Raw genomic sequence first — 57,671 nt, 5'->3', positions numbered from 1 at the left:
CGCCTGCCAGCAGCTTATCGACCGTTTCCCTGATCCGGCGCGCGAGCTGGCTCGCGGCGAGCTCGGTAAAGGTGATGGCGGCGATCTCGCCAGGGTGGCGGCCGGCCGCCAGCATCATCGCCACACGACCGGCCATCAGCGAGGTCTTGCCCGTTCCCGCGGCCGCTTCGACCAACAGGATCGAGGAAAAATCGGTCATGGCCTGGCGCCGGGCGTCCTGATCGGCGAGCGTCATGTCGAGGCACTCCAGAGCTTGTTGAGCGGCTGGTTGGCTGCCCGGAACTCTGAAGCCTTGCGGCGCAGATAAGTCTCGCGATCGGCAGGAAGCGCGAGGCGCATATCGTCGTAATCGGCGTCCTGCTCCCAACGCGGCGCGATCCGGCCGCTGCGCAGGATGGTCATGGCCGCCGACAGAAAACCCGCCGCCTCGCCGACCACCGCATCGAGCTCGTCGCCCTTGAGCTCGAAGATTGCCGGATCGTCGGCGAGATAGACCAGGCGCGCCACTACGGTCCTGACTTCAGGCAGCAGCGCACGGGCCGCGATCGCATAAAGAACGCGCTGCAGCTCTCGCCCCTGGCCCAACGCAATGCGTTGATGTCTCGGAGGCGGCTTCGCGCTCTTGTAGTCGGTGATCCGAGCGCCGTCGCCGGTGGCGCGAATATCGAGCCGATCCATGCGGCCGCCGAACACCAGGCCAGTCTGCTCGATCGGGACCGTGATCGTCGTGTCCCACGGCGCGCCTTCCCCGGCGCCGCCGCCTTGCCCGAACGGCACCTCCGTCCAACTGCGCGTATCGGATCTGACCTGATCATCGGCGTTGAGGCCTCTGGCAGTGCGACGCGCGGCCTCGCTCACCGTATGCCGCCACAGGATGGGTGGCGGAACGGAACGCTGTAGTGGCCATGCGTGCAGGATCGCCGTCGACGCATCGGCGATCGCGGCTTCGATCTCATCGGCGCTGGCGCGCGCAAATCCCGGCGTCGGCTCGAGCGCTATGATTGCGCCGCTGATCAGCTCATGAACCAGTTCGCCAAACGAGGCCGCACCGAGTTGCAGCGGGTCGGATAGGAACCGGACAGAGCGCCAGCCCAGAGCGTAACGCCAGACGAACCCGAGCGGATCTCGCAACAGCCTCTGGAGCGATGTCGTCGACTGAACCCGCGTCAAGGCTCTCTCAATCGCCGGATGATTGGCTCCTGAAAGGCCATCATGCGGCGTCAATATCGAAGGCCGTTGCCAGTTGCGCCAGCAAAGCTGGCTTTGGCGAACATGGGCGAGTTGGCCGGCATCGCGGGGTCTCGCCAAAAGCCGGTCCGCTTCGCTGAAAGCATGTTCCGGAATGCGATCGCGCTTGTACACGATCTCTGCCGAAGGCCAGAGCGAGCTGGGTGACAGAACGCCGCCGTTGGGGTTGCGCAGCGAGCGGGACAAGACGAGTTGTTCATGGGTGTGCGCCTGGATGACCTCGAAATGGCGCCGGTCGCGCTCGGCGACCCCCACGGGATGAAGCCTGCGGCGGTCGAGCAAATGGTGAGGCAGCAGCGGGTCGTCGTTTTCCGAACGCGGCCAGGATCGGCTGGTGAGGCCGAGCAGCCGCGTATACGGGCGCGGACATGCGGCCAGTTGCCATGCGGGACACCAGACGACGCTATTGGCCGGATCACGCTGGTCGGCGACGCGCAGCGCTTGCAAGGAGAGCGCGATGGCTTGTGCCGGGGCGCTTCGCAGAGCCTCCTCCCACATCGCCAGGCTGGCGCCGCTTAGCAACCGCGCTCCGGCCTCTGCCGCTATGTCGGCGCCGCGCGCGAGGAGTTCGAGAACGGGAAGCAGGATTTGCTCGGCCAATTCGCCGTCGTCTCGCCGCGGCCTCGCCGCGGCCAGAACTTCTCGCCACTGGTCGAGGCTGCGCAAGCCGGCGCTTCGCGGGATTGCGGCGAACCAGTCCGGCGGCAGCCGGCTGGCGAACGGGTGCGCGGGGAGGCGCCGGACCAAGCGCCAGACCCGTTCCTGGTTGAGCCCGTTTGCGAGAATGTCGGCCAGGGCGGCACAGGCCTGGCCCTCCGGCGTGCTCAAAGCGGGCACCCCATGAGAGAAATGCAACGGCAATCCGGCACTTCTCGCATAGGCCAGAAAGTGATCGTCCCAGTCCTGTGTCGAAGTCGCGGCGATCGCGATGTCTCGCGCTTGCACCTTTCCGGTCGCCAGCAACTGCCGGGTCCAGCGCAGCGCCTCGATAACCTCCGACTTCGGGTCCGCGCTCGCCTCGGCGGATTTACGGACCGGAGTAGTCGCAGCCCTTCTTTGGATCGACCCTCTAAACCATGCGTGCTCGGCAGGCGCCGGCAGTTCCCAAGTAATGTCGGTGACGCGAGCGAGGTCATTGAGAAGAGACAGCCAAAGCGGATCGACGTCCACCACTCCCGAAAGCGTGACCGGACCCAGCAGGCTACGCGCACGATCGATCCGCTTGGCGGCTGCATCACGAAGATCGCGCGGCAGCATATGCGCGGGTGGGATGTGATCGCGAACGTAGGTCTCGACGCGATGAAGATCGTCAAACCTCGGCACCTCGCCTGCCAATGACGACAGATCGAGATCCGCCCGCCAGGCGCAATCGAGCGCGTGCAGGACCGCACGCGGCATCCCCGGCAACGCCGCCACCATTCCGATATCGCCAAAGCTTTCGGATGCCAGCGCGGCCTTGATTGCCGGATAGAGAACATCGGTGCCGGCAGGTGTGGCAAAACCACCAACCAGCCGCGCCGCAAGCAGAGGCAGAGTTACGATCTCGCGACCGATCGCTCCGCCCCGCGCCGCAGCGGCGCGGGCGCTGCGAAGCGCCAACATACCATCGACGACGTAAGTGGAGCGACTCGGCATCGTGTTTTCGTGTTGTTGTTCCAACAGGGCACTGTGATCGCCCAAGATCACCGGCTATTGAAGCTTAGGCAAAGAAAAACTTCGGGCATTGGTGACGGAAATGCGGCTGAGCAAGCTGAGCATCAGGAATTTTAGGAACTTCCAGTCGATCGACGTCGCGCTGGCCGGCAATGTCGTGCTGCTCGGCGAGAACCGTGTTGGCAAGAGCAATCTGCTCTTCGCCATTCAGCTCATCCTCGATCCGACCCTGCCCGATTCGGCACGGCAACTGAAGCTCACCGATTTCTGGGATGGCGCGCCGGCCGACTATACCGCGCCCATCGAGGTGCATCTGGAAATCTCCGATTTCGCCACGGACATGGCGCTGACCGCGCTATTGACCGATTTCCGGGCGCGCCATGATCCGACGATCGCACAGCTTAGTTATGTCTTTCGCAAGAAGTCGGACGTTACGGGCCCGCCGCAATCCAGCGCCGACTGCGAGTTCCTGGTCTTCGGTGGTGGCGATGAAACGCGATCGCTGCCGAGCAAAGTGCGCCGCCGCATTACGATCGATCTGCTCGACGCCTTGCGCGACGCCGAAGGCCAGCTCGGTAGCTGGCGAGCCTCTCCGCTGCGCCATCTCCTCGAAGAGGCCGTCTCGAGCATTAGCCGCCCCGAACTCGACGCCGTGGCGGCCGAGCTCGACAAAGCGAGCAAGGCGCTTGAAACCCTTCCGACCATCAAGACGCTTGAAGATGAACTGCGCGCCGGTATCGCCTACCTGTCCGGAAAGGCGCATGATATCGACGCCCGTTTGAGATTCGCGCCAGCCGACCCGCTTCGCCTTTTCCGGGCTATCGCGATGTACATCGACGGCGGCAAGCGCGGCATCGCGGAGGCCAGCCTCGGCTCGGCGAACGTTGCTCTGCTGGCACTGAAGCTTGCGGAATTCGCGTGGCGCCGGAAGAAGAACGAACGCAATTTCTCGCTGCTGTGCATCGAGGAGCCGGAAGCCCATCTTCACCCGCACCTGCAGCGATCGGTTTTTTCCAAGCTGCTTGGTAATGCCGAGGCCGCTCAGGCCATGATAGTCACCAGCCACTCGCCCACCCTGGCTGCGGTCGCCCCGTTGCGGTCACTCGTCCAGCTGAAGAGGAGAGGGGGCGCGACGCAGGCATTCTCATTGGCGCATCTTCCGGTGACACCCGATGAGCTTGACGATCTCGAGAACTATCTCGACGCGACACGCGCCGAGTTGCTGTTCGCGCGTGGCGCCATCTTTGTCGAGGGCGATGCGGAAGAGGCGCTCATGCCCGTCTTCGCGTCGTCCCTTGGCCATTCGCTTGACGATCTCGGTATCACCGTCTGCAACGTCGCCGGCACGAACTTCCGCCCCTATGTCAAGCTCGCCGAGGCGCTGGCGCTGCCCTATTGCGTCATCACTGACTGGGATCCTCTGGACGGCACCAAACCGCCTCTCGGCAAGAAACGCACTATGGATCTGTGGGCAGACATGCTCACCATCCGCGGCAAGCCCCCACTGACGCCGGCGCAACTGGCGGAGTGGGAGGGAAAGGACTATGCGGCATTCAGTGCCGGTGCGATGACGACCAGCGTCTTTCTCAACGATCGGACCTTCGAAGTCTCCGTCGCCAACACGCCCGCCCTGTTGAGCCCGCTCCTCGACATCCTCAGCGACCAGGATTTCGGGTCCGTGCGGACCAAGCGAATTGCCGACTGGCGTGCAGGCACGCCAGTCGATGCCGAGCAGCTGCTCGCGATGGTTGGAAGCGTCGGCAAGGGACGACTCGGTGCCCGGCTGGCGAAAAAAGCCGCTGGTCTCCCACCGCCCCCCTACATCGCCGCCGCCCTCGCCGCCCTCGTCACGCTGGTCTCCAATGCTTAGCGACCGGGCACTTGTTCAGGCGTTGGCTGATCTAAAGGGCAACCCGGAGCAGGCGGCCGCGGTCGTCGAGAAGGGTCATTGCGTAGTGCTGGCCGGTCCGGGGAGCGGGAAGACCAAGACGCTGACGACGGCGATGGCGCGCGGGCTGATCCAGGATATTTCCGAACCGCGTAGTGTTGCCTGTATTACCTACAACAACGACTGCGCGATCGAACTGGAAACGCGGCTCGACCGCCTCGGGATCACGCCGGGCGACCGCGCTTTCATCGGCACCGTGCACAGTTTCGCGCTGCGCCAGGTTATCAGCCCCTACGCGCGTTGCGTACCCATGGGGCTTCCGGCAGACTTCAAGGTCGCAAGCAAGTCGCAGATGAAAGCGACGGTCGAAACGGCCTACAGGAACTCGATCGGCGGTTACGGCAACCCGCACGACCGATGGAAGTTCGCTTCGGAAAAGCGCCTTCGCGATGTCGACCGCACGCGGCCTGAATGGCGGGGACACAATCCGGAGCTGGCCGATTTCATCGAAGCGTACGAGGCGGAACTGCACCGGCAAGGCTTGATCGACTTCGACGACATGCCCCTGATCGCCTATCGCATGATCAAGGAAAATGGCTGGATTCGCGACGCGCTTCGCGCTCGCTTTCCTATATTGTTTGTGGACGAATACCAGGACCTGGGCCACGCGCTGCATGAACTCGTCCTGGTGCTCTGCTTCGAAGGCGGAATTCGGCTCTTCGCGGTCGGCGACACCGACCAATCGATCTACGCCTTCGCCGGCGCCAATCCCGAATTGCTCGAGAGCCTGACGCGCCGGCGCGATGTGCGTACGATCAGGCTTCGCTTCAACTATCGATCCGGTGCAAAGATCATCCGCGCGTCGCTCGGCGCGCTTGGCGAGGAGCGCGACTATCATGGCATCGACGGCGCGCCCGACGGCGATCTGAACTTCTGGCCGGTTCCCTACGGACACGACAATCAGGCTGAAGCGGTCGCCAACACGATCATTCCCAAGCTTGTGGAGCAAGGGTTCGAGCTCGGAACAATCGCGGTTCTTTATCGGGCCGCCTGGCTCGGCGACAAGGTGGCGGCCGCCTTGAAAGAGGCGGGGATCCCTTTTGTCCGGACCGACATGAATGCGCTGGTCAAGCGAAGTTCCCGGCTGGCGCGCTTCATCGAGGAGTGCGCTCGCTGGATCACCGGCGGCTGGCGCGATGCCGAACCGCCATACGCGCGGTTGCTGTCGCAAGCGCTGACTCTGGTCTATGGGCGCCACGCCAGCGAACGCGAGGAGCAGGAGTTGTCCGTGCAACTCATGGAGTTTCTCAACACCTCGCTCGCAAGCGTCGAGACGACCCACGTCTGGCTCCAGCGCTTTTCTCGTGAACTTGTTACGCCGTGGCGCAACATTGCGCGCAACTCCGAACAGGAATGGGACGTCTGTGGGGAAATGATCACCAACACCGATCCGGCCCGAGACCTCGATCTTCCCCTCGCGCACTTCGCCGGGCAGGTCGAGGGATCAGGTCGCGTCAACCTGAGCACCCTGCACAGCGCCAAAGGCAGGGAGTTCGATGCGGTCATCGTGTATGGAGTAAACGCTTCCGACATTCCGAGCACGCGCGACAAGCAGACTCCCGCGAGCCTTCGTGAGGCCAGGCGCTTGTTTTACGTCGGAGTGACGCGCCCGAAAAAACACCTCAGCCTGGTCTACCAGGAACATCACCACTCACCATGGGTCTTCGAGCTTTACCAGCGAAGTCAGCAGGATTGAATCCCGAGTAAATCGGCGTAGTCAACCAGCTCCTCATCCGAGCTGTGCCCCTATCCTGGCGGCCGATCTTCAGCCTGACGTTCAACATGCTCGACCTTGTCTAAATCACTCGGGTATATGTCTCTCCGTCGATAACCCGTTGCACTTGCTCACGGTTCCGTGCGCCTATCCGTTCGGCGATGGTCTCAGCTGTATGGACCTTCGCAAGCTCCCGAATAGCCCGGACCTGCTCAACAGAGAGGCGGTCGTCTCGGCCGCAAATCTGGGCGACGGCCCAGGCGTCGTCCTTCCATTTTTCCGAGACCCAAGGGGCAGGAAGTCCCTTGCGGGGATGGTCACGTAACCAGTTTTCGAGAATACTGTCGCGCTCATCGGGCAGCGGGACGACTCGATCACCCAGCATGCCATTTTCACGAAGATATCGCAGACCCGACTTGCCTCCCGGGATCATATTGAGGCGCCGTTCGTCGTGCCAATGTCCATCCACCAGCCATTCTTCCGTGGCATAGAGCCGTTCGATATCATCGGTGATCGCCATGACCTTGTGGTGGATGTAGGTCACACGGCCAGCGTCTGTCTCTTCGCGAAGCTTTCGGTGAAACAGCAAGGGGCTACCGGTCTGCATCGCTCGTCGATGTTCCGCCCAGCGCTTCTGCCAGCTACGGGTCGTGACGCCGACATAGAAGAACCCATCGTCGGGATAAGACGATCCTGAACCGAAGATGTGCTGATAGAGAACGAAGCTCTTTCTCGGAAACGATTCCGGAGCCAGAAGGAGATGCGCTGGCGCCGAGAAGACCTGACTTGGATTCTTCACGCCGGGGATATGGGCGGAGAAATCCCTGCGCGCCGCAGCTGCCAGCAGTGCCTGATTCTCAACGACATCAAGACGAATTGTCGGGCTAAGGGCAAGTTCGTTCTCCGCAAGAGCGTGACCCGAAAGAAACTGATCGGAACCCACCATCCGGTGTCCGAGCCTGACCTTCATCGGGGGTGCGATGAATATCGGCATGTCGCCGAGCGCAACAAAGTGGACGACCGGAATGAGCTGACCCGGTTTCACCCGTATCACCCCGCCTTTGCGCTTGGCCATTCCCAGCCAGAGTGCGCCATACTCCGATCGACACCATTGGCGCAGCAAGGTCTCAACCTCGTGAAACCGGCGATGCATCGGTTTTGGCGCGAGATGCTCCCACCAGGCGCGATTGATCGAGACCACAAAACCTCCATTTCAATTGGTTAATGACGTCTGCTGAAACCGGACTTCTCCGATAAGGGCCGCCATTCGCGCTAAGTTCATGACGATCACCATGACGGCTGTTTCGACGGTCGGTCGCCGCACGCCGGCCCGCCATGGGCTTGCTCGACGCTCAGGTCAGAAGGACAGACGAGCGATGATCTTCGCTGGCCTCACTGCTCGGATCGAAGGTATTACGGCTTCTGGTACTTGGAAGGTCCTCAGGTTCTGAGCTTTGGATGTGGCGCCCGGTATCGCTGCCTCTGCGGAAGCAATGTCTTTTGCACTCACCTGCAGCGACTTGCAGGCTCCCTTCTCGTCCCAAAGATTCTTGGCAACCGCGCTTCCCACCGCCGCCGTGATGGCAGTGGGTGCGACATCGTTCGGCGCGACTTGGCGCGTCGCGATCAACGCCTTGATTGCCTCACCGAGGATCGCAGCGGAGTCGTCGAAGCCAACCCCGCGAACTTGATCGAACCTCTTCTCCGTGCTCCCGTCAACGATGCAGTGATGCGCAATGAAGATCCAGTCGTGGATCATGTAGGCTGGGGCGTAGCCCCAAGGCGACAGCCCTTTGAAGACCTGCGCGATCTTCGGGATTGAGCCGCCGTCCGTGTACATGAGGCCCGGCTTGATCGTGCTTCCTGGCGCTGCCGGATCTGCCCTGTGGAAGATCAAGGGATCCTGAGGGTCGGGCACGAACAGGAAACTCCCGTCACCGGAACTGTTGCCCTCACCGACCCACATCACGAACAAGCTGCCGGATATCTCACCGGTGGTAAGCTTCTGGTAGTCTATGGAGCTGCACCCAGCTGCCGTTGTAACTGCGAGCGCGATCACGCTCGTAAAGAAGCGACCTGTAAATCGCCGAGACAGGCGGATCTGATCGCTGAACGCATTGTGCCGCATCGTTCCACCTCGGTCGAATAGGGTGCTGATGGTATGAGACGCTGCAAACGAACGGACGAAGTCAGAGAAAACCGACCCAGTGGCTCTCGGCGACAATCGAGATTGGCAACCCCTCGTCGCGCCAGGCGGTCGCTTTGAAAATCTTGTCGCCAAACGATGAGTGCTTCCAAGACTCCGTGGCGTAGGCACCGATCACGAGCACGTCGGTCTTTTGCGTCAAACTGCCGGCGCGGCCGCCACGATCCGCTATGGCCTGCTCGCAGTATTTTCGCTGGCCATAATTGAACGTCCCGGTGAAACAGTACGACCGACCTTCAAAGGTCAAATTCGGAGGCGGATTGCAAAGGGGCAGGGTGGTCGGCTTCAACACTTCCCCGAGTTCGAAATCTCGGTTCGAGAAGCTGTTCAACGTATCGAGAAGTTCGGTGTGTTCATCGGCATCGAGCACCCCGTCCGCAAGGATTTCATTGACCCGTCGGTACAAGGTCCGGACGATCGGCTGATCGCTAATCTCGACATTGGCGGCCAGCCACTTTTGAAGGAACTCGACTTCCGCCTTGTTGATACTTCCGTCTGCAGCGAGGCCGCGCGCTAACCCAATTAACTCATCGATCTGCCGCGAAGAAATACGATCGCCGCCGACGCGGTTGTAAAACTTGTCATCCATGGACCCCTCCCTAGCAAAGCGTCTCGCACGCTACCCTGTCACCATCCCTATCCAGCTTGCGGCCCCACGCACAGTTGTGCAGGTACCATTGGGCGTCTTCGCAGGAGCTGATTTGCGAGCAGTATCGCCGGGGCTCGCACGAAAGGCCGCGGCTTTGCGCGACCAGCTTGCGACTGATGATGCCGAGCGGCTGGCTCGACGGCGCAGCGCCGTCGCCATGCGATGCGCGCCAGTCCCAAGGCGCGTCGAACTTGCCAACCCATAGACCAAGTCTCGCCGCCTTGGCCTTTGCCTGCTGCGGCGCGTAGGCGCCGTTGCTGTAGTGCGGCCAATCGAGCGCCTGGCCATGCTCTACCATCCACGCGGCCACGCTGGCGCCGTCGGCGCGCCGGCAGTCGCCGACGAAGCGGTGATAGCGATCCCAAGTCACAAAGATGCATGCCAACGGCCTAGAGGCCGCGAGGAAGCTATCCAGCGCTTCGGCGGATCGCCGACCGCATGGATACTCGAAGCCTTTGGCGTCGTCGCAATATTGCTTGCTCTCTGGCGCATCGATCCCGCTGAACCGAATGCGCTGGCCGCGGATCTCAATCGTGTCACCGTCAATGACGGACGCCACGCCGGTCATGGGGGCGGGCTTTGGCTCGATCCAGTTCGAAGGGGTCAGGTCTGGCAAGCGGTCACTATGCATCATGACCGTCTGAGCAGCTAAGGCACCGACTGCAGCAGCGGTGACGAAAATCAACCGTCGCGGGACACTTGCCCACCGCAGTGCACGAGAGCGTTTTGCTCCAGTGCGCTTGCGCCAGCGATTAGAACGATTGTCGTAACGAGACCTATCCACACCCTATCTCCCCAAGCGGGAGAATGCTCCTAAATGTATCAGAGGTCTAGCGAAGCCTATTTGCTGATGATTCCCTTAGGAGATCACGGTTTCACTTGCCCTAGCGCAACAAGTGTCAGTGCCGAGCCGAGGCTCGTTCCGAAGCCAATATGCTCTAGCTTAGGAACTGCCGCAGCATTGTGTGGAGTCGTAGGCTATTAGTTATTGTCTTCGACCGGCGCACTTGGGCCATTTTATGTGCCATGGGTGTGTGCCCTCCGTTGACCGTGAGAAGCTCGCAGGAATCGAGATGGCCTTCAAGATCGCTTGGCCACTGCCAACAGGTGTTTTGCGTCTCGTTGGGCTACGCAATCGGCGTCAGCATTCCTGAGGATGCGAGCGAGCTGCGATCGTGGCGAGCCGTTTGATCAGCCACAATGTTTAGTCTGGATAACCCCTCCGGACAATGGATCGCGGCGTACGCGGGTCCGATTTCGACGGCAGCTTTGCGCCTCATTCCGGCTGTTCGACCCACACCTACGACTTACCGAAAGCTGACATTGCTACTGTCTTAGCCTTGCAAGCGTAGCCTCAAGCACTCCCTAGGAGAGGGTCGTGCGCCAGTGATCAGATCATGTCGTAGTCGCTCTCCAATCCGATAACGACTATTCGGACGCAAGCCGGGAAAGGTTCTCAATGCGATAGCGTGCTATTTGCCTCGGTAGTAGCGTATCAGTGGCTGGTGTACGTCACTATCCGGCTGCATGTGCCGGTTCGTGATGCCGGCAGCGAAGTCGCCGGGTGGCGGGAAGAACTCCTTGTCGATCAAGATGAACTGGGTCTGCCGAAGTTCTCCAGCGTTGAGCTGGTAGAGCAGTCGATAGAACCCTTCGAACTGTGCCTTATTCTCCCGCTCGCTGATGTTCTTCATCGGGGAGTCGACGATTAGGAGCTCGGGAAGAGGCGCGTGAAGCTGTGCCGCGATGCGGTGCAGGGCGATCGCGAAGCAGCATTTGAAGAGGGTCTTCTTGCCGCCGCTGCTAAGGGAGGTGAATGTCGAGCGGGTGAGGTCGCTGGGGTCGGCGCTGAGTATCGCCGGGTAGAAGTCGGGCGGGTCCAACTCGACATGGTCGTTGCGCTTGATGCCCGGTACCCCGGACAGAACTAGGCAATCTAGGAAATAGCCGGCGAAACGATCGAGGCTTGTGCGATCCGCCTCTGCTTTGCTGCGTGCCTGTTTGAGCGCCTCGCGCTTCGACTGTTCTAGGGCGACGATTTGGGCGAGAGCTTCGCGCTGCTGCTGCAGCAAAACGGGTAGGCGCAATAGCCAGGCGAAGCTCGCCAATTCGGCCTCTAGCGTGGCGCGCTCGCGTTCCTTCAGCAGGCTCATCGACAGAAAGGCAGAGTCCTGCTCGGCGATGGCGCGATTGATGTCGGCTTCGGCCTTATCCTTGGTCTGCAGCAAGTTCGACCGCTGTGCCCGCATTCTGGCAAGATTATTGTCGATCGCTGCGACGGCGTCCTTGAGCTCGGAGTATCGGCTGGCGATATCGGCCTCAAGGGCTGCGAGTTCGGCGGGATCGGCTAAGTCGACCAGATCTTCCCGACCGCACACGTCGCAGCATTGTGCTGAGCGGGCAGGCAGGGCTTGGGTGCATCTCGGGCAGGCGCTAAAGGCAACGTCCCCGAGGATTTCGCGGGCCTCCGCGGAGCGCCGGAATTTCAGGCTAAGCATATCGATTTCGTTGCGATGCCGCACGTGACGGTCCCGCATGGCGCGGAGTTCCTCGGCGTTAAGGTCGAGCTTGGCGATATCAGACCCTAGGCTCCGGGCCGTCTTCGCCAGCTCGTCGATGGCATGAGTGGTCTGGTCCTCGCGGCGCCCCTTGCGCAGCACCTCCAGCTCTGCGGTAACCTTGACTATCGACGCGCGAAGTCCCGACTCGCGCTCTGTCACTTGAGCCTCCGACTCAATGCCGACCTCCGCCAATGCCCTGGATAGGCTATCGATCGAGGCAGCGCGCGCTGTTCGATTCGCCCGGAGCTGATCGAGCTCTGCTTCCAGATCAGCGACCCGCTCGTCATGGTAGCCGATGATGTAGCGGATCACGTCGCGACTCTTGAGCCGCATGTAGAATTCCGCCGATTCTTCTAGGTAAAAAAACGAACTGTCGATGTGGTCTTGATCGAGGTAGCAGTACCAAAGCAAGTCGCGCAATGACAAGCGAACGATCTTGCTGTCCGCCTTGGTCTTGCTCTTGCGCACACGCGGCGGGTTAATCTCCGATAGCCAGAATATTAAGTCCGATAAGGTCTCCACGCCCGTTTCCGGGATGACCTCGCCGGCAGCCACACGGGACGGGATGACGATCGAATAGCGACCTTGATCGTCCTCCCAGGATGCAAAGACGTCGGCTGCGTCCCGGGCCCGCTCAATGCTGAGCGTAGCCCGTTCAAGCTCAAGGGTCAGGGTCGCCGAGACGAACTCGGACTGCAGCGCGGGGGACAGCTGGATAGTGCCCCCAAGACAGTAGTCGACCAGCCGGGCGATGCTCGACTTGCCCGCACCCATCTGCCCCCAGAAGTAGCTTAGCTTTGAGAAGTTGATCTGATCGTCGGCACGGCGCAGCGACAGTTTTAGGGATATGAGATTAAACTTCATTGCCGCTCTCCACTGACAGCGGAAGTCTCCGCCGCCGGGTCGCTGGCGCCGATCTCAGCGCCCCATTTCATGCCAGCGATTTCCGGGACGATCTCGTAGACGAAGTCTTTGAGTTTCGTGGCCGACATGGCGCCGACCGCTTTCATCAAGACGGCGCCTCGCGTCCCGAAGTCCTTGAAGGTCGGACGGTTGGCTAGATCGTCGGCCAGGGCGCGGCCGCGTTCAGTCAAGCCGATTTCGATCTTGCGGCGGCTGAGTGACAGGGTAATGAGGTCGCGAGATGATAGGAGGCTGAGCCAGCGCCGATAGCGTCCGTCCCACGGCCCGTAGCGGAACCGGATCATCTTCGTCTCGACGGTCGTGCGTTCTCGCGGCAGCACCGCCGCGTCGGCCGGCGACTTGTCTAGCGCCTCCAATGCCCGCTCCAGATAGACCGGGTATCGCAGCAGGAAGTCCAACTTTGCGAGTTTGGTTATGCCCTCGATTGGCTTCGGGGCACTCTTGCCGCGCTTGTCGGCGCTTCGCAGGAGCACCAGCAGGCGGGCGAGATGTAGACCGTCGGCGTTCTCGGCATCAGCCGCGGCCTTGAGGACGGAAAGGCTCACCCTTCTCCTCCATCGATCTGAAAACGGTCGCTCCACCACACGCGGCAATCGTCGGTCAAAAGCGCTGCGGTTCCCATAAGCAGTTCATAGGGCGCGCCTCCAAGCAAATCTTTCCGCTTGGTCTCCAAGCTGCGTAGACGGGTCGCCACGTCATTGAACATGGCCTGCCCGAATGGTGCGCCGGGGGTATGAAGCGCCATGTAGGATTCTAGGCATTCTCCGTGAACCGCCTCTTCCACTTGTCGTAGCTGGCGGGCCGCCGCCACGGGATCCTTGGCCTGCTCTTCCAGAAAATGATACTCTGCCGCCTGCTCGCGAGCCTTCATGTAGTCGACCAGGGCGCCGACGCCGCCGCGCGCCAGCTTCTGCTCCAAGATCCGCTTCGGCCGAACTTGACCGAGGCTGATGGTCGGCGAGCCTTGGTAGCGGAATGTGTCGCTGATCCTCGACACCGGGACCAAAGCCACATCAGCGATGATAATGCGTTTGGCCGTGATCACCGGATCGTCAATCGTCCCCGAGGCAACTTTCGCAAGGTGACGATCCGGGTCGACCACATACAGCGATGCGGCGCGGTGGAATCGGGCGACGAGGTCGTTGCAGAGCTCGCGGAGAGGATCCGGCGCGAGGTGCGCACATTCGCTTAGTCCGCCGATATGTTCTTGAGCGAGTGCTGCATCGAATTCTTCACGCGAGGGGCCTTTGACGATTTCGAGCCGGCGCAACACTTCGAAGAGATGCGCTTTCTCCGCGCCGAGCTCCGCCGCCAAGGCGTCGAAGGTGTTCCGAAATGGCGGCTGTATCCCGTCGGCTTCGCTGCAGGATCTCACGTGGTCCAGCATGAGGCGGGGGCAACGGCCGCGACGCTTGTCGTCCGTGCTGGCCGGTGTAACCGAATCCACGTCGGAGTTAGACACGAATACGAACTTCCCGACCTGGCCGGGAAATGCAGTCACGAGATCGACGAAGCGGCCGATCGACTTGGTGAGGGCGGCGGACGCAAGCGTCCAAGCACCGTTTTCAGGTCTTGATGTCTTGATCTGGTAGCCGTCGAAGAGGCCATCGGGCCGTTCGGCCAGGAAGTCTTCGTGCTGTTCACAATACAGGGCGATGTAGTTGAGCGTGCCGCGCCGCACCGCTGCCAGAATCACCACGCCATACTGATGCTGGTAGCGAAAGTTGCGTTCAGTTTCGTCGCCTGGATCCCTGCTGGCAGTATTTTCCAGCCGAGCAGGGACTGTGGCCGCTACTCAACCGAAGCGAACCGGATTTTTTGAAGCATAACTAGTCGCCCTCCCGCGCAGATAATTCTAATCAGATTTCACTTTTCCTACAACGGTACACACCCCGCTTTATCTGGTATCGCGCCGCAATTATCTGAAACGCCGCGTCGCGGATGTCGCTTGCGCCCCTCAAGCGATCACAACTCGTCGAATGTTCGATGGGATTTGGTAGGTGCCCGGCTCAGCCTGAAAGCACGCAATGGCTGATATTCCGGCCGTCAGTTGGTGGCAGCAATTATGCGGACGGATACTGGTCGTTGTTACTTTTTCTACGGACGTTTATGCTGGCGGCCAGAGACCGACAAGATGGAAGCGAAAGCTGCGGCTGAGATGGCGAAGAAGTACAACCGAATTGCTGATCTGCCATCTACGGAGGAACTCTCGGCCGCGCTCCCTGCAGTGCGAGCGGGGCGTTTTCTAGCGAAGCTAGCCCTCAAGACGGGTTTTGGAGGTGACAAGGCGAAGCAAGTTGTGGACAGTGCAGATCAGCTTCTCGCCCAATCCGAAATCGTCAATCTTCCCGACCGCTTTAACGCCGTATTCGCAGAACGCAGTTGGTTCGCGACCTCATCCATGTCGGTGGACGCGATGCGTGTTGCATTGGAGAAGCATAGAGAAGGTGATACGGATTCGGGGGAAGAGGTCCTAATTGACTGGGTACTAGACCCAGAGACCATCAACCTCTTCGCCATCACACGGAGCAAGTCTTTCGGCGATGTGCACGGTCGATGGCATCAGCTGCGCGAGGCAGTCGCGCTGACCGAAGAAGGCCGCTACTGGTCCGCAGTTCCGCTAGTCCTGATAGCCTGCGATGGTTTTGCGTCCGATGTGCTGGGAACCTCTCCGTTCGAAAAAAATGCAGACCTGAGTTTGTTCGACTCGATGGTAGCTCACTCTTCTTCGCTGCCAGCGGCGATCGAGCGGATTACGAAGGGAGTGCGCAAGTCGAGCGACGATGCACTGTCCGTGCCGCTTCGGCACGGCATCCTTCACGGCCGGTCGCTGGGATACGCTAATCGTACAGTCTGCGGGAAGGCTTGGATGCTGATGATCGCGTTGGTCGATTGGGCGGCAGACAAACGGGACGAGGAGGCGCGACGGGCGAAAGACCAAGCGCGACGATCCACAAACTGGGGCGACATCTCTACATCGGTGCAGAAGAACCGCGCGGACCGGGCGTCTATCGAAGCGTTCGTGCCTCGCCAGTGGGAGGGGCCATTCGCCGGGGACATGGCGGAGGACGAGCCTCCGTTTGCGTTCCGGGAATTCCTCGCTGGCTGGCAGACCAGGAACTTCGGCCTCATGGCGAAGCGAGCCGTCAACATTACACAGCAGAAACATGGGCATCTCGCAGGGCGTATGCGAGCAGATGTGGAGCATGTGCAACTCGTTGAGTTCGATATGCTCTCGGTGTCTCAGACAACGGTCGTACGGGCGGAAGCGCACGTTCGAATGCTCGGTCAAAGTATTAAAGGAAATGTCAGCGGCAATTTCTTGATCCCGGCATTCCGTCATACGGCCAATGGTGACATCGCCATGCCGACTGATGAAGGCATCTGGCAGGTCCAACAGGGGTGCATCTTCGATCTGCTGCACGAACGGAAAATCGAGAAGCGCGAGGCCCGACTGTGACGCTCTCTAGTAAGACGCGCTAGCCGAAGCAGTTATTCGGATTGCGCATGACATCGGTCGGAATCGCTCAAAGCGCCACCTCGTAAGGGAGACAGGAAAGGACGCAATCGGGTCGAAGCCCGGCGATGATGATCAGGTCCGCGAGCTTCAACGATGGCGGGATCTTCTTGTCGATGCGAGCGACCTGGGGCGAGGCACAATCAGCAAAAAGAGGCTGCCCAGCAGCTGCGCCCAGTTATCGGTAAAATCCGTGGGGCAAGTAACGCTGCTGCCGGGGGTCAACCTCCCTCGGCAGATATTTTGCAACGGAAAAGGTTCACTCTCAGGTCTTGAAACGGGTCTCCTTCGCTTGAGGCTAGCCATTTGTTTAGCGATGCCTGGAGATCGGAAATGGCTTTGTATGCCTCATCCCGAGCGATGCACTGAGATAAACTCACAGTCATGTGAACGTTGAAGCTTGGAGCCCTGGAAAAAAAGCTATTGCAGTAGTCGACGGCGCAGGCGTGAAGGCCTGCTGACATATCCGCCGCCTTCTTGTTTTCCTCTTGAGCCTTTCCATCTGCAGTGTCTCTGTCTAGATACGCGGTACAGCGACCGACGCTCACATCTTTTGGCTGGATCGGCGACGTGGACGAAAGGCTCTCCGGCTCCGAGTTGGAACCACCCAATACTGTTCTGTAGGGCGTGCTGTTCACATAATATTCGACTCGTGAGCATGTTGCAGCAGAACTGTGAATCATCAGCTCAGCAGCGTAGCTCTTCTTAGATCCTGAGGTGCTCAGAACTTCGATCGTGCCCGCACAGGAGCCGATTTTCTGATTGAAATCACAGTCCGCTGCTATCGCAGGGGCATTGGCAATCGCGATAAAAAGAGAACAAACAATTCCTTGAAAATAACGCATCGTCATTACTCCCACTTGCCCGGTAGCTAGAAAATCAGGGTCGGCTCGAAGAGTCTAGAGTCCTCAGACGGCAGGTGAATCGGTTCTCGCGTGATGCGCGCGCCATCCCGCTAATCCGTGACCCGCGGTGCAGCCTGCATCGCAGTGTGCGATCTCTCCCGGACTATCAGTTTCCCAACGGTGGTCTGCTAAGGGATCCACTTCCATCCCCAACAGGCTGAAGGGCATTTCGCAGCCAGGAAGCCTTGGATTTGCTTGACACAGACATGTAGGCGTCTGGGCGTTGGCGGGCTCTGAGCATGATGCGCTCGACGACGAATTGGAACGGTGACGAACCGCTTTGGCGATGAGCCCGCCCGTTACTCCTCCTGTGACGCCAGCCACCGTTGCACCAACGATCACGGTGCCAAGACCCGCACCGGAGCCGGCCCCCTCCGCAACAAGAGCCGCGCCTCCGCGTTCGCCAATCCTGAATGTCTTGACGTGTGTCACTACAGGCGCGGTGCCGGTCTTGTCAGCGCCTATCGTCACAACGTCCTGAAGCCTTGTTCCATCCGCCAGTCGGTAAGGCGCCAGTACTTGTGTCCCCGATACCGCGCAACCTGTGAGCATAACAATGCCTGCCACCAATAGTGACTTAATTCTCACTCGATGAGTAGCGATGAAATACGAAAGATGATGAGTAAGCGAGTTGGACATAGATCCCCCATGCAGCGCCGTCTTTGTCGACGAAATCTACCCGCGGACGACTAGCAGATGGAGGATCGGCTGCTTCCCCCAAACGGGGGATGTCGAGCCGTTAGAAGTGTTAAATGGTGCAGACTTCATGCAAAGGCTGGCAACCCATCAACGCTTGTGCCACGTTTGCCAACGAGTTTCGGAGGGAGATGGTGTTAGCCAGACCGAGAAAGAAAATTTTCATCTCGATTGCTTACAGACCTCCTACCATGGAGCGTCCATGAGTACTTCAGACGGCCCCAATGCGAGCGATCATGGCGTCGAGTGAAAAACAGTCTCAGATTGCAGAACTCAACACGGTCATCAACGCTGCAGCCTGTGATGCAAATCGCTGGGCTGACGTCGCCGGGGCGCTGCAGCGCTTTATCCCTGGATCAAAGATCTTGTTTCAGGTGGTGGAGAAAGAAAGCACCGTTGTGCATCAGGTTGTCTATTCAGGCTTCAACGACAAAACCATTCAGGCTTACGGTGATCATTATTGGAAGCTTAATCCCTGGACCAGCGGTACGAACGCGATGCATATGTCGTCGTTCAAAAGCTCATCAGAACTATATCCTGACGAATTGTTGAGGAAGACGGAATTCTTTACTGATCTTGTGAATCCGGAGCGTGAGTGCGATGGAGCCACGGCTCTGAAGTTTGCAGCGCACAGCGATCGATATGCGGTTCTGGCCGTGCATCATGATTTCCGGCATCATGAGCAGATCCATGCTCGAAGTCTAGCCTTGCTTCAGACCGTTGTTCCTGCCCTGCGAACCGCGCTCGAATTAAACCGCCTCGCCAACCCAACGTTTCACCTCCCAGGAGGACGTGGGCTAATTGACCAACTCGTCGACGCGGCAATGGTCGTCGATCAAGATTGTCGACTTCTGGCGTCCAACGTGCCAGCAAACCAGGTTTTAACCGATGCCCGGGTTTTGTTGGTTAAGGCGAAGGACAAAGTAGAGATCAAGGACTCGGAGGCGAATGCGGCCTTCGTCCGGCTTGTCAGAGATTGCTGTGCTGTTTTTCAGGACCGGGCTAGGCCGAACGATTTGATCGTCAACACCCGATCGGGAGGGTACATCATTACGTGCGTGCCGATGGCTATAGAGCAAACAAGTGCGCTGCCAGCAGGACTCTTGTCGATTTTCGCTCCAAGAACGGTGTCCTTGGTCATTATCCGCCCTCGCGCAAGCCAAGACGCGTCAATAGTAGTTGACGATCTGCGTCGACATTTCGGGCTTACTACAGCCGAAGTCGGCCTCATTCTAGAGTTTGGACGCGGCGGCACCCTGTCGGAAATCGCCGATCGGCGTGGGGTTTCGCGGTCGACCGTCCAATCTCACCTCAAGTCGATCTTCGCTAAGACTGGCACCTCCAAACAGAGAGATGTCGTCACGCTGGTTACAAGCCGTGCAGCTGCCGGCAGGCAGTTTTCTGTCGACGATTGAGAGGCTATCCCACTGGTGCCCTTCCACGGCTATTCTTTGGAGCTGCACTTAGGGTCGCCGAAAGCACATGTCTTAAATTTCGAACGTTCCTCCGCGCACTTTCGATGACGGGCCTGCACCTCGCGCCTAACCCCCAACCCGACCAATCCCTCTAAGTTGCCGATACTCCTACGCTACTCCTTGCGCAGCTTGCCTACAAACTCGATTCCAGAGCCTGACACTTTAAACGTGGCCGCATTATTCGACTGGAAAACGATTACGCCCTGCGACGGTGCGCCACTTTGATCGGTGAACGAAAATGACAGTCTGTTGCGTCTGATCGTGGTCGAAAAATTGGTAGTGACATGTGACTTGCCATCAACCCAAGTCCCTCTCGCGGAACTACCTTGGACAGCGATATCGACCGTGGCGGGACTGGAAACGATCATCCACCTCAAGCTTCCGGTCCAGTGGCCCGCAAAGCTTTGTTGCCCTGACGTCGACGTTTCCTCTCCGACCACATCCTTACCCTTGATCGCGTATGCGGTGCACTTTTCGACCTCTACATCGCTTTTGATGGTTGGCTTGGTGCCAAATACACTCTCCGTATCCGAGTTTGAATTATTGAGAACCGTTTGGTACGGGGTGCTATCTACGAAGTATTCCACTTTCGAGCAGGCTCCTGCAGAGCTTTTCACATAGAGAGTTGTGGTGAAACTCTTCTTGGAGCCGACCGTTTTTCCAACCTTGATCGTTCCAGTGCATACCCCGATTGGCTTCTTGAAATCGCACTCGGCCGCTTGGACCAAAGAACTGGACATCGAAATCATCGAGGCAGCGAACACCACTGTGCAAACGGACGAAATCCTGAGGTTTTTCATACGCCATCCTCCCCTATATAGTCTCGGAAAAGCCCAATCTTTTTACACACGCCAGAGGTCGTTAAAGCCAAACTTGCCTCATGACTGAATGGGCATGTTGCGCTCTTTATGGCGCCTAAATGCAATAGGTATCGACCAGTTGGAGCTTGCTCTCAAAAACCTTCGATATCGGCACCCGATCATTCAAAACGAGAGAGTAGCTTCGTTAGAGCAAGGAGGCCCGACGCACTCTCGATTGGTTCATTCCCCCGCTCTCGCTACTGAGAGCACGCACCTGCTTCTTCTTCCCGGGCTTCGTTCAGGCTCTTTCTGAACGTAGCCCGCATTCTCTTGAGATCTGCAGAGTCCTTCGTGCAATTTTCCAACAGGCCAAGCGATGTCGAGAATAGCAGCACGCCATCCCGGGCTCCGACGCAGACGCCTTCGCCCAAGCGGGAGTTTATGAGATCGACCGTGGGTTGAATCTTGCGAGTAAGTTCCTCATCGGTACATGCCTCGTCGGCCCTTGCTGCTTGCGCAAAACCGAAGACAAGAGGCAATACAGCTAATAGCGGCGCCGCGTACGTCGATAATTTTAACATCGTTCAATCTCCATACTATGGTTGCCGATGTTGCCAAAGGCCCCGGATGCGGTGTGTGTCAGTTGACCTTATAGTTGTTTCGCATTTTCGTCGTGAATTGATCCGGCTCAGAATTGTTTGTTTCGTTGTGCGCACATTCGACTGCGAGAGCTTGCTGCTCTTCCAGAGCCTGGGCAGCGTTCCGCTTTTCAGCCCGATTCGAACTTGGAACCGAGTCGTAATATTGCTTGAGCTCGAAGACGCGGTTGACCTCGGCACCGCAGCTCCCCGCATAGGCTTGGATTGACATGGCTGCCATGATCGACACCAAAAGCAGCGTCGGGATGAGTAGTCTAAGCATGGAACTGATCTCCTTCATGTTTCGATGGGGTGGTGTCTGTCTCAGAACTTGTTTTCAGTCGGTTGGCAAACGCCCGTCACGATCTTACTCGGGTCTCCGTTGTCGATGATCTGTATTCGGCCCGTTCCGCGATCGATCGAAAACAGGCTGTTGGCCCTCGTGAACGTGATCGTCGATTTGGAGATCGCCACGTCTCGTTGCGGCTCAGCGCCCATCAACAGCACCGATCGCGCATCGACGTCGACGGTCATCGTCAGGTTTGGCGGATTCTTCAGATCGTTGCCGTTGACGTCTTTCATAAGTAGGCAGGAGAGTGTCAGCTCGCCCGCTACGGCAGGAACATTCGAAGAGAAGGCTATCGTCAGCCCGGCGCAGACTATGTAAGCAACGGGCTGCCCGTGCCGTGTTCTCGCATGTCCTGAAGTTTCAACATTGCTCCTGGCCATTTTGCCCGCCCCTATGCGTCAAGGAGTTGAGCAGTTCCATAGGGCCGAAACATCCCTCGTTCGGGGGAGACAGTTTGCGGAACTATTTTATATCCGGCTCATTCCGAGTAGAAAGTGGCTTCGAAGGTGCCGTTAACTTGATATTCGGGCATCGACTTGCAAACAGAACGTGAGGCTGGCGCGGGGTAGATTGAGGAGTGCGGTTGCCTCATGGACTCGGAGGCTTGTGATGGCGCCAAGTGGGTCGTTGTGGCAGGTGCGATCCGGAGCTGCCAGTAGCAGCCGTGCGTTCAGGCCGTGGAGTCCTTTGCGGTTCCAGTAGGACAGCCCCGGCTTGCCTCTTGATCAATCTTGGCGTTTTGCGCCACTGTCAGTTCCCCGGCTGCTTGAATACTCACCCGGCTGGTCGAACAGGACGCAGCGCTTCTGTGACTGGGTGAATCCGAAAGCGATGCATTGGTCCTGTGACGAGCAATCCCGTTCGCACTCGTCGCGGCTGCGGGCAGCAAGCACCCGGAATCCGTTCCCCGAAAAAGCCTTGCCGTTGAAATACTCGAAATAGACAGCCGAGCCCGAAGCGGAGGGGGTTTCACTCCCCGACACGACGCCGCTGGTGGCGCGGGCGTTCATCGAGAGCTGGCCAGGCCGCTCCTTGAGGAAGCACTTCCGGTTCCATGCGTCGTAAGTGAAAGCCTTGCACCAGCCTCCTGAGGTTCGGCACATGGATTCGCATTGTTCTACGCTCTCCGTTTGACGCGTTTCGGCCGCTTCGCTTTTGAGATCCCTGTTGAGGAAACGCGTGAACGTGGCAGGGGGCGGCATTACGGCCACTGCCTCTTGCTCCGGCGGGACAGGCTGCGGCGACGGTTCGGAAGCCTGCGGAGGGGCAGGCGGATTCATTGGCTGGCGGTAGCCAGTGACAAGGCTGCGGGTGGCGGCCGTATGTCCTTGGCTTTGCCCAGCGCCCGCTACGCTCGCGAACAGCCTGCAGACGCCGCCATCCGACGAATGGTCAAAGCCGGCGCATCCCGAGCGCGCTGCACAAAGGTTGCTGCAGGAGTCCAGCGGCACGCTGACTGTCGCGCTTACGACCCCGTTCAGGAATGTCTGCGGGTAGCGGAAGAGTTCCTCGGTCGATTGCGCGCTGGCGGGTCTAACTCCGGACGGCAGGATGACAGCAGCCGCGATTGCGCCAATCACTGCTAAGAGAAGGCCTGCGATCCTGTCATAAAAGCATTGGCGGAGAATGCGGGTCTCGAACGTACGCGGACCAGGAAAATGCATGTCGGCTGGTGGCTCGGATACCTGGCGCATCCGCCGGTTGTTCATCTGTGACATTGGTTGCCTTTCTCCGCCGCTTTCCCGAACAGGACCTCAAAAGCTCCCGGGGCCGCTCACCGGACATCTCCGGGATGCGGGCACCGAGAAGGTCCCGAAATGATTGTTGCAGATGCGGAACTTGGACTGACGTGCCGCCGGGGCTGGCGCCGCCGGCGCTGGTACTGGCGTTGGCTTTGCTGGCGGCCGCGGTCTTGCCGTCTCGCGTTTCTTTTCCCGTTTCGGCTTCGCGCGGACGATCGGCGCAGGCTCCCGCGCTTTCTGCGATGTGGATTCCTGCTTCTTGGCTTCCGGCGGTGCTTTCGTTTGAGCCGGGACAGGCGGATTGGCCGGCGGAAGGTAACCCGTGACCAGATTTCGGGTTCCGGCGATATATTGCTGGTTTTGGCTCGCGCCGCCGACGCTAGCGAACAGCCTGCAGATTTGGTCCGACGACGAGTAATCGAAGCCGAGGCAGCCTGACCGCGCCGAGCAGAATACCTTGCAGGCCTCCAGCGGCACGCTGACCGTGGCGCTGACGGTCCCGCGCAGGAGGGTCTGCGGGTAACGGAACAGCTCCTCGGACGATTGGGCGTTCGCAGGCCGTAATCCGCCCGACGGAACGACTGCAGCCGCAATTGCGGCTGCCACTCTCAAGAGCAGTCCGGCGGCCCTGTCGCGGGGACGGTCGTTGCGGAGCGGACGAACGGCGATGAGCCTGACAAGCCATTCGAATTGTCGCAACCTCACTTCGTGGTCCTCCTGATGGCGCGCCCGCTCGAATTCACATGCCAGGCGAGCAGACTTCGTTCGCCGGCACTTGGAAAACGCCTCTTACAGTCGTGCACATCTTGAATCGGCCGCCTTGCTTCGCGGCAGGCTTTCTAAGCTGCGGCGAAGGCGGCGCGGCGGCAGGCGGCTTGGGCTTGGGCGCGACGGAAGGCGGCGCAGATTTGCGAACGCCGTTCTTTCGCGCGCTTTTCGGGGCCTCGGCCGACTTCGGAGAGGGCGCATCCCGAGGCTTAGGCGCCTCCGCCTCCGCTGGCTTGGGCGATGGAGCCTGCACCGGCGGATTGGCTGGCGGACGGTAACTTGTGACGAGACTCCGGGTGCCGGCGACGCGTGGCTGGCTTTCCTCCGCACCGTCCACGCTCGAGAACAGCCTGCAAAGTCCGTCGGACGACGAGTGGTCGAAGCCGACGCATCCAGTGCGGGCTACGCACAGTTTCATGCACGACCCGGCCGGCACGCTGACCGTAGCGCTGACGGCTCCGTTCAGGAGGGTCTGCGGGTAATCGAAGAACTCTTCTGCCGACTGTGCGTTCGCTGGCCGAGTCCCGGTCGGCGGCAGGAGAGCTGCAACCGCGCCTGCCATTCCCAAAAGAAGTCCCGCTGTACAGTGACGAAGACGATACGCCAGCATGCTGCCTCCTTGCCTGGGCGCGCGAGCGCTACCGTTCCCGTACAATGGTCGTTTCCTGGGACATGGCCGGGGCCAGCTTCTTTTTCAGGCGCATGACGTTCTCATAGGATTTCTGTATCCGCTCGAGCATTTCCGGGTCTTTGCGAGCTTCTTCAGACAGGAGGGCGGCGACCTTTTCCGGGACCAGGGGGTCTGGATGTTTGTCGTTGGCGAATATCAGGATGTCGTTCCCTGCCCGAACGGCGCGCAGCACCGAGTCCTCGAAGCTTATGTTGTCGGTAATGGCCTGCATCTGCATGTCGTCGCTGATGACCACGCCCTTGAAGTGCATGTTGTCCCGCAGCAGCCCGGTCAACGTCGCGCGGGAAAGCGAGGATGGGATTTGGTCCGAAAAGGACAGCTTGTCATTTATCACATGGGCGGACATGACCATGTCGACATCTCCCGACGCGATCAGGTTCCTGTAGGGGAGAAGTTCCTTGTCGCTCCATGTCTTGGAAACGTCGGCCATGCCTTTGTGGCTGTCCTTGGTGCTGGAACCGTGTCCCGGGAAGTGTTTCAAGGCCGTCAGCACTCCCTTCGACCGATGCGCTTCGATGAAAACCTTCGCGTATGTCTCGACCGTCTGAGGATCGGCGGAAAAGCTCCTGCCAAGCTTGCCAATGATGGGGTTCGCCGGGTTGACGTTGAGGTCGACGACCGGAGCCAGGTTGAGGTTGAACCCCAGGTCGGAAAGAGCGGAAGCGAGGTTCTGGTACACCGCGGCGGCCTTGGCGGGACTCATTGACTTGGCCACAGTCGACTCGCTTGGAGTCTCCTTGAACCCGATGGCGCCCGTGAGCCTCTGGATGCGGCCACCCTCCTGGTCGACCGCGATCAGCAGCGGGGTTGCCGCGAACCGCTGCAGGCCTTCGTTCAGTTGCCGCACCTGGTTCAGGCTGTCGATATTGCGCCCGAGATACATGACGCCTGTTATCTTTCCTTCTTTCGCTTGCGTGACGACCTTCGCGTAGCCGTCGGCGTCCGGTTCGCTGCCGAGGAAGCCAACAAGCACCATCTGCCCTATCATCTGGCGCAGAGTGGCGTGGTCGACGACGCTGCGCTGCGCGTTCGGCATATGGGACGGGACCGGGTCAGCCTTCAGCGGGGCGCAAAGGCCAAAGAGGGCGCAGGCGAAGGCGATGCAAGACGTGATCCGCAGCGGCATGTTTCAGTCCCTCGGAGCGACAGCACGCACGAAGTCGGGAGTGACCGTCCGGCTGTTTTTTCGCGCCGACGTCATGCCTTTTTTCCGCACCGGGTAGAGGTTTGTCCCGTTGACCAGGAAACATCGGTTGGGACGCGCGGTCACCCAGGTGAATCCGCCGCAGCCGCCGTCCGAACTACATTGCTGCATGCATTCCTGGTACGAGATGGCAGCTGACTCCATGCTGTTTCCAATGAGGCCGCTCGTGGTGAAAAGCTCCCAATCGGCATTCAAGGTCGGAGGAGGGGCCGATGGCTTTGCCTTGAAATAGAGGCCGGACCGTCCCAACGGGTAGGACTGCACGAAATCGAAGCCGGATTTCAGGAAGCATCGGTTCACTTCCTGGTTGTAGGTGAACGCTCGGCAGGAGGTTCGGCTGTCGCACAGGGCCGAACAGCTTTCGGCATTGGGCGCATCCAGGCCTTTCGTCACGAGATCCCCGCCCCAGAGGTCAACGCCGCTGAACGACGCGTAGTACCAGGACTCGGCGTTGGCGGGATCGCGGTAGCCTGGAATCTTCTGGCGCGCGCCACCCGTCGAGAGCGGATCGGACTGCGCTGACGCGACTGCTGGAAACAAGCGGCAGAGATTGGTCACGGAGGAATGGTCGAAGCCGGCGCAGCCGGAACGTTCCTGGCAGATTTGGCGGCAGTCGTCCAAAGGCCGCCGAAACTCGGCGCTGGCGCTTCCCCTCAGCGCCGTCCCTGGATAGTCGAGGAATTCGCCGCCAGACTCCTGTGCTGACGCCATTGGGGCGATTCCGGGCATCGCAAGCGAAATTGACAGCAGAAGCAAGGACGACGCTATCCCCGCCGCGGCCATGCGCAACCGACGACCCCCCTGCCGCATTCCCGCTTCCCCCCTTGCCCAGCCCGTGAAACCGATACGAAAGCGCGGCCGGGTCAAGGACTGATCGATCCTTCGCAGTAGGTGGTGCGAAGGAAATTCTCGTATGCGTTGGCGTGGCTCGAACCCGTGTCGCTGGCGTCGAGGCAAAGCGAACTCAGCAGGTTGTTGGCTTGCGCATTGCCCTCCAGCGCGAGCTCGAAATACGAACGCGCCGCCTTATTGGAGTCGATCGCGTCGACGCGGTCCGGGGCGAAAGTCCTTGGATCGTACCATTTCGCCATTTCGAGTTTCGCGTCCTGATTGCCTCTCTGCATTGCGAGATTGATCGCCTGCAGCCCGACGCTCCGGTCTCCGCGCTTGAAAGCCTCCTTGCTCAGGGCGAAGAGCTCATGGCCGTCCGTGTCCGTCTCCTTGAGCTTCGCCAGCCTGGCGGCTAGCGGAGGATTTGTTGGATCGGTGTAGTTCGAAAGCAGGCTTCGCGTTTCCGCGGTCGAACCCACGTTCACGCGTCCGGCTCCTACGCTTGCGAACAGGCGGCACTCGTCCTTTTGAGAGTGGTCAAACCCCTGACATCCGGAACGCGCCTCGCAGAGTTTCCGGCATTCTTCCATCGGCTTGGAAAACTGGGCGCTGACGATCCCGTTCAGCACGGTGTCCGGGTAGTTGAAAAGCTCGTTGGCCGTTGAGCTTTCCTGTGCTACCGCCGACAGGGTCAGGCCTAGCAGCATTGTGGCAGCCACAGCGGCCATGTACCCCCTGAAGGGGAGAAAATACTTGTCTAAGCTGCTCTTCAGCATGCTTTTGTCCCTCTGACGGTTCCATAGGCGGCGCATTTGCCGGACATTGTTATTTTCGATCATTATTCCAGCGTCCCCTCGCAGTAAGTGTCCCTCAGGAACCCGCTGAACGCAGGATCCTGGGGCGAACTCGCGCTCTTCGCGCAGAGGGAACGGAGCAGTTCCTTGGCCGCTGTCTGGCCTTCTATCGACAGCTCGAAATAGGCCCTGGCCGCCCTGTTGGCGTCGGCTCGATCGGCTTTGGCGGGGTCAAAGGAACCTGGATCGTACCAGCGCGCGATTTCGAGTTTCGCGTCCTTGTTGCCCCGCTCCATCGCAAGATTAATCGCCTGCAAGCCAATTCCGCCGTCGCCTTCCCGGTATGCCTCGCCGCTCAGGGCGAACAGTTCAGCGCCGTTGGTGTCCGTCAGCTTCAGCCTCTCGAAACGCGCGAGCAAAGGCTCGGGCTTGTTGAACCAGCCCCTGCTGTCGGCGATGTAGTACCCTCCGCCCGCCACGAGCAGCGCCAGCGGGATCAGGAGGTACAGGAACCGCCACTTCGACTTCGGCGGCGGGGTCACAGGCTGGGGTTTCGGCGGCTCCGCCGCCCGAGGGAGCTCCACGGCCTGTTCGACAGCCTCTTCCATCTCCCGCTCTATGGCTTGGGGGGACGCTGTCTTGAAAGGGGTCAGTTCCTGTGACCAAGCCCCCGGGCTGGGCGGGATCGGCGGCCAGAAAGCGCTCCCCTCTATGTCATGGCCTTCGACTTCGATCTTCACCTGCAGGTCGACCGGAATCTGGTCGCAGACCTCGGGTCCGACAACTACCGTGGCCGAATTAGCGCCGCGGCTGACGACCGCCGCATCTACGGTTGCCGGACGCGCCTGCCAACCGGCGCCGCCAAGATAGGGAGCGTCCTTGGACTTGCGCATGATCGACAGCCGCACCCTTTGGGAGCTGCCCAATTCCTGCGGGAACGTGATCAGGGCATGCCCGAACAGGCGTGTCTCGTCCTCGCTGACTTTGACGGCAACCTTGTTCATCGAACCGTCCCAGCGGGCGTGGCAAGCAGCGGCGCCGAGTCATCAAGCGCGTCCAGGATGGCTCTCAGGCGCTCGTTCTCCTCGACGTTGATGGTGATCCCTTCGCCCGAGAGGACGTTGTCGGTGACCGCCTGGTGGAAGGCGTACATCCATTCCGAGAGCGCGAGGTAGGAGAAGTTCCGCCGCTCCACGCCAAGGCCGTCGCAGTCGGAAACGCTCGGACGGCGCGCGAACACCCTGACTTCGCCGTTCTCAGTGCCGTCTGGAGCAAGTGGCCGCTTATTCTCGGGCATCGCGTCGAAGCCTAGCGTGCTGACGAAACGGTTGATGTGGCTCGTTGCGAGAAAGCCAGCCTTTTCGAGCAGGACATCGGACCTCTCGACCGAACTCCCCGATAGCTTGGCGAGATCCGCGGCTATGCGTGCTTCGAGGCCCGACCGCCGGGCCGCGGCAGTCAGTTCGGCTACCAGTTCGCTTGCGGACTCCTGGCCGAGGCCAATGGCCTGCAGCGCATTGTCGTTTCTCGCGAGGACGAAGAGGCTGTCCGTCCAATGCCTGATGGCCGAGCGGGCGAGATAGGTCTCGCGAGGCAAGGCTTTCTGCGAAACCGATCCCCCGGAGAAAACCGCGGCTGCGGCCACCTTCTTCTTGCCGGGCAAGGGAGGGGCTCCCGGGCGCGGCGGGGTCGGGCGCTTTTTCGCCGCGGCTTCGGCTCGCCCTTCGGAACCTTCCTCCGGCGCGTTCTGGCGCTTGAGGCGGTTGCCGTATTCGATGTGAAGGTGTTCGGAGATTCCGTTCTGCGATATCTGCAGCATCTTCATGGCGGTTCCGAAGTGGTCCCGTTCCCAGATCTCGGTGAGGTTTGCGAGAATCTGGTCGGAAACCTCACGGCGCTCGGCAATGCGCTTGTTGATGTCGCTCTCGATGAAATACGGAGCGAGCACGCGGCGGATATCGTGGGCAATGTTGCCGACGCGGCCCCGTATCTGTCCGTATTTGATCTCGGGGCGGCAGATGGCCGCGAGGTTTTCCGCCAGATAGCTGACGCCGCCATCGTTCAGCCTAAGGGCCTCGTCGAAGGCCTTGGCCGGCTCCCGGAAATGCTGCTGAACTTCACTGACTTCAAGATACGCCTCCCGCATGGCGGCGACCTTCGCGACCTTGTCGGGCAGGATCTCGATCTCGGTGCCGCCCTTGTACTTGATCAGGGACTCTGCCTTGAAGTTCGGGTTGCGCAGCCAGTAGGAGTTGTTGAAAGGCTTGTCTGGCATCCATTCGAACGGCCACTTGTGGGCCTTGCCGAAAAAGCGCGTCAGCGAGGCGCCCAGGCGCGCGCTGAAACGATCCGCCAGGCTCTGCCCCTCCTCGCCCGCCTTTTCGCTGAAGTGCATGTCGAACATCGTCAGCACCAGGAACAGCGCGGTCTCGGTCCGGGCGCGGTCGAGCGGGCTCTCCCCGTGCGAGGTCCGGATCCAGTCGTCGATCATGTCGGGAAGGGTCGCCACGTCCTGGTTCGACGGCTTGATGCAGAGCAGCATGCTCGAAAGTTCCTGCTCCGCCACGTAGCGGTCGAATAGGTAGGCGACCTTGCCCCGGACGAAGAGCTCCTTGAGCGCGTCGGGGTTGCCCTCGATGAAGGCCTGAAGGTCGACTTTCTGCCTGCTGCGGGCTCCCGGGAAATCCAAGAGGTCAGTATGCTCGAAGAAGGGCCATGGCTGTTCCGATATCGCTATCCGCAGTTCAGCCACCAATGCGGTGATCACAGGTCTCGGCAATGAAACCGCCGATCCCTTCATTGGCCTTATCAGCAGCTCGTCCTGGCCGGGTTTTCCGAGCCCCCGCAGCGTCTCTACGTCTATGATGCTGCTTTCCCGGGGAACCAACGCCTCCACGGGACAGTAGGCGTCCTTGGCGAACCCGAGGCTTTCGAGGGCGGTGACGAGTTCAACGTAGAGATCGGTGAATTCCGGCAGTCCGCCCCATAGCACGGAAAAGAGGTCGGCGCGGTCGGCAATGGAGAGCCGGGAGGCAAGGAAGGCCGCTTCCTCCCAGTAGGCCCCCAGCGTTTCGATGTTGGCCAGGCCTGCGAACTGCTTCTCGAAATACTCCTGAAGGTCCCACACGTCCTCCTCTGTCAGGCCATCCGAAGCTGCCTGCGGCCTCGCCCGGCTTTTTGCTTGTTCAAGAGCGGACAGGACGGCGTCGGAAGTCAGCGGCGCGCGTTTCTTCGCGTCCCCGTCAAGAAAGAAGCTGTTGCCCAGCACCTTGGCCACGTCCGTTTCGCTCAGCATCCTCAGCACGACGGGCGCGCCCGCAGGACTTGGCTCTTCCCGGACCGAAAAGCGGGTGACGAGCCCGGTCGACTCCCGGTCGCCGCCGGGGTTGATCTCCCGGATGAAGTCGACCTCACGCCCGAGATCGCCGAAACGGGCCATCAAGGGCGCGCTTCCGTTGCGGGCCAGGACCGACACCAAATAGGACTTGCCAGCCTGGCTGGGTCCGAACACCCCGACGCACATGGGGCGGTCGATGGCCAGCATCGCCTTCCGGGTGGCGACTATGGACTTCCTGAGCTGTTGCTCGGCGATCAGGCGCGTGCTGCCGACCCGCTCCGCGTTCGCGGCGGCTCCTATCCAGGCAAGACCGTCCTGCGCCGATTTCAGCGCCGTGTCGCAGGTCTTCTTCAATTCTTTACGCATGCTTCAGCTTTCACTGGATGGAGATAATTCCGGTGTCGAGCCAGTAACCGTCGCCCGCCTCGACCGCGAGCGTGTCCAGCTTCAGCTCCATGATGCGCTTGACCGGAGAGCCGTCGGCGTCCTCCGCGTCCTGGATCACGAATTCCTCGCGGGTCGCCTCGCTCGTAAGAAGCGCGATCTCGTTCGCCTCGTCGTCTTCCGGCGCCTGCACGTTGCGCGCGATCGTGACGCGGACCGGCTTTCGCACGCTCCGCGCCGACCGCGTCTGAGCGGTCGTCAGCTTGTAGAGCGGCGTCGCCACCCAGCGCTCCAGCGGAAGCTGCCTGAAGCCAATGCGCAGCGGGCTGTGGTAGTCGAACTCGGCCTCGGCTTCCGCCGTGGCGGCGTCGAGGTCGATGTCAGAGAAAAGCAGGGTCTCGTCCGGAAGCGCTGAGCTGCCCTGAAGCCGCCCGATGTACCGGGCCGTCGACTTCATCCGGAGATACTGGGAGTAGAGGGTGAAGTTGGTGATCTGCCGCTCCGCGAGCGCGCACAGCATGGCTCCCACGACCGCGGTCGTCTTCGGGTCGTCGATGTGCGTGTTGCTGACGCCCCGGAACGGATACCACGTGCCGACCCGGTAGTCCTTGATCGGAATGACGCGGTCAGGCAGGACAGACATCTTGTTCATGAACAGGCTTATCATCTGCGGCAGCCGCATCGGCCGCCCGGTCAGGAGCACCACGTCCGCGTCCAGATGGTTGATCGCTTCCGCGATGTTGTCGAAGACGGTGTCGAAAATCGACAGAACGCACTCTTCGACGGCAAGCGGGTCGACCGCTACGTCGCAGTCGGCGATCGTGAACTCTCCGGCCCCGAGCGCGCCTATGCTGTCCTTGAGATATCCGAGGATGCGCGCGTCCACCGGAATGTCGCCTCCGGCCGTCGTCCTTCCCGTGGTTTCGAAGAAGCTGCCAGCCTTTCGGATTTCCGTCTTACGGCTCGTCGCCGGCATGGCTTCGCATTCGGACAGGACCGCGATGGCGATCGGCTGCAGGACCTGCAGCACGAACTGGCGGCGCAGGTGCTTTTCCTGCTCCGACATGTTCGGGTTGTCGCCGGCGAAGCGGTCCTTGAGATAGTTCCGCGCGTTCGGAAGGCCCGCTTGGGCGAGCCCTTCCTCCAGCCTCGGTATGACAAGCCGCTCGATGACCACCTTGAGAAGGTCGTCGCCCGCGATGCGGAACCCCTCCCGGAAATTCTGGTCGGGGAACAGGGCGACATTGTCCGTTTGGAAGTAGGTCGTAACCATAAGGTCGGTGGTGCCGCCGCCCACGTCGACGCTGGCGACGCGCAGGGACCGCTCCAGCTTCTCCTTGCCCTTGGAGGGCGGGAGCGTTTTCGGCCTCTCCCTGTCCTTGCCGAGCATGTCGAACAGCGTCCTGATCGACCCGCCCAGCTTGTGCACGGCCTCGCCGTAGAGATAGACGAGATGAACCGAACTCGCCTCGTCCCATGAACAGTGGATTTCGGGGCGCTGGCTGTTTATGCCACTGTCGCTGTCGCCCCATCCCGACAGGGACCAGAGGAGCTTCACCGCGGCTTCGGCGCGCGACCGGAGAATGCGCTGTTCCTGGATCGGGGTCGCCGACGGGATCGTCAGGATGATCCTCCGCAGGCGGCGCGGAGAGTCTTTCAACCTCCTTTCCCGGCGGGTGCCGGGGTTGTTCATCATCGACATCGCCTGCGCGATGATTTCGACGAGCATGAAGGTGAAGAAGGACGACCTCGAGAAACAGAAGCGGCTCGCCGTCTGCAGTTCGCTCTCTTTGACTTTCAGCTTGAACTGGCGCCTGTCGCTCTCGAGTTGCTCGAGGACGTCGCCGCGGTCGTTTATGAAGCGGTACATGGAGCGCTCGATCAGCGGCTCGGTTCCCGCATGCCCCGCCGAAGCCGAACGGAACTTCCACTCCTGGAGAACCGGATCGGAACTCCATAGGTACCGCTTCGGCGAAGAAAGCCCCGTGGCGGCCTCGGTGCCTTCGGACTCTCCGCGCAGGCGCGAGGCTTCGGGACCGATGCGGAGCAGGCTTGGCCAGAAGAACGCCCGGGGGCGGCCCGACCGCCTCGCTATGTCTTCCGCGCCGAATTCCCCTGCCACCAGCTCGCACTGGCTTTCGAAGGGATCGCGATAGACGAGTTCAGGCTTGGAGAGGTCGCGCAGCTCCAGGACGACGGAGTTGTTGAGATCGACGTTCACGTCGTCGGGAAACGACTGGATCAGAAGGCCGCACGACCGCGAGTTACCGATGTCGAGCACCAGGTCGACATCGACCGGATGGACGTTCCTGTTGTCGCTAACCGTATCGATGAGGGTGACGCGAACGGGCTTAATCACGCTGGCGAGAAACTGAACGAAAGTTATGTACCGGGCGAGGTGCTCGAACTGGAAAGGAAAGTCCTCGGGCCTCAGCTCCTTGCCCTTCCTCTGGAGTTTCTTGAAGGAATAGAGGATGTCCCTCAGCCAGTCGTCCAGCCACTTCTGCGCGTCCACTGGCCCTTGTCCGGGAACGTCGACCTTGTGCGACAGGAACGAGATGACGTCGGGGAGCTGGCTGACGAACCGGAACGATTCGGTCCGCATCGCGTCCTCAGGACAGGGAGCGAGGTAGGGACGGTTCGTCTTCCGGGGCGCGAGCGAGCTGTCGAACGCGAAGATCGCCCTGTGCGTTCCCTTGCGGTCGCCGTGGGCATTCCGCGTCTCCGTAACCCTCACCCGGACCCAGTCGGTCGGGCCCTGCGCGTATATTTCGTTGCCCAGCGAGTCTTTGCCGGGTTCGATCTTGAAGAACGGCACCGGAACCCAGCGGTCGAGGAAGGTCTCGAGCGCCCTCGATTTCGCGATGTCGTACACCACGTCGTCGCCTTTCGGGGGGTAGGGCGGCTGGTCCGAGTCAGGATCGTCATCGTTCCAGTTCGGAAGCAGGCGGATCAGCGTCTTTCCATCCGAACCCGTTTCGCCCGGCGACAGCCGCTCGATGAACGACCTCGACAGGCGCGGAGAAGCGTCGAAGTCGAACCCGAACTCGACGAACTGGATGCCACTGTCAGGCACCAGCGTGAAGCCATCGCTGAAATCGGCGAGGTTGGTCAGCATTGAGTCGTCCTGTCAGGCTTGTTTCGGCTTGCCGTAGTCATGGGATATCGAACTCCATGACCTTCAGTTGCGTAGCATCGTTGGCTTTCACTACGCTCAGGGAACCGGACTGGGGGGTAGTGGAATCACCCCTCTTCAGGAGGACGGTGAAGTCGGTTTGCACCGACGGGTCATCCCGGCGGTCGAAGAGGTTTACGAAAACCTCGTAGTGGCCCGGCGGGGGATCGTCCGCCCACCTTATGTGTTCGATAGGCTCATTGCTCATTCGGTCAGGGACATTCATATCGATATCATGAGTGCCGCCGCATGCGGGTTGTCGCCGTTTCACTATTTCCCCGCTGGGGCATTTCACGGCAAGATCCAAATCCGTGCGGTTGTTCCAAGTGAGAGCTACCTCCATCTTGCCGTGCAGTCCCTGCTCGCGGTCGACGCGCTTCTTGGCTATCGCCGCCTGATCTAGCGAGGCCTGCTGGCACGAGTTCATATGCTGGCGCAGCCGCCCCTCGATCACAGTGGCCTCAGAAATTAGCTCCTGCGTTCGCAGGCTGGCTTGATCGACGGCTGGCGCCGGCGCGACAAGTGCGCAATACGCGCCCCCGCCCTTTCCGAATGCCGTTACGCCGAAAGGAAGGACCAAGCCGCAGGCGGGCAGCAGCAGCCACGCGGTCGCCCCCGCGAGCGCTATGGGAACAAGCCAAAGCAGCCAGCGGGCGATCGGCCGCCACCGGGAAGGACCGGCGGGCAGCACGGGCCGCTCCACCACTGCATCCGGAACGGGCGTCGGCGGCCGGTCCCGGGCGACCGCAGCAATCTGCCCCCGGCCGCTGGTCTCCGCGTCATGTTTTTCATAACCCCATGCAGTGAGGACGAGCACTCCGTCGCCCCCGTCGGAATCGCCGGAGACCCACACGTTCTCGTCGTCGGGGAATGTCACCGCGTTGCGCAGCGCGGTAGCCGTCGACCGGGCCGCCGGGTCGGTGCGAGCCTCGTGCGCGGCGGCCGCACGGAGAACTGATCGGACGGATTGGTCCAGCCGCGCCTTGTAGACGGACGCCGTTTCGGGCGGGAGGTCTGTCAGGCGGACAAGCGTCTCGTCCCGTTCGGTATACCAGTCGATCCCCGAGCCGTCCTTGCGTGGCACTGGTTCGGCCAGCTCAAGCCCAATGCCTCCGGGGAATTCCCGCCCGAGCACGGCTTGAAGCCTATGGACCGAGCGCTCCGCGGTCGATCCGAGGGATCGCATCAGGCTGAGGGTCGTGGTGGCAACGAACTGGCTCATTGGGCCGGGCCTCCGGCTGGCGCCGGGGCGGCGGGTCCACCGCTTCCGTCGTCGAGGAGTGGACCAAGAATAGAAGAATCTGTCTCGCATCCAGTCTTCGTGAGCTCGGCATTCATTTTAGCGATCCGCTCTTCAATGATGCGGTTGACCTCATCGCTGTTCACGGGAGCTGCCGTCCGCGGCGGAAGCGCCATCGGATAAACGAGGTTGCCAGGCCAAGCCGCGTAGATCAGGCTGGCGGCGAAAACTAGAGAAAGGGCAGCTATGGGCCAAAGCCAAGCCTGCCTATGTCTTGCCGAGGCCGCTGGGTGAGCCTCTTGGGCGGACGCTGCGGTGGGTTCGGGAACAATCACGCGCCGCGGGGGAGACAGTCCGGCGGTGGCGAAACCTCCGACGGCGGCCCAGGACTGCCCCGGCACCCAGGGAGAGATGCCGCTTGGAAGGTAGGGGCCAATTGTCTTCTCGCAGTGCCGCACGAATGCGGCGCGGGAGGAGCGGGCTTCCTCTGGCAGCACCCCCCAATTCGTGAGCACGGCGTTCTCGCCGACGGCGACGATCGAGGCTTCGTCCGCGACGTTGAGCATCGCGCCAACCGTTTCGCCGATTTCCCGGTCTGCCAGCGCCGGACGCAGCGCGTCGATCCGCGCCACCAAAATCGATTCGACCCTGGCGCGCTTTCCTCGGTCGAGTTCGCTCAGCTGCTTCGGCTCGTCGTCAAAGCTGCTGAACCACGCCACTGCCAGGCGCCCGCCCTCCTGCTCCTTGGCGTTCGGTTCGGCGAACAGCCGGGACGCATTGTCACCGCACAGTTCGTCTATCCGGGCGAACGTCGTTTCGCAGTCCCGCCACATCGGCTTTCCGGCGACGGCCAACACGTCGCCGGAAAGCGCCGACGTTGAGCGAACGAAGTGGACGTTGCCCCCTCGAGCCATTTAAGCACCTTCCCCTTGCCGCAAGAAATCGTTAACTATGCGGCGTCCCCTCCGGCATACTTCGACGGAAAGAAACGCAGTGTCAACGAGCGCTCAAGTAGATTCGACTCAGATGCTTAACCTGTAGCGGACCGCAGCCTATTTCCCATCTTAGCGCCAATTCTAGTTGAATTGCATTCTGGCATTGCACATCCCCCATTTGGGGTGGAAATGCAAAAACTGGAGGATTACGGTCGCGCCGGGCCGAATTTGCCGAGCGCAACAGGGGCATTGCCAACGTCAAAAGAAAATGGGGCAACGGGAAAGATCGCGATCTGTCATGAGGTTTCTGGCTAGCCGTCTAACTCGCCTTCCTCCTCGCCAGTCATGACGTCAAAGTCAGCCAACCGCGCTGACTTGTCGGTCAAGACCCGCTTGAAACAGAATAATAGTGACACGGGAAACATGTTTGCGCATCTTTTTTTCTGCGGATACCGAGAGCTCCTACTTAGAGCCGCTGGCTCGTCTCTGGCAGCTCTCGTCGTTCTGGTTGGCATCCAACCAATCGGCGCGCAGACCACGGCAGTGTTCTTCGACTATCCCGGGACCTCACTGAACGGGGTTGTCAGCGCGCAGGTCATCGCACCCCTGCAGGCATGTCGATCCCTTTGCACCTCGCGTTCGGGCTGCGTAGGTTTTGATCACTCGTCCGCCGACAACAGTTGTCGGCTTTTGGCAGGGGTCAGCTCCGCCGGCGAAAGCCGGGCGTCGACAGCAGCTACGCGGAATCTGATCATTGGGTATCGTCCTCCCTCAAACCCGCCCGCAACGCCTTCCGCCGCCCAGCCAAAAGTTTCACGCGCGGCGCCGCCGAACATCAGTGGCCGCAAGGTGAGTTATCGATCGATTCCCGGCGACCCCAGGCCGATAGGCTGGGTGTATATCAATGTCTGCAGCGGAGCCCCGGTGGAAGCGGATTCACTTCGCAGTTCTATCAACGGATTTGTTTTTGAGTCATTGCGGCTCATTCCGGGCAGGATTGAACAGTTTGACAGGAGTACCACACCGCAATGTGCGCTCGTACCCAAGGCCGTCGGGTATGCCTCGCCGGGCGCCGAGGAGTGGAGAATCGGAGCGGCGCTAGAGGAGATGCGTCCGCTCCTTCGTCCTGCCGGAGTGGGAACACGGGCGGACGGTCTATTGCCCATGCAAGGTTCCGACCGATACCGCATCGACATATGGCTTGGCCACGAGTGAATTTCCCGGCTACTCTATCGGGCGCAGCAGCTAGGCGTTGATGTCTGCGCGTAAGCCTCTCAATTGCCCAGTTCTAGCCGTGCGATCGTATCAGCAGCCGTCGAGCGCCTTAATGCCTTTGATGTAGTCCTTGCCGCCCTCGTTCACGGTCGTCACTTCCGCGCGGCCAGAACATGCTGTGGCACCCTTCCTGAACGCATAGCTGACGAAGAACAAGTCATCTGCCTTCGCTTCGATGCCGAGAAGCTTAAGGGGCGCCTGCATCCCTCCGTAGAAACCACTCAGGGCCGCGGCGGAGAGAGGACCCCTGGCGCTCTTTTCAGGGACTACAAACCGCGCCGCCTCCTTGCCGTCCCCAGTGCCGAGGGCCAGGTAAAACGCCCGCACAACGGTCGCTGCGGTGCCGGGCTGTTCAGTGATGTCCTCTTCAGGCGCGATGCTCCCTACAATGGCCATCAGCGGGGCTCGGCGATTTGCGTTTTTTGGAGCCCATCGATCAACGATGCCGACAGTCACGCGGCGTCCGATCAATGATGCCATGGCGCCCTCCATGCCGCCGACCGGCACGACGTGAACCTCGCGGAAGCTGGATGCGGAATCAGCAAAGCCCTCGCCCTCAAGGCAAATGTCGGCATCCAGCTCCAGTAAGTAAGTCGGCTCGGGCTGGTCTCCTGTCTGCACGTCTTTATAGTTCGGCGGCCCGGGAAGTATTCGTCGATGGAGATCGCCGCTCAGCCGCGACGGCTGCCCTTTCGAGATATCGTAACAGGCGGCCTGGCCCCCGCTGGCCGCAGCTATGGAAATCAATACGCTTGCCGCAAGTCGTCTCATAGGTCGCTCCCCAAAAAGCCCACTGATGGCATTCATTCATTGAGGCTTCAACCGGTACTTGACCAAATGTATAAACCCTCAGTCGTCTCTGAGAACGATCGTCACTAAAATGTTCAATGAACATTATACTTCTCTGCCCACAGCCAGGTTTGATTGCTGCGGCGTCTTTGGGGCAGCGCGATCCTAATCCTTTGTTCCGCAAGGGTTTGCTGGACGTAATGAAGGCGTGCTCAGAGGCTTCAATGCCTATCGGCGCAACAGCTGGCATCAACGCGCACTGAATTTCCGCGGTCGTCACCGCAAAATCGTCGAAACAAAGCCAGCAGACCACACTGGTGCAGCTTTGCCAGAACCATGACGTGCCATTGGCATTACATGATCTCTTTTTGTTCTCAGAAAGTCGCATAAATGGCAGTGTGGAACGTCGGCGACAGGCGCTGCGACGGCGGGGGGCCACCGCTGAACAAAGCGGTGCGAACTCACGCTTTCTCCGCTCCATGACCTCCGGCGTCCTTAGCCGCCGCGTCCCATGCTGTAGATCTCGGGGCTGGGCGTATCCTGGTGACGTTTGCAAGGCGGTTCGACAAGCCGAATAAGGTTGCGATTGCCGCGATGTACCATGCGTTTTTTGCCGGAACCATGGGCACTTCTCCTAAAAAATGGAAAATGATTAAAGTTCGTCTTTACAAAAGCCGCCAGGGAAGGGGTTGGTCATGCCCATTTCAATCAGGCGACGGAGGCTCTTCCTCACTCTTACCGGCATTAGCTGTTCGACCTGATAGCCGATGGAAGGATAGTGCCAGATACGGTAGGTGTCGCCCACCAACCCTTTGATGAACTTTTCAAGATTGAGGCTTTTCGTGTAGTCCTCGAAGGTCGTTGGGCTGCAACTGATGCTCCATGAAACCGATGGCCATTGCTTCTGAGCCGTCGCAAGCGCGACGTTGCATGGTGGGTGTGTGAACCAACTGCCCTGTTCGGACAGCAGCATTATTCTGTTCGAGCAGTAGCTTACTCTCAAGTATGTTTGCGCCTGTGTTTTTTGCCGCATTTTCGAGCATTATTCTAGTGGAATGGGTGCCGCGTTCGGACATGATCCGCGCGAACACGTCCGCTTCTGTCCCTCCAAAGCTTTCCCCATGCAAAGCTACTGAGTGACGGACACCGCCACTGACGACGATCCATCGGTACGCATGCCTAATTGCAATCTCTGCGGCATAGCGCGGAACTGATAGATCATTCGTTCCCATCACAATAAGGACGTCCGCGTCCTGAGGGGGATTTGAGCAGTAGTTGTATTCCCAAAGTACCTTGGCAAGTTCCAAAGCTGTTGCGCTGACCATTCCCAACTCCTGGGGCTACTCGCTTGAGACCATGGATACCGTGGCGTCCGCGACCACGGATTGCACACTGCCTTCCACGGGTACAACGGCATTCTAACAATGCAAATGGGGTAAACCGAGCTTCGTCAGCCGGAAGCGGGCGTTGACCTCCAAACAAAGCAACGGCGATGGACTGCGCAGGTCTCAACCCGTGTCCACCCCCCACAAAAGTTACCGGTCGCCTCACGGGCGATACAAAGGGCACAGGCTGGACTTGGCTGCCGGGGGGCAGGATTTGTCGACCGCTCGATCGAAAGCGCGAGATAAGAAGGACAACCACAAACCTGCAGAGCGGCAAGACGCTCGCCTACCTCCCGGTCAGTCACCGTTAGTCGATGGTTTAGACGAAGATAGTCCGTCCATGTCGGCGTGCGGAATGTCTCGGTCCAAAGAGTCAGCTTCTGAAGGTCGCGCTGGAGGGTCCAGTCCCCGCGCACCGGCACGGCTCTGAACACGCCGCCTTTCGCGCATGTCTCAGAAATTCCGCGATATTCTCCCTTCCTAGTTGGCTTTGCCGATGGCCATGATCCCGTAACTGGGTTGGCAGAGTGATATGCTGCGGAGGCAGCTAAACCGATTTGATTGATTCTGACGATGAATGGCGGCGCGTCACACACTCGCAATTGCGAATTTAGCTCTTCGCACCTGCACAAAAATGTGCCAAACGCAGCCCCTATGGTTGGTAACGTTGGGGAAGGAGCCTCGTTGAGTGCGGTTGCTAACACCAGGGCGATCACACCGCCCGATATTCGTTCCCGGAAGGGTGGCACTCCGCTTGTCTGCCTGACAGCCTATACCACGCCGATTGCAAAGCTCGTTGATCGGCATTGTGACATTGTTCTCGTTGGCGACAGCGTCGGCATGGTGCTTCACGGCTTGCCGTCGACGCTGGGCGTGACGCTTGAGATGATGGTCATGCACGGTCAGGCCGTGCGCCGCGGCCTCGAGCAGGTGCTGATGATCGTCGACATGCCGTTCGGCTCCTACGAGGAAAGCCCCGAGCAGGCCTTCCGCAATGCTGCACGTGTCATGGTGGAAACCGGCTGCGCGGCGGTCAAGCTCGAAGGTGGCGAGGCGATGGCGGAGACGATCCGCTTCCTGGTTGCACGCGGCATCCCTGTCATGGGCCATGTCGGCTTGACGCCGCAGGCGGTCAATACCTTCGGCGGCTACCGCGTCCAGGGCAGGGGCGGTGATGCGGAGCGCGTGGGGGCCGACGCGCATGCCGTGAGCGAAGCGGGGGCATTCGCGGTGGTGCTGGAGAAGGTCCCGGAGGCGCTCGCCCGCCGGATCACCGCAGAGGTAGCGATCCCGACGATCGGTATCGGCGCCTCGGCGGCCTGTGACGGGCAGATTCTCGTCGTCGACGACATGTTGGGCATCTTCGGCGACTTCCGGCCCAAATTCGTCAAGCGCTATGCCGAACTCGGTGAGATCGCCGAGGCGGCGATCGCGGCTTACGCGCAGGAAGTGCGCGACCGCAGCTTTCCAGCGGACGAGCATGTCTTCGGCGATGCGACAAGGACGGTCAATGGTGGAGAAGGCGCATGAGCATTCCGATCGCACGAACCGTCGCCGAATTGCGCATGGCTGTGGCCGGATGGCGTCAGAATGGCCTGAAGGTCGCTGTCGTGCCGACTATGGGTGGTTTGCATGAAGGCCATCTGAGCCTGGTGCGTGCCGCGCTTGCCAAGGCCGACCGGGTTATCGTGACGCTGTTCGTCAACCCGAAACAGTTCAACAGCGTGGCCGATCTCGCGGCCTACCCGCGCACTGAGCATGACGATGCCGCCAGGCTCGCGCCGCTCGGCGCCCATCTGCTCTACGCGCCGAACGCGGCGGACATGTATCCGGAAGGTTTCGCCACTACGATCTCGGTGGGCGGGGTGAGCGAGGGCCTGTGCGGTTCGTTTCGACCCGGCCATTTCGACGGCGTGGCAACCGTCGTCGCCAAGCTCTTTCTCCAGACGCGTGCCGATCTCGCTTTCTTCGGCGAGAAGGATTTCCAGCAACTGCACGTCGTTCGCCGGCTCGTCCGCGATCTCGACATTCCGATCGAGATAATAGCCTGTCCAACGGTGCGTGAAGCCGACGGCCTGGCGATGTCGTCGCGCAATGTCAGGCTCTCGACCGCACAGCGCCTGGCAGCGCCAAAGCTCGCCGAAGTCCTCTCGGCTTCGGCCGAGCGGCTGTCGGCGGGATCGCCGGCGGGGCTTGTGCTTGCCGAGGCCAGGCAAGCGATCCTCGCTGCCGGTTACGACGAAGTCGAGTATCTCGAGCTACGAGCAGACCATGACTTGTCGCCACTATCCGCCGCGGACCGACCGGCCCGCCTGATCGTCGCTGCCTGGCTCGGCGGAACGCGGCTTATCGATAACGTCGGAGTTCTGCCCGGGCGGCGCAAAGGCGAGCTGCTCGCGGCAGCCAATGCCGCATGATTGAGCAGCCGCAAGGCTTGGACAAACGTGCGTCGTCAACATGACCCAGACAAATAGCCGTAGCAGGGAGTGGATATGGTCTTTCGATTGAAGGAGCGCCTCGCCAGAAAGTTTGAAGAAGAAGTGCAATTCTTCAAGGGCTGGCAGAAGGACAAGAAGCGAGTGGGCGCGCTGATGCCAACGTCCGTTCATGCCGGGCGTCGTATGGCAAGCGTCATCAATCCGGCATCCGGATTGCCGGTTCTTGAACTTGGCGCGGGAACTGGCGTCATCACCAAGGCAATCCTGGAAAGAGGCATCAAGCCGCATCAGCTGGTTTCGGTCGAATATTCCAAGGATTTCTATCAGCGCCTGACGCGAGCTTTTCCGGGCGTGGATTTTCGATTGGGCGATGCGTTTGCGCTTGGAGAAGTGCTGGCCGAACGGCGCGGGGAGCAGTTTGACTGTGTGATAAGTGCGGTGCCGCTGTTGAGCTTTCCGATGGAACAGCGTGTTGGCCTGCTCGAGGATCTGCTGGCCCGCATACCCGCTGGCAGACCGGTGATTCAGATCACCTACGGACCTTTGTCGCCGGTGATCAAAATGCCCGACCGCTATGTCGTGTCTCACTATGATTTCGTCGTCCGCAACATCCCGCCCGCACAGCTGTGGACTTACCGACGAGCAGTCTGAGCCGCGGGACGCGCGAGGACGGCGGGCCGTTCGCAAAATCGTCAGGACAGGCGGTGGTCGTGACGAAATTCGCATCTATTGCGCTTTTATAGCCGCCACCGTTTCGCGGAGCCCGCTATGCCTTTTCGCATCGGCAGGTGCTCACTCACCTGCTACGCGCTTCGCCCTGAGGACAACAGACAGCGAAACCACCGCGGCCGCTGCCGGGAGCAGGTCTGCTGGGAAATTCTGATGGCTGGCTGGTCGTAGGAAGCGCGCGATCGCAAGACTACCGACTGAAGTAGTTCGGACGTCCGATGTGGCGGGAAATGGTTCCCTGTGAACCATTGCGTGGCTCACCTCTACCCCCGTCCCAAACCCGTTGACTATGAGACGACCTGCTCTCCGTTCAAGAAGCGGCATCAGTCCACCAGCAACCGCGTAACCACTGGTGTCGGCATGGACAGAAATGTCAGCTGCCCTTCCAGATGGCCGACAGCCCGGCGAAGCGCGCAAGGATCAGCGCAACGCGTTCTGGTTTACTTGCGCAGCGCAGCGCGACCCTTGATGCGCAGCCAACGGGCCTCGCCGCTTTCATCACGCAAGACGGTTCCAACGCACTGTGTGCGCTCGCCGGGGGCGATGTGCATCGTATCCGGACCAATTGCCTGGACCGGTGTGCCAATCTCTGGACCAGGGAGTGGGTCTAGACCCTCTAGCCATTCCTTGATTGTGCTTTGATCGTAGACGAGCCCTTCGCCTTCGCGCCGTAACGCATGTCTTTCCAGGCAAGTCTCGTAACTTCCCACCCAATCGTCGCTAATCGGGTGCCGCTGGCTGCGCGAAACGGGCACGGCAAGGCCGAAGTAGGTGCGCATTGCCCACGAAAGCAGTTGCTGCGCTGTGGTGGAGCCATTTTCACCATTCGTCAGTACGGCGATGGCGAACCTTCGCGAGGGAACCATCGCGAAAAAGCACGGCTGGCCGTTGGCACCTCCACCATGGCTGACAACGCGCTCTCCGAAATTGTCGTCGAGCCACCAGCCAAGTCCAATCTCTGGGACGTCGCTTGAAGGACCGGCTGGCGAGAAGGCGGCCAATCGCATGGCATCGCTGAGCACTGACGCGCCTTCCAATTGGAACCGCGCATAGAGCATGAGGTGCTCTGCACTTGCGATGAGCCCGCCTATTGGGTTGCCGCATCGGGGCATCACCCACGGCGTCGCAATTACTGTCCGCCCCTGGAGTTCCGCGTGTCCGACGGCAAAGTTGCGATGGATGAGCTCGTGGGCGAAGAAGCAGGTTCCGTGGAGGCCGAGAGGCGAAAGCAGAGTGTCATTGAGCAGAACCTCGAAAGTCCGTCCATGCAGCACCTCAAGTATTCGCCCGAGCACGTAGAAGCCTGCATTGTTATACGACCAGATCTTTCCGAGGGGCGTTACCTGAACTAGTTTGCGCATTCGGTCGACCATTGCGGCAAGAGCGTCGTCCCCCCACCCTGGATCTTCGTAAAAGTCTCCCTCCCAGCCTGAGCAGTGGGTCAAACAGTGACGTATGGTGACGGATGCAGAGACATCTGGGTCTGCAACCGTGAACTGGGGGAGATGGACGCGGACCGGGTCATCCAGATTGAGACGCCCCTGGTCAACCAGTTGCAAAATCGCTGTGGCGGTGAAGGTCTTCGTGATTGATGCTATTTGAAAGAGCGTTTCGCCATCGACAGGCTGCGGGTGCACCAAGTTCGTGACGCCCAGACCAGCGGTCGCTGCGTGGCCGTTATGATAGATGCCGAGCGCAATTCCTGGGACGCCATCGCGCTGCATCTCCACACGCGCCTGATCGAGAAGCGCGGGGTCGAGCCGATGGGACGCCATCACAGGCGTGCTTTGTTTGTTCAAAGTCATTTATAATTCTCTCGCTGCGTTGGGTATTCTCTGCCTCTTGGCCGACCACTGCGCACTAGTGACGGCCCACGCGGCCGCGTGTGGGGAAGGTACAGCTATTGAGCTTGCGATCAGCCTTTTAGCTCCAAACTGGCGAAGACTCGCCAATCCGACACCGGGTGGCTTTCGCTCTGTTAAATCCTAAGATCCAAACCAGCAGTGCTGCGTGTTCTGAGCGTTTTCGCCAAATGGGTAGCCGACAAACCCCTTCACCTTGCTTGAAATCGCTTGAATATCTTGAGGGAACATGACGGTGATATGGCCGCCATTATCGTGTATCTGCAAACATGCGTCACGATATAAAGATTTCCGCGACTGTTCGTTTGGTTCGCCCCTCGCTCGAGTGAGCAGATCGTCAAATTCGGACTTGCGCCAATGCGAATCATTCCAAGGCGCGTCGCTCGCAAATGGCAGCGATAAGGCCTGGTCTTCGGTTGTTAGACTGCCCCAATAGGAGACTTGGAAGGGAGCTTTCAAGTATACGTTATCCCACCAACCATCAACCGGCTCTCTCTTCAGTTCGATGGGAATGCCGGCTTTGGCGGCGCTCTGTTGGAACATTACCGACATGTCGACGGCGCCGGGAAATATTTCCGCTGTATGGAGAACAATCGGTGCGCTATTTGCAGACCTCTGATAGTGGTATTTGGCCTTGTCGACGTCGTAGTTGTGCTGCGGAATATCAGTAGGATGCAGCGGATAAGCGGAATTGACCGGATGATCATTGCCAATCTCGCCGTATCCGGCCAAGACACCCTTCAGAATCATCTCACGGTCAACAGCGTACTTTAGAGCCAACCGTAAGTCAGGATTATCAAATGGTGGCTGATCAATCAGCATCGTGAGATAGTAGAACTTGGAATTTGCTGAACTCACGATATTAAAATTGCGAGCGTTCTTTATCTGAGCCACCAAATTCGGCGTTACTTCTGTGCTGATGTGCACGCTTCCCGAAAGGAGGGCAGAAATACGTGCAGTGTCATCGTTGATGATCAGGACTTCCAACTCATCGAACCAGACAGTATCTGGCTTGAAGTAAGCTGGGTTCCTCTTAAATGTGTATCGCTTGCCTGGCTCAGCCTTCTCGAGCACAAAGGGTCCGGTGCCAATACCCTTATTCGGATCTTCATCCTTGGGTTGGATAACCAGATGGATAAAGGTGAGCAGATAGGGCAGACCAACATCCGGCTCCTTCAGGGAAATTACAATTTGATGTGGTCCATCCGCTTTGACGTCGTCCCACTGCTTCATCAAAGGCCGAGCAGGTGACTTTGAGTCGGTCCCGCGGTGGCGGTTAAGCGAGTAAGCAACATCTTCTGAGGTCATGTCTTTGCCGTTGTGGAACTTGACGCCTTGCTTGAGCTTGATCGTCCACTTCTTGCCACCCTCGCTTGGCTCCCAGCTTTCGGCGAGATCCCCTTTCAACTCATTGTTGACACTGCGCTCGACAAGCCAGTTTGCATATTGATAAGTTACGTAAGCAGCAGCCTGCGATGGAATAAGCAGCGGATCTAATGGATCGCCGGTCGAGCCGCCTTTTACGCCCACCACGAGTTTACCTCCTCTGGTGGGCGTCTGGGCAGCAGCAAACGTGGGCAGCACAGACGTTGCAAGCGCCGCCCCTGCACCCAAAGCTGCGCTCGAATGCAAAAACCGCCGCCTGGTGAGGTTGTTGTATGCGCTAGAATTATCGACCATTTCATTCCCCTTCTGCTCTACGGTTTCAACTTTTGACCGACTGAGGACGGTGCTTTTTCTTGATCCGTAGACCTGTCTGGCCCAATCGCGCTCGTAGCGAAAAATGACGCTCGCGACGCTCAATTACCCTAGACGGGCTTGAGTTGAATCCACCGCTTTCATCCAGCCCAGGTTCATTCACCCCAGACCTCTCGGAACACGCGAAGCCAGTTCAGGCCGAGCACCTTGCGGACGTGGTCTTCCGTGTACCCGCGTCTAAGGAGCCCTTTAGTCAGGCCTAGGAGCATTTCGGGCGTGTCGATTTCGGGCGGGTTGTAATGCGGCGGGCGCGGATAGGCCTCCGGATCCCAATCGCCAATTCCAACATAATACTCCCATTCACGAATAACGGTGCTGATATCCGAGAAAGGAAGCGTGCCCCACCAGTAGTCCAGCCCCAAGGCTACGTGATCGGTCCCTACCAGTGAGACGAAGTGGTCAATATGGGCGATCAGATCGTCAAGTGATGGCCGCGCTGGCCCACCATTGGCGGGCACGACAAACTGCGGAACGGCCGTCACGCCAACCAACCCGCCTGTCGCTGCGGCAGCTCGTGCCTGGTCATCCTGTATGTTTCGCCTGCTCGGGAAAATTGAGGCTGAATTTGAGTGAGAGAAAACGGCCGGTTGCGTTGTTAGTGAAAGCGCATCCATAGTTGTTCTATAGCCGGTGTGAGTGCAGTCGACGATTATCTTGTTCTCGTTTAAGCGCCGAATAAGATTCTTGCCAAATTTACTAAGCCCTCCATCAAATTCTTCCTCGCACCCATCCCCAACGTAATCTTTCCTGTTGTACGTCAGTTGCACCATTCGCACGCCCAGGGCTTGGAAAGCTTCAGTGAGGTCAAGATCCGTTTTGAAAGGGCCAGTGCCCTGAAAATGGAACAGTATGCCCATCTGGCCGTCGCGCTTTGCTTCCTCGATGTCCGAAGCTTTAAGAACCAGCCTGAGATCCTGTCGCGAGCGAATAAATCTTAGCCATCGGCCAATAGCCTTTAACGCGAATTCAGGCGTGTCAGTGCCGCTTGCAATCGTCGGAGCTACACACGTAGCGCTACCGGAGATATAGGCGTCTACATAATTCTTCCGGTCGAGAAGCGGCGCCACCGCGTCGATGATTATGGAATCGCGGTGAATTTCTGCTGCGTCCAATGTGTTGCCTCTGCTGCTTAAACCCTTAGTGGCATCATTCACGGTACCTTGTTGGGATCCAATAGTCAAGCGTTTGTAGATTGGATACAGTAGCCCCGAGACGTGATCGTAGGGGGTCCGATTTGTTTGGCGCTTGTTGGAAGGCGGGGCAGCCTGGCATTGACGTCTGCGGACGAAATGCTTGGATGAACTGCGTACTTATTGTTCTGGAAGTTTATCAACGGCTAGTGAGCGTGCGTTGCACGACTAAGATTGGGCACCCACCTCGACATGAGTGCGATCTCGGCCAACGAAGGAGGATTAGCTTGCTCGAGAACGCAACACAGTCGACTTTCTGCGGTGAACCGGCCTACCTGTGAGCGATCGCCGTTCGGGGGCTGCAGTCGCTGGTCAAAGAATCTGAACTCATGGGTCCGCAGGACTTTGACCTGGGACCCCGATAGATAAAAGTGCTCGATATCGATCTTTGAAATAGGCGCCGAGAGTCAACTCAATCGCCTCGAGTTCGTCCGTGGCTCGGAAGGAAGCCATCAACAACCAAGTTTACCCCGATGGTTAGCTGCGCGATGGCAAACGCCGGAATCAGAGGAGCGAGGCTGCCAAAATTGATTGCTTGGGCATTGTCGCGGACCATTCCGCCCCAGTCGGCATAGGGAGGTTGGATACCTAGACCGAGAAAGCTAAGCGCAGCGACAAAAAGCAATGCAAAGCAGAACCGTAGGCCAAACTCTGCCATCAGTGAAGGCATAGCATTGGGCAGGATCTCACTTCGCATGATCCAAGGAAGACGCTCACCGCGAAGCCGGGCCACCTCCACATAATCCATGGCGGCGATACCAAGGGCAACTGCGCGACTAACCCGGAAAACACCAGGGAAACTAAGAACAGCGATGGTAATGATCAATACCGGAACCGAGCTTCCAAAAACGGAGAGTATCACAAGCGAAAAGATCAGCCCGGGTATCGCCAAAAGGGCGTCAACCGAACGACTCAGCACCGTGTCGACCCACCCCCCTTTCACCGCTGCTGCGAAGCCGGTCGCCACACCGATCGAACACGACAGAAGCGTGATAACCAGAGCTAGTACGATTGTTGTTCGGCCTCCGAACAACAAACGCGAAAAGATGTCCCGGCCAAGGTTGTCTAGTCCAAGCCAATACTCGCTACTCGGCGGTGCCCACACCGCGCCAACCATATCAGCTTCGCCAGAAGGAGCGATGGTTGGTGCCAATAAAACTGCCAATATGTTAATGAAGACGATGGCTGCTCCTAAGATCGCGCCGGCCGGAATTTGACGCCCAAAAATTCTCATTTTGCTTAATCCCTTCAACGCGGATGACGAAGACGCGGGTTGCTTATCACCGCCAACATGTCAGCGATCATATTGAACCCGACGTAGACGCTCGCGAAGATCAATCCGCATGTTTGAACGACAGGAATATCTCTGTTGGACACCGCATCGACCATAAGTTGGCCCATGCCCGGATAGACGAACACGATGTCCACCACCACGACGCCGACAATTAGCCAAGCAAGCGCGATCGCAACCACATTGATTATCGGGGCGAGGGCATTTGGCAGCGCATGCTCCAGGACAATACGCCACCATGGGATGCCCTTGAGAATTGCCATCTCGATAAAAGGACTGGACAATACCCCAATGACAGCAGCCCGCGTCTGCCTCATCATGTGAGCGAGCACGACAAGCACGAGTGTGGCGACGGGAAGGGTGACGGCTTGAAGACGAGCACCGAGTGCCATGTCACTATCGACCATCGACAGACTTGGCACTAGACCGAGTTTGACAGCAAATACGATAATCAGAACGTAACCCACGAAGAACTCGGGCACTGATACGGTGAAAAGCGTAAACATGCTAATTACGCGATCAAACAAACCGTTCTGACGTACCGCGGCAATCAAACCAAACAATATTGACAAAGGAACGGCGATGCATGCCGCGATGCCAGCGAGGAACATAGTGTTCCCAAACCGCTCACGGATTTCCGGGCCCATGTCCCGCTTGTTGATCAGCGACCTGCCGATATCTCCCTGGACGAAGCGGGAAAGCCATTCAACATAGCGCACTGGCGCGGGGCGATCTAAACCCAACTCATGCCGCAGGGCAAGTTCGGCCTCTGGAGTTCTATGCTGTCCGAGGATGGCGCTGGCAACATCTCCCGGAAGGATTTCGGTGCTAGCAAATATCAATAATGAAACGACCCACAAAGTTAGTAGACCCGTCGCTATTCGTTGAACGATGATAGAAACGACCGACAGGTTACCTGACCGTTGTGCCGTAAATGCTGGGAATGCCTTCATTCGCGTGCCCTCCCCTAGTTTCTCCACGCGGAGGTTATATTAAGCGCACTCGCGCCGTTCCCTGCTGGCTCTATGTAGTAAACCAGCTGTTTTGTGTATTCTTTGCATTTTCTCCGAAGGGATACCTCACATAGCGTCAATTTTTCTGACATGGCTTCAACGTAATAAGGATGCATCACCATGAGATAACCAGAGTTTTCCTGGACCAACAGCGACGTCTACACACACGTATGGCTGTCACGATTGTAGATTGGATACAGTTAATGGTCGTGCAACGCAAGTGCGGTCGATAAGGAGTCCACTCCGTGTCGTCTTACTGCCTTCCACCGCCAACGGCGCGGCTATCGTTTGAGAGCGAGTTCCTTAACAACGATTGACGTGCCATTGTCATGACAGAGAGGATTCCAGAACGCGACCTGCAAGGACGTCATCCAGCCAATTGGTGTTCATCTCCGGGACCGACGAAAGCAATAGTTCGGTGTAGGGGTGCATTGGCGCGGAAAAGACCTGTGCGCATGCACCCTGCGCCACTATTTGGCCCTTCAGCATGATTGCGACCCGATCCGCGATGCGCCGTACGGTGCCGAGGTCGTGAGTTATGAATAGATACGCGTAGCCGCGATCGCGTTGCAATCGCCGAAGAAGTTCGAGGATGCCCTCTGCGACCAAGGGGTCGAGTGCAGAGGTTACCTCGTCGCAGATCAGGAGATCTGGTTCTGCGGCTAAGGCGCGAGCGATGCAAATTCTCTGTTTTTGACCTCCGGAGAGTTGGCTCGGATAGCGTCGAGCGAAATCAGAGGACAACCCGATGTCTTCCAACAGCTGTGCAACTCGGTCGCGCAGTTTCACCCCACTTAAACCCAGATAAAACGAAAGCGGGCGGCCGATAATATCGCTAACCCGTTGGCGTGGATTAAGCGCGACGTCGGGCATCTGGTAGATCATTTGAACGCGTCGCAGCAGGTCGGCTTTCCGTGCGCCAAGGGCAGGCGGGATTTCGGAGCCTTCAAATATGATCTTGCCGGATTCACTTGGGAGCAACCCTGTGATGATGCGAGCTAAGGAACTTTTTCCGCTTCCGGACTCGCCTACGATCGCGACCGTTTCTCCTTTGCCCACCGACAAATCAACGCTTTCTACCACGCGAACGTTTTGCGCATAACTCGCGGTGACCTTTCGGAGCTCAAGCACGGGCGGAGTAGCCTCGCTTGCGCGCTCGCTTTCCTGAGCTACGTTTGTCCGATTTGCGACTAGGGCTCGCGTGTATTCGACGCGCGGTTGGCTCAGTATTTGCTCTGTCTCACCCTCTTCGACCATATTGCCGTTGCGAAGCACGACGATGCGATCCGCGATTTGAGCAACGACAGCGAGATCATGGGTGATATAGAGGCCGGCCGTCTGATGCTCGCGGATCACCCTCCGGATCGACGCGAGGACTTCAATTTGCGTCGTTACATCAAGCGCAGTGGTCGGCTCGTCCAGAACCAGGATATCAGGACGGCATGACATGGCCATGGCCGCCATTGCTCGCTGCAACTGACCTCCAGAAACTTGATGGGGATATCTCTCGCCAAACGTCTCCGGCGAAGGCAGATCCAATTCGCGAAAGAGTTGCACTGCTTGGGCTTTTGCCTCCTCATAGCTCATCAGTCCGTGACGGACAGGGCCCTCGCACACCTGATCATAAAGGCGCTTCGCGGGGTTGAACGCTGCCGCTGCGCTCTGGGCGATATAGGCGATTCGATGCCCCCGTACCTGTCTTCGTTGCTCCCCGTTGAGGGTCCGGAGATCCATGCCGTCGAATAGAATCTTTCCATCCGTGATCTCACAGCCAGGGCGGGTATATCCAAGCGCAGCCAGTCCAATGGTCGATTTTCCCGCCCCGGACTCTCCGATCAGGCCTATTACTTCCCCACGTCGTAGCGACAGGTTGACGCCGTTTATGATTGACGTTGCCACTCGGCTGTCATCAGACCTCGCCGCAATGCAAAGATTTTCGAGACGCAGAATCTCAGGTCCCTCTGGCTTGCGGCGCGGCAATTTTTGGACGTTCAACGAAAAATCCTCCCACATATCGTTGTTAACGATACTGCTGGAACAAACCACCTCAAAACCCCCGTTGTCAAGCAATTGTAGATTGGATACAGTTATGGAGAGACATGTTTTGAATTCAGGAATGTGCCTGGTTTAAAGGTTCGCTTGGCCAAGAACGCATCTTGACCCTTTGATTCGTAGTGCATGAGGGCCGTCACTGTTGTGGGCGGCACCCGCGAAAGCTACGAAAGCGATCAGCGCCGCCGAGCCGAAGGTGCGCCAACAGTGGTTGTTCACCAGGTCATGAAAACCGCCATACCTTCCGCATCCGTGCCGCATGATTGAGCAGTCGCAAGGCTTGGACAAACGTGCGTCGTCAACATGGCCCAGACAAATAGCCGTAGCAGGGAGTGGATATGGTCTTTCGATTGAAGGAGCGCCTCGCCAGAAAATTTGAAGAAGAAGTGCAATTCTTCAAGGGCTGGCAGAAGGACAAGAAGCGAGTGGGCGCGCTGATGCCAACGTCCGTTCATGCCGGGCGTCGTATGGCAAGCGTCATTAATCCGGCATCCGGATTGCCGGTTCTTGAACTTGGCGCCGGAACTGGCGTCATCACCAAGGCAATCCTGGAAAGAGGCATCAAAGCCGCATTTTCGGTCGAATATTCCAAGGATTTCTATCAGCGCCTGACGCGACGCTTTCCGGGCGTGGATTTTCGATTGGGCGATACGTTTGCGCTCGGAGAAGTGCTGGCCGAACGGCGCGGGGAGCAGTTCGACTGTGTCATAAGTGCGGTGCCGTTGTTGAGCTTTCCGATGGAACAGCGTGTTGGCCTGCTCGAGGATTTGCTGGCCCGCATACCCGCTGGCAGACCGGTGATTCAGATCACCTACGGACCTTTGTCGCCGGTGATCAAAATCAGCTCTGGACTTACCGACGAGCAGTCTGAGCCGGGACGCGCGGAAACTGGCGGCATCCCGTAGAATCACGCCGAAGACAGGACGGTGGTCATCACGAAATTCGCATCGATTGCGCTTTTATAGCCGCCGCCGTTTTGCGGAGGCCGCTATGCCCTTTCGCTGGCAGATGCCACACTCATCTGCTACGCACATCGCCCTGCGGACGACAAACGGCGAAGCCACCACGGCCGCGAAAATCTCGCGACGGCGTCTCGGTACCGGGACCGGCCTGCCATTTTGGAGGTGCATGACGCAAACCATGCCATCTCGTCCCCAACCATATCATAGCCATCGCCCTCTTTTTGCCGGGCGGGCCTCCCGACCGCCGGATCGTTGATGACGATCCCCTGGAGAATATTCTTCTTTGAAGAGCGTGACGGTCTGTGCCGTCTTGTAGTGCCTCAGCTTGTACGACAGCCTTCCGTGCCACGCACGCGATGAGGTTCGGTCACTCTACAGTGCAATGGCGTTCGGAAATACGACAGGCAAACCACAATAGTCATGTTTAGGCTGAAGACTTTTCAGCGGACCGCGAAAAAAGGATACGCGAGTTCTTTCGCTCCCTGCGAGCCCTCTCGGCTCGCTTTGTTGGAGAAGGGAGGTCGCTCGTCAGCCTTTACGGCGTGATCGGCAAAGCGCCGCAAAACGGTCACTCGCTGTTTTCGGCTTGCAGCTTCTCGAACACAAACAGCTTGCTGTCGCGCACGCTGTTTTCAAGTGATCTCCCTTTCGCCAGATGTGCCGCAGTCGCACTGGCCAGCATACATCCCGTCCCGCGCATTGATGCGGCAAGGCGGGGCATATCGAAGCCGATTGGTTCTTGTTCGTGACGCAACAGGATATCTGTAGATCTGGGTCCCGTCGCATGGCCGCCCTTGATCAGCAGGGCCTGCGCGCTGGCGGCCAAGAGTTCCTGGCCTTGCCTGACCGCGCCATCTTCGTCGACCGCTTGCTCCGCGCCGGCAAGGAGCGCCAACTCGATGAGATTGGGTGTGACCAGGCGGCAAAGCGGCATCAGCTCACGCTTCATGACGGCGACGGCATCGGCTTCAAGAAGCGCCCGGCCTGAGGTCGAGGCGAGCACGGGGTCGAGGATTGCGGGCGCCCGCGGATTTTCGCGCAGCACGCCGGCAACGGCAACAACGATCTCGGCCGTTGCGAGCATGCCGATCTTGATGGCTGCCACCGTGTTGGCCTGCAGCGCGGCGCGCATCTGATCGGCCACCAGACTGGGCTGCGAATGATGGATTTCCATGACGGCTTTGTGTGTCTGCACCGTTAGCGCGGTGACAGCCAGGCAGGTTCGCACGCCAATCGAAGAGATCGCCTCAATATCGCGCGCGATTCCGGCACCCCCGCTGGAGTCCGAGCCACCGACGACAAGCACATAAGGGTCTCGCCTCAGCGCCATCGGCCTGTCTTTTCGATCCATTCCCGCGTGCGCGCTTCGGGGTCGTCGTTGAGCGTGATGTCGGTGACCACCGCCGCGCTGTCCGCACCGGCCGCAAAGACACCGTCGAGCCGGTCAGGGTTGAGCCCACCAATGGCGACCAATGGAATCGGTGCGACGCGGCGCTTCCACGCGCTGATCCGTTCGAGCCCTTGCGGGGCCCATTTCATCGTCTTCAGGATGGTTGGGTAGATGGGGCCGAGCGCGATGTACTCGGGCTCGGCGGCCATGGCCGTTTCCAGTTCGATATCATCATGGGTGCTCAGTCCGAGCCTCACGCCGGCTGCCCGTATCCGCGAGAGGTCGGCGGTCTGCAAATCCTCCTGGCCGAGATGCACGAAATCGCAGCCTTCCTCGATTGCCAGGCCCCAATGGTCGTTGACGATGAGCTGGCACCGGTATCGAGCGCACAAGGCCTTCGCTGTGCGGATCTCAGCGCGCAATCCGGCTTCGTCCATGGTCTTGATGCGAAGCTGAACCAGCTTGACGCCGAGCGGCGCCAACCTTTCGATCCAGGCGGCGCTGTCGACGATCAGGTAGAAGGGATCGAGCTTCATGAAAAAACTGCTCTGCCGATGGTCGGCGTCGATGGCACCGCGACGTCGCGCGGTTCGAGCATTCCGGAAAGGAAGGCTTCACGGCCGGCTTCGACCGCCTTGCCGAACGCACGCGCCATGCCGACGGGGTCGGCCGCCTTGGCGACCGCCGTGTTCAGGAGCACTGCGTCGAAGCCCAATTCCATCACGGTCGCCGCGTGCGACGGCCGTCCGAGCCCTGCATCCACAATCAGCGGGATGCCTGGGAAATGTCCGCGCATCGAGCGCAGCGCCATGATGTTGATCGGCCCGAGGGCGGAACCGATCGGTGCGCACCACGGCATCAAGACCTTGCAGCCCGCCGCAAGCAGCCGCTCGGCGACAACAAGGTCGTCGGTGGTATAGGGGAATACCGCAAAACCGTCCTCGCACAGGATGCGCGCCGCTTCGACCAGGCCGAACACGTCCGGCTGCAGCGTGTCGTGGTTGCCGATCACTTCGAGCTTGATCCAGCTCGTGCCGAACACTTCGCGCGCCATCTTCGCGGTGGTGACCGCTTCCTTGACGGAGTGGCAGCCGCCGGTGTTGGGCAGGATTCTCGTGCCGAGTGCGCGAATCAGCGACCAGAATTTTTCGCCAGCCCTGCCGCCCGCCATCTCACGCCGCAAGGAGACGGTCACCACCGACGTGCCCGACGCCTTGACTGCCTCGGCAAGGATGGTCGGCGAAGGATATTGAGCGGTGCCGAGAAGCAGACGCGACGGAAGCTCGGTTCCATAAAGCTCGAACATGGTCTAGCCTCCCTGCATGGGTGAGAGGATTTCGATCCGGTCGCCGTCGCTCAACTGGAATTCCGCCCGGTTGGCTTTGTGCACGAGGTCGCTGTTGACGGCAGTGGCGAGCCAATCGCCCTCATAGTCGAGCGCAGCAAGCAGCTCCGCCAGCGTGGTGGCGGCAACCTCATGCGCTTTGCCGTTGACCATCAGTTTCATGAGCAAGCTCCACGGGTTTGTGGTGACTGAAGACAATTTCGGCCGCCAGCCGCGCCATGGCGGGCGCAAGAAGAAAGCCATGGCGATAAAGCCCGTTGATTGCGACGGTTCTTCCGCACGCCTCTACACGCGGCAGATTGTCGGGAAAGGCTGGACGGACGCCGACACCGGTTTCAACGATCTCGGCCTCGCCAAAGGCCGGATGGAGGGCATAGGCGGCGCTCAGAAGCTCCATCATGGAGCGCGCCGTGACCGGCCCGGCGGACTGGCTTTCAATCATCGTCGCGCCAACCATGAAACGGTGGTCGGTGCGCGGCACCACGTAGAGCGGAAAGCGCGGATGCAGCAGCCGGACCGGGCGCGACAGCGCGATCTCAGGCGTGCGCAGGACCAGCATCTCGCCGCGAACGCCGCGCAGCCTGTCATCGGCTGCTGCCATCCCCGTGCAGTCGATCTGACGATCGAAACCGGAAACATGCTGGGCGTCGGTGCCGAAGTGGAATTCGACACCCATGGCGGCGAGCTTGTCATGAAGGGCTGCGATCGCGTGGCGTGGGTCGAGATGAGCCTCATCGGGGAAGAACAGCCCGCGCCGGAATCGACCGGCGAAGTCGGCCTCCAGCTGCGCGATTTCCTCTTCATTGATCCAACGATGACCCGAGGTGCGGCTGGCGAACCGGTCGAGCTCGCCCGCATCGCGCGGCGCGGCCACGACCAGTGTTCCTGCCCGTGTCACCTGGTCAGGCGTCGCCGCATCCCACCAGTCCGCGGCGTTGCGCCCGAGGTCGAGCACGGACTGCTCGGCGCTTTCGCGCTCGCACCATGGCGCCAGCATGCCGCCGGCGAACCACGACGCACTGCCGCCAAGGGTAGGCCCTGTCTCGAAAACAGTGACCGTCGCGCCGCGGGCGGCGAGTTCGAAGGCGGCGGTGAGGCCGGCGACGCCGGCCCCTTTGACCAGCACCCTCATGACGGTTCCGGCGCCTGCGGCATGAGCGGGATGCCGGTCTCGTCAGCAGGCATATAGAGATCGCCGCCTTCGCGATATTTCGCCGCCATTGCCGCCATGCCCTCTTTCTGTGCCTCGGCGCGGATGTCGTGAGAGATACGCATGGAGCAGAATTTCGGCCCGCACATCGAGCAGAAATGTGCCACCTTGTGTGCCACCTTGGGCAAGGTCTGGTCGTGGAAGGATCGAGCCGTTTCGGGATCGAGCGACAGGTTGAACTGGTCCTCCCAGCGGAACTCGAAGCGCGCGCGGGAAAGGGCATCATCCCTGACTTTTGCTGCCGGATGGCCCTTCGCCAGGTCGGCGGCATGGGCGGCGATCTTGTAGGTGATCACGCCAATCTTGACATCGTTGCGATCAGGAAGGCCAAGATGTTCCTTGGGCGTGACATAGCAGAGCATTGCGGTGCCGAACCAGCCGATCATGGCAGCGCCGATGCCTGAGGTGATGTGGTCATAGCCCGGCGCAATGTCGGTCGTCAGCGGTCCAAGCGTATAGAAGGGCGCCTCGCCGCACACTGCGAGCTGCTTGTCCATGTTCTGCTTGATCTTGTGCATGGGGACATGGCCCGGGCCTTCGATCATCACCTGGCAGTCCTTTGCCCAGGCAATCTTGGTGAGTTCTCCAAGTGTTTCCA

At 59.6% G+C, this 57,671-nt stretch carries 48 protein-coding genes and 2 pseudogenes (1 of these 50 running past the window's edge); 9 read left to right on the top strand and 41 right to left on the bottom strand.

Annotated elements, in window-relative coordinates; all coding sequences use genetic code 11:
- Both CK227_RS33080 and CK227_RS33075 read right to left on the bottom strand, forming a co-directional pair.
- A protein-coding gene (locus CK227_RS33080) for a UvrD-helicase domain-containing protein (RefSeq protein ID WP_095775701.1) crosses the window boundary here: on the bottom strand, positions 1–235 show its 5' end (the start). 3,050 nt of this gene lie to the left of the window's left edge; 235 of the gene's 3,285 nt are visible here — the first part of the coding sequence; the start codon lies at positions 233–235; its stop codon lies beyond the left edge, outside the window.
- On the bottom strand, positions 232–2,928 hold the full coding sequence (locus CK227_RS33075; protein ID WP_142886634.1) for a PD-(D/E)XK nuclease family protein: 2,697 nt from the start codon (positions 2,926–2,928) through the stop codon (positions 232–234). The genes CK227_RS33080 and CK227_RS33075 overlap by 4 nt, the downstream gene beginning before the upstream one ends.
- Before the next feature lie 55 nt (positions 2,929–2,983).
- Between CK227_RS33075 and CK227_RS33070 the strand changes: the two genes are divergently transcribed.
- On the top strand, positions 2,984–4,771 hold the full coding sequence (locus CK227_RS33070; protein WP_095775703.1) for an AAA family ATPase: 1,788 nt from the start codon (positions 2,984–2,986) through the stop codon (positions 4,769–4,771).
- Positions 4,764–6,545, top strand: coding sequence for an ATP-dependent helicase (locus CK227_RS33065; RefSeq protein ID WP_095775704.1), 1,782 nt, complete (start codon positions 4,764–4,766; stop codon positions 6,543–6,545). Before CK227_RS33070 ends, CK227_RS33065 begins: the two co-directional genes overlap by 8 nt.
- A gap of 100 nt (positions 6,546–6,645) precedes the next feature.
- Here the strand turns inward: CK227_RS33065 and CK227_RS33060 are convergent, their stop codons facing one another.
- The 7 genes from CK227_RS33060 to CK227_RS33030 form a co-directional block, all read right to left on the bottom strand.
- Entirely contained in the window at positions 6,646–7,764 is a 1,119-nt protein-coding gene (locus CK227_RS33060; RefSeq protein ID WP_210248235.1) for a hypothetical protein, read from the bottom strand.
- Between the two features lie 156 nt (positions 7,765–7,920).
- Positions 7,921–8,691 (bottom strand): hypothetical protein, encoded by a 771-nt coding sequence (locus tag CK227_RS33055; protein WP_095775706.1) that lies wholly within the window; start codon positions 8,689–8,691, stop codon positions 7,921–7,923.
- Positions 8,692–8,752: 61 nt separating this feature from the next.
- Positions 8,753–9,358 carry a BRCT domain-containing protein gene (locus CK227_RS33050; protein ID WP_095775707.1) on the bottom strand — a complete coding sequence of 202 codons (606 nt, stop codon included), beginning with the start codon at positions 9,356–9,358 and terminating at the stop codon, positions 8,753–8,755.
- 10 nt (positions 9,359–9,368) lie between these two features.
- Complete coding sequence (locus CK227_RS33045) at positions 9,369–10,034, bottom strand: thermonuclease family protein (RefSeq protein ID WP_245318356.1); 666 nt, start codon at positions 10,032–10,034, stop codon at positions 9,369–9,371.
- An 856-nt stretch (positions 10,035–10,890) separates the two neighbouring features.
- Positions 10,891–12,843, bottom strand: coding sequence for a hypothetical protein (locus CK227_RS33040; RefSeq protein ID WP_095775708.1), 1,953 nt, complete (start codon positions 12,841–12,843; stop codon positions 10,891–10,893).
- Positions 12,840–13,448 carry a hypothetical protein gene (locus CK227_RS33035; protein ID WP_095775709.1) on the bottom strand — a complete coding sequence of 203 codons (609 nt, stop codon included), beginning with the start codon at positions 13,446–13,448 and terminating at the stop codon, positions 12,840–12,842. The genes CK227_RS33040 and CK227_RS33035 overlap by 4 nt, the downstream gene beginning before the upstream one ends.
- On the bottom strand, positions 13,445–14,674 hold the full coding sequence (locus tag CK227_RS33030) for a dsDNA nuclease domain-containing protein (RefSeq protein WP_095775710.1): 1,230 nt from the start codon (positions 14,672–14,674) through the stop codon (positions 13,445–13,447). The genes CK227_RS33035 and CK227_RS33030 overlap by 4 nt, the downstream gene beginning before the upstream one ends.
- A 363-nt stretch (positions 14,675–15,037) precedes the next feature.
- Here CK227_RS33030 and CK227_RS33025 point away from each other — a divergent pair, with 363 nt between their 5' ends.
- A complete protein-coding gene (locus tag CK227_RS33025; protein ID WP_095775711.1) occupies positions 15,038–16,363 on the top strand; it encodes a hypothetical protein in 1,326 nt (441 codons plus the stop codon).
- A gap of 278 nt (positions 16,364–16,641) precedes the next feature.
- Here CK227_RS33025 and CK227_RS36505 read toward each other — a convergent pair whose 3' ends face one another.
- Positions 16,642–17,265, bottom strand: coding sequence for a hypothetical protein (locus CK227_RS36505; RefSeq protein ID WP_126070487.1), 624 nt, complete (start codon positions 17,263–17,265; stop codon positions 16,642–16,644).
- Between the two features lie 980 nt (positions 17,266–18,245).
- On the opposite strand from CK227_RS36505, the gene CK227_RS33020 reads away from it, so the two are divergent.
- Positions 18,246–19,436 carry a hypothetical protein gene (locus tag CK227_RS33020; RefSeq protein ID WP_095775712.1) on the top strand — a complete coding sequence of 397 codons (1,191 nt, stop codon included), beginning with the start codon at positions 18,246–18,248 and terminating at the stop codon, positions 19,434–19,436.
- A 173-nt stretch (positions 19,437–19,609) separates the two neighbouring features.
- Here the strand turns inward: CK227_RS33020 and CK227_RS33015 are convergent, their stop codons facing one another.
- The 15 genes from CK227_RS33015 to CK227_RS32945 all read right to left on the bottom strand — a co-directional run bounded on the left by CK227_RS33015 (position 19,610) and on the right by CK227_RS32945 (position 36,363).
- Positions 19,610–20,296, bottom strand: a complete 687-nt coding sequence (locus tag CK227_RS33015; protein ID WP_095775713.1) for a hypothetical protein — start codon at positions 20,294–20,296, stop codon at positions 19,610–19,612.
- Between the two features lie 257 nt (positions 20,297–20,553).
- Positions 20,554–20,877 (bottom strand): hypothetical protein, encoded by a 324-nt coding sequence (locus tag CK227_RS33010; RefSeq protein WP_095775714.1) that lies wholly within the window; start codon positions 20,875–20,877, stop codon positions 20,554–20,556.
- Between the two features lie 58 nt (positions 20,878–20,935).
- Positions 20,936–21,217: a hypothetical protein gene (locus CK227_RS33005; RefSeq protein ID WP_126070484.1), complete on the bottom strand. Its 282-nt coding sequence runs from the start codon at positions 21,215–21,217 to the stop codon at positions 20,936–20,938.
- Positions 21,218–21,258: 41 nt separating this feature from the next.
- Positions 21,259–21,663: a hypothetical protein gene (locus CK227_RS36500; protein WP_142886636.1), complete on the bottom strand. Its 405-nt coding sequence runs from the start codon at positions 21,661–21,663 to the stop codon at positions 21,259–21,261.
- A gap of 345 nt (positions 21,664–22,008) precedes the next feature.
- Positions 22,009–23,001, bottom strand: a complete 993-nt coding sequence (locus CK227_RS32995; RefSeq protein ID WP_245318359.1) for a PAN domain-containing protein — start codon at positions 22,999–23,001, stop codon at positions 22,009–22,011.
- A 36-nt stretch (positions 23,002–23,037) separates the two neighbouring features.
- Positions 23,038–23,724, bottom strand: coding sequence for a PAN domain-containing protein (locus CK227_RS32990; protein WP_142886637.1), 687 nt, complete (start codon positions 23,722–23,724; stop codon positions 23,038–23,040).
- A 40-nt stretch (positions 23,725–23,764) separates the two neighbouring features.
- Entirely contained in the window at positions 23,765–24,355 is a 591-nt protein-coding gene (locus CK227_RS36495; protein ID WP_245318365.1) for a PAN domain-containing protein, read from the bottom strand.
- A gap of 76 nt (positions 24,356–24,431) precedes the next feature.
- A complete protein-coding gene (locus CK227_RS32980) occupies positions 24,432–25,610 on the bottom strand; it encodes a glycoside hydrolase family 3 protein (RefSeq protein WP_095775718.1) in 1,179 nt (392 codons plus the stop codon).
- A gap of 3 nt (positions 25,611–25,613) precedes the next feature.
- Positions 25,614–26,444 carry a PAN domain-containing protein gene (locus CK227_RS32975; protein WP_245318361.1) on the bottom strand — a complete coding sequence of 277 codons (831 nt, stop codon included), beginning with the start codon at positions 26,442–26,444 and terminating at the stop codon, positions 25,614–25,616.
- 107 nt (positions 26,445–26,551) lie between these two features.
- Positions 26,552–27,358, bottom strand: a complete 807-nt coding sequence (locus tag CK227_RS32970; protein ID WP_095775719.1) for a PAN domain-containing protein — start codon at positions 27,356–27,358, stop codon at positions 26,552–26,554.
- Positions 27,358–28,317 (bottom strand): hypothetical protein, encoded by a 960-nt coding sequence (locus CK227_RS32965; RefSeq protein ID WP_095775720.1) that lies wholly within the window; start codon positions 28,315–28,317, stop codon positions 27,358–27,360. Before CK227_RS32965 ends, CK227_RS32970 begins: the two co-directional genes overlap by 1 nt.
- Entirely contained in the window at positions 28,314–31,004 is a 2,691-nt protein-coding gene (locus CK227_RS32960) for a virulence factor SrfC family protein (protein WP_245318363.1), read from the bottom strand. The genes CK227_RS32965 and CK227_RS32960 overlap by 4 nt, the downstream gene beginning before the upstream one ends.
- Before the next feature lie 22 nt (positions 31,005–31,026).
- Positions 31,027–34,152, bottom strand: a complete 3,126-nt coding sequence (locus CK227_RS32955) for a virulence factor SrfB (protein WP_095775722.1) — start codon at positions 34,150–34,152, stop codon at positions 31,027–31,029.
- Between the two features lie 37 nt (positions 34,153–34,189).
- Positions 34,190–35,431 (bottom strand): hypothetical protein, encoded by a 1,242-nt coding sequence (locus tag CK227_RS32950; RefSeq protein WP_095804222.1) that lies wholly within the window; start codon positions 35,429–35,431, stop codon positions 34,190–34,192.
- Positions 35,428–36,363, bottom strand: a complete 936-nt coding sequence (locus CK227_RS32945) for a hypothetical protein (protein ID WP_095775724.1) — start codon at positions 36,361–36,363, stop codon at positions 35,428–35,430. Before CK227_RS32945 ends, CK227_RS32950 begins: the two co-directional genes overlap by 4 nt.
- A 366-nt stretch (positions 36,364–36,729) precedes the next feature.
- On the opposite strand from CK227_RS32945, the gene CK227_RS38025 reads away from it, so the two are divergent.
- On the top strand, positions 36,730–37,599 hold the full coding sequence (locus CK227_RS38025; protein ID WP_348629132.1) for a PAN domain-containing protein: 870 nt from the start codon (positions 36,730–36,732) through the stop codon (positions 37,597–37,599).
- A gap of 90 nt (positions 37,600–37,689) precedes the next feature.
- Here the strand turns inward: CK227_RS38025 and CK227_RS32940 are convergent, their stop codons facing one another.
- The 3 genes and pseudogenes from CK227_RS32940 to CK227_RS37595 form a co-directional block, all read right to left on the bottom strand.
- Positions 37,690–38,430 (bottom strand): hypothetical protein, encoded by a 741-nt coding sequence (locus tag CK227_RS32940; protein WP_095804221.1) that lies wholly within the window; start codon positions 38,428–38,430, stop codon positions 37,690–37,692.
- Between the two features lie 842 nt (positions 38,431–39,272).
- The gene (locus CK227_RS32935; protein ID WP_095775726.1) at positions 39,273–39,773 is read right to left on the bottom strand and encodes a YdcF family protein; all 501 of its coding nucleotides are present in this window, start codon (positions 39,771–39,773) and stop codon (positions 39,273–39,275) included.
- A gap of 326 nt (positions 39,774–40,099) precedes the next feature.
- Positions 40,100–40,283 (bottom strand): annotated as a pseudogene (locus CK227_RS37595) (MFS transporter); the annotation flags it as partial.
- 234 nt (positions 40,284–40,517) lie between these two features.
- On the opposite strand from CK227_RS37595, the gene panB reads away from it, so the two are divergent.
- From panB to pmtA (CK227_RS32915), 3 genes are all read left to right on the top strand, one after another.
- Positions 40,518–41,363: a 3-methyl-2-oxobutanoate hydroxymethyltransferase gene (panB, locus tag CK227_RS32925; RefSeq protein ID WP_095775727.1), complete on the top strand. Its 846-nt coding sequence runs from the start codon at positions 40,518–40,520 to the stop codon at positions 41,361–41,363.
- Positions 41,360–42,250: a pantoate--beta-alanine ligase gene (gene panC / locus CK227_RS32920; RefSeq protein ID WP_095775728.1), complete on the top strand. Its 891-nt coding sequence runs from the start codon at positions 41,360–41,362 to the stop codon at positions 42,248–42,250. Before panB ends, panC begins: the two co-directional genes overlap by 4 nt.
- A 75-nt stretch (positions 42,251–42,325) precedes the next feature.
- On the top strand, positions 42,326–42,922 hold the full coding sequence (pmtA, locus tag CK227_RS32915) for a phospholipid N-methyltransferase PmtA (RefSeq protein ID WP_095775729.1): 597 nt from the start codon (positions 42,326–42,328) through the stop codon (positions 42,920–42,922).
- 141 nt (positions 42,923–43,063) lie between these two features.
- On the opposite strand, the pseudogene CK227_RS37590 reads toward pmtA (CK227_RS32915), so the two are convergent.
- The 7 genes and pseudogenes from CK227_RS37590 to CK227_RS32880 form a co-directional block, all read right to left on the bottom strand.
- A pseudogene (locus tag CK227_RS37590) lies at positions 43,064–43,389 on the bottom strand (aldehyde dehydrogenase); the annotation flags it as partial.
- Between the two features lie 51 nt (positions 43,390–43,440).
- Positions 43,441–44,805 (bottom strand): serine hydrolase domain-containing protein, encoded by a 1,365-nt coding sequence (locus tag CK227_RS32905; RefSeq protein WP_095775730.1) that lies wholly within the window; start codon positions 44,803–44,805, stop codon positions 43,441–43,443.
- A 180-nt stretch (positions 44,806–44,985) separates the two neighbouring features.
- Positions 44,986–46,542, bottom strand: coding sequence for an ABC transporter substrate-binding protein (locus CK227_RS32900; protein WP_143750557.1), 1,557 nt, complete (start codon positions 46,540–46,542; stop codon positions 44,986–44,988).
- Between the two features lie 173 nt (positions 46,543–46,715).
- The gene (locus CK227_RS32895) at positions 46,716–47,732 is read right to left on the bottom strand and encodes a dipeptidase (RefSeq protein ID WP_095775732.1); all 1,017 of its coding nucleotides are present in this window, start codon (positions 47,730–47,732) and stop codon (positions 46,716–46,718) included.
- A gap of 490 nt (positions 47,733–48,222) precedes the next feature.
- Positions 48,223–49,044 carry an ABC transporter permease gene (locus CK227_RS32890; protein ID WP_095775733.1) on the bottom strand — a complete coding sequence of 274 codons (822 nt, stop codon included), beginning with the start codon at positions 49,042–49,044 and terminating at the stop codon, positions 48,223–48,225.
- A 14-nt stretch (positions 49,045–49,058) separates the two neighbouring features.
- Positions 49,059–50,054, bottom strand: a complete 996-nt coding sequence (locus CK227_RS32885) for an ABC transporter permease (protein WP_095775734.1) — start codon at positions 50,052–50,054, stop codon at positions 49,059–49,061.
- 387 nt (positions 50,055–50,441) lie between these two features.
- A complete protein-coding gene (locus CK227_RS32880) occupies positions 50,442–52,109 on the bottom strand; it encodes an ABC transporter ATP-binding protein (protein ID WP_245318364.1) in 1,668 nt (555 codons plus the stop codon).
- A 389-nt stretch (positions 52,110–52,498) separates the two neighbouring features.
- Here CK227_RS32880 and pmtA (CK227_RS32875) point away from each other — a divergent pair, with 389 nt between their 5' ends.
- A complete protein-coding gene (gene pmtA, locus CK227_RS32875) occupies positions 52,499–53,071 on the top strand; it encodes a phospholipid N-methyltransferase PmtA (protein ID WP_179296565.1) in 573 nt (190 codons plus the stop codon).
- Positions 53,072–53,696: 625 nt separating this feature from the next.
- On the opposite strand, the gene CK227_RS32870 is transcribed toward pmtA (CK227_RS32875), so the two are convergent.
- The 6 genes from CK227_RS32870 to CK227_RS32845 all read right to left on the bottom strand — a co-directional run.
- Positions 53,697–54,458: a hydroxymethylpyrimidine/phosphomethylpyrimidine kinase gene (locus CK227_RS32870; protein WP_095775736.1), complete on the bottom strand. Its 762-nt coding sequence runs from the start codon at positions 54,456–54,458 to the stop codon at positions 53,697–53,699.
- Entirely contained in the window at positions 54,449–55,054 is a 606-nt protein-coding gene (locus CK227_RS32865; RefSeq protein ID WP_095775737.1) for a thiamine phosphate synthase, read from the bottom strand. Before CK227_RS32865 ends, CK227_RS32870 begins: the two co-directional genes overlap by 10 nt.
- Complete coding sequence (locus CK227_RS32860) at positions 55,051–55,824, bottom strand: thiazole synthase (RefSeq protein ID WP_095775738.1); 774 nt, start codon at positions 55,822–55,824, stop codon at positions 55,051–55,053. The genes CK227_RS32865 and CK227_RS32860 overlap by 4 nt, the downstream gene beginning before the upstream one ends.
- Positions 55,825–55,827: 3 nt before the next feature.
- A complete protein-coding gene (gene thiS / locus CK227_RS32855) occupies positions 55,828–56,025 on the bottom strand; it encodes a sulfur carrier protein ThiS (RefSeq protein WP_095775739.1) in 198 nt (65 codons plus the stop codon).
- Positions 55,994–56,995 carry a glycine oxidase ThiO gene (gene thiO, locus CK227_RS32850; RefSeq protein ID WP_095775740.1) on the bottom strand — a complete coding sequence of 334 codons (1,002 nt, stop codon included), beginning with the start codon at positions 56,993–56,995 and terminating at the stop codon, positions 55,994–55,996. Before thiO ends, thiS begins: the two co-directional genes overlap by 32 nt.
- Positions 56,992–57,671, bottom strand: a 680-nt coding sequence (locus tag CK227_RS32845) for a phosphomethylpyrimidine synthase ThiC (RefSeq protein ID WP_179296566.1), incomplete at its 5' end; no start/stop codon positions are given. The genes thiO and CK227_RS32845, both read right to left, overlap by 4 nt.

Source organism: Mesorhizobium sp. WSM4308 (assembly GCF_002294905.1).
Lineage (GTDB): Bacteria > Pseudomonadota > Alphaproteobacteria > Rhizobiales > Rhizobiaceae > Mesorhizobium.
This window is presented reverse-complemented; position numbering and strand designations above follow the sequence as displayed.

Coding starts and splice junctions, on each gene's coding strand:
- CK227_RS33050 (WP_095775707.1), bottom strand. CDS start 9,358: ATGGATGACAAGTTTTACAACCGCGTCGGCGGCGATCGTATTTCTTCG.
- CK227_RS33015 (WP_095775713.1), bottom strand. CDS start 20,296: ATGAAAAACCTCAGGATTTCGTCCGTTTGCACAGTGGTGTTCGCTGCC.
- CK227_RS32940 (WP_095804221.1), bottom strand. CDS start 38,430: ATGAGACGACTTGCGGCAAGCGTATTGATTTCCATAGCTGCGGCCAGC.
- CK227_RS36505 (WP_126070487.1), bottom strand. CDS start 17,265: ATGCGTTATTTTCAAGGAATTGTTTGTTCTCTTTTTATCGCGATTGCC.
- CK227_RS32885 (WP_095775734.1), bottom strand. CDS start 50,054: ATGAAGGCATTCCCAGCATTTACGGCACAACGGTCAGGTAACCTGTCG.
- CK227_RS32995 (WP_245318359.1), bottom strand. CDS start 23,001: ATGTCACAGATGAACAACCGGCGGATGCGCCAGGTATCCGAGCCACCA.
- CK227_RS32950 (WP_095804222.1), bottom strand. CDS start 35,431: ATGAGCCAGTTCGTTGCCACCACGACCCTCAGCCTGATGCGATCCCTC.
- CK227_RS32935 (WP_095775726.1), bottom strand. CDS start 39,773: ATGGTCAGCGCAACAGCTTTGGAACTTGCCAAGGTACTTTGGGAATAC.
- CK227_RS32945 (WP_095775724.1), bottom strand. CDS start 36,363: ATGGCTCGAGGGGGCAACGTCCACTTCGTTCGCTCAACGTCGGCGCTT.
- CK227_RS33055 (WP_095775706.1), bottom strand. CDS start 8,691: ATGCGGCACAATGCGTTCAGCGATCAGATCCGCCTGTCTCGGCGATTT.
- CK227_RS32860 (WP_095775738.1), bottom strand. CDS start 55,824: ATGTTCGAGCTTTATGGAACCGAGCTTCCGTCGCGTCTGCTTCTCGGC.
- CK227_RS36495 (WP_245318365.1), bottom strand. CDS start 24,355: ATGGCAGGCGCGGTTGCAGCTCTCCTGCCGCCGACCGGGACTCGGCCA.
- CK227_RS32900 (WP_143750557.1), bottom strand. CDS start 46,542: ATGGTCGATAATTCTAGCGCATACAACAACCTCACCAGGCGGCGGTTT.
- CK227_RS32965 (WP_095775720.1), bottom strand. CDS start 28,317: ATGAACAAGGTTGCCGTCAAAGTCAGCGAGGACGAGACACGCCTGTTC.
- CK227_RS33010 (WP_095775714.1), bottom strand. CDS start 20,877: ATGTTAAAATTATCGACGTACGCGGCGCCGCTATTAGCTGTATTGCCT.
- thiS (WP_095775739.1), bottom strand. CDS start 56,025: ATGAAACTGATGGTCAACGGCAAAGCGCATGAGGTTGCCGCCACCACG.
- CK227_RS33020 (WP_095775712.1), top strand. CDS start 18,246: ATGCGAGCGATCATGGCGTCGAGTGAAAAACAGTCTCAGATTGCAGAA.
- CK227_RS33065 (WP_095775704.1), top strand. CDS start 4,764: ATGCTTAGCGACCGGGCACTTGTTCAGGCGTTGGCTGATCTAAAGGGC.
- panC (WP_095775728.1), top strand. CDS start 41,360: ATGAGCATTCCGATCGCACGAACCGTCGCCGAATTGCGCATGGCTGTG.
- pmtA (WP_095775729.1), top strand. CDS start 42,326: ATGGTCTTTCGATTGAAGGAGCGCCTCGCCAGAAAGTTTGAAGAAGAA.
- CK227_RS38025 (WP_348629132.1), top strand. CDS start 36,730: ATGACGTCAAAGTCAGCCAACCGCGCTGACTTGTCGGTCAAGACCCGC.
- CK227_RS32955 (WP_095775722.1), bottom strand. CDS start 34,152: ATGCTGACCAACCTCGCCGATTTCAGCGATGGCTTCACGCTGGTGCCT.
- CK227_RS32970 (WP_095775719.1), bottom strand. CDS start 27,358: ATGATCGAAAATAACAATGTCCGGCAAATGCGCCGCCTATGGAACCGT.
- CK227_RS33025 (WP_095775711.1), top strand. CDS start 15,038: ATGGAAGCGAAAGCTGCGGCTGAGATGGCGAAGAAGTACAACCGAATT.
- CK227_RS32905 (WP_095775730.1), bottom strand. CDS start 44,805: ATGACTTTGAACAAACAAAGCACGCCTGTGATGGCGTCCCATCGGCTC.
- CK227_RS36500 (WP_142886636.1), bottom strand. CDS start 21,663: ATGGCCAGGAGCAATGTTGAAACTTCAGGACATGCGAGAACACGGCAC.
- CK227_RS33040 (WP_095775708.1), bottom strand. CDS start 12,843: ATGAAGTTTAATCTCATATCCCTAAAACTGTCGCTGCGCCGTGCCGAC.
- CK227_RS32865 (WP_095775737.1), bottom strand. CDS start 55,054: ATGAAGCTCGATCCCTTCTACCTGATCGTCGACAGCGCCGCCTGGATC.
- CK227_RS32870 (WP_095775736.1), bottom strand. CDS start 54,458: ATGGCGCTGAGGCGAGACCCTTATGTGCTTGTCGTCGGTGGCTCGGAC.
- CK227_RS33005 (WP_126070484.1), bottom strand. CDS start 21,217: ATGCTTAGACTACTCATCCCGACGCTGCTTTTGGTGTCGATCATGGCA.
- CK227_RS32980 (WP_095775718.1), bottom strand. CDS start 25,610: ATGCCGCTGCGGATCACGTCTTGCATCGCCTTCGCCTGCGCCCTCTTT.
- CK227_RS33070 (WP_095775703.1), top strand. CDS start 2,984: ATGCGGCTGAGCAAGCTGAGCATCAGGAATTTTAGGAACTTCCAGTCG.
- CK227_RS32890 (WP_095775733.1), bottom strand. CDS start 49,044: ATGAGAATTTTTGGGCGTCAAATTCCGGCCGGCGCGATCTTAGGAGCA.
- thiO (WP_095775740.1), bottom strand. CDS start 56,995: ATGAGGGTGCTGGTCAAAGGGGCCGGCGTCGCCGGCCTCACCGCCGCC.